Source organism: Aeromonas sp. 600724, from assembly GCF_049175135.1.
In the GTDB taxonomy this organism is placed as follows: Bacteria; Pseudomonadota; Gammaproteobacteria; order Enterobacterales; family Aeromonadaceae; genus Aeromonas; species Aeromonas veronii_A.
On sequence record NZ_JAAKUM010000006.1, the window covers coordinates 1 to 56,475 of the forward strand.

54 protein-coding genes, 3 tRNA genes and 1 rRNA gene are annotated in these 56,475 nt (G+C 59.0%); 13 read left to right on the forward strand and 45 right to left on the reverse strand.

Going from position 1 to position 56,475, the window contains the following annotated elements:
* From G5168_RS07025 to G5168_RS07135, 23 genes are all read right to left on the reverse strand, one after another.
* Positions 1-65: ribosomal RNA gene (locus tag G5168_RS07025) — 16S ribosomal RNA — on the reverse strand; the annotation flags it as partial.
* 411 nt (positions 66-476) lie between these two features.
* Positions 477-1,019: a D-glycero-beta-D-manno-heptose 1,7-bisphosphate 7-phosphatase gene (gmhB, locus tag G5168_RS07030; RefSeq protein ID WP_216952229.1), complete on the reverse strand. Its 543-nt coding sequence runs from the start codon at positions 1,017-1,019 to the stop codon at positions 477-479.
* A 111-nt stretch (positions 1,020-1,130) separates the two neighbouring features.
* Entirely contained in the window at positions 1,131-2,315 is a 1,185-nt protein-coding gene (tuf, locus tag G5168_RS07035; protein WP_074042664.1) for an elongation factor Tu, read from the reverse strand.
* A 54-nt stretch (positions 2,316-2,369) separates the two neighbouring features.
* On the reverse strand, positions 2,370-4,475 hold the full coding sequence (gene fusA / locus G5168_RS07040; protein WP_021229318.1) for an elongation factor G: 2,106 nt from the start codon (positions 4,473-4,475) through the stop codon (positions 2,370-2,372).
* A 75-nt stretch (positions 4,476-4,550) separates the two neighbouring features.
* Positions 4,551-5,021: a 30S ribosomal protein S7 gene (gene rpsG / locus G5168_RS07045; protein ID WP_005339911.1), complete on the reverse strand. Its 471-nt coding sequence runs from the start codon at positions 5,019-5,021 to the stop codon at positions 4,551-4,553.
* Positions 5,022-5,114: 93 nt separating this feature from the next.
* Complete coding sequence (gene rpsL / locus G5168_RS07050; RefSeq protein ID WP_005306278.1) at positions 5,115-5,489, reverse strand: 30S ribosomal protein S12; 375 nt, start codon at positions 5,487-5,489, stop codon at positions 5,115-5,117.
* A 182-nt stretch (positions 5,490-5,671) separates the two neighbouring features.
* Positions 5,672-5,950 (reverse strand): sulfurtransferase complex subunit TusB, encoded by a 279-nt coding sequence (tusB, locus tag G5168_RS07055; protein WP_058056195.1) that lies wholly within the window; start codon positions 5,948-5,950, stop codon positions 5,672-5,674.
* 7 nt (positions 5,951-5,957) lie between these two features.
* Positions 5,958-6,317 (reverse strand): sulfurtransferase complex subunit TusC, encoded by a 360-nt coding sequence (tusC, locus tag G5168_RS07060; RefSeq protein ID WP_058056196.1) that lies wholly within the window; start codon positions 6,315-6,317, stop codon positions 5,958-5,960.
* 8 nt (positions 6,318-6,325) lie between these two features.
* A complete protein-coding gene (gene tusD / locus G5168_RS07065) occupies positions 6,326-6,718 on the reverse strand; it encodes a sulfurtransferase complex subunit TusD (protein ID WP_227341806.1) in 393 nt (130 codons plus the stop codon).
* Positions 6,719-6,802: 84 nt separating this feature from the next.
* Positions 6,803-7,183 carry a RidA family protein gene (locus G5168_RS07070; RefSeq protein WP_227341805.1) on the reverse strand — a complete coding sequence of 127 codons (381 nt, stop codon included), beginning with the start codon at positions 7,181-7,183 and terminating at the stop codon, positions 6,803-6,805.
* A 24-nt stretch (positions 7,184-7,207) separates the two neighbouring features.
* A complete protein-coding gene (locus G5168_RS07075) occupies positions 7,208-7,924 on the reverse strand; it encodes a helix-turn-helix transcriptional regulator (protein ID WP_064338927.1) in 717 nt (238 codons plus the stop codon).
* Positions 7,925-8,118: 194 nt separating this feature from the next.
* Positions 8,119-12,423, reverse strand: a complete 4,305-nt coding sequence (rpoC, locus tag G5168_RS07080; protein WP_100647045.1) for a DNA-directed RNA polymerase subunit beta' — start codon at positions 12,421-12,423, stop codon at positions 8,119-8,121.
* A 91-nt stretch (positions 12,424-12,514) separates the two neighbouring features.
* Positions 12,515-16,543, reverse strand: coding sequence for a DNA-directed RNA polymerase subunit beta (gene rpoB, locus G5168_RS07085; protein WP_421173225.1), 4,029 nt, complete (start codon positions 16,541-16,543; stop codon positions 12,515-12,517).
* A 224-nt stretch (positions 16,544-16,767) separates the two neighbouring features.
* Positions 16,768-17,130, reverse strand: coding sequence for a 50S ribosomal protein L7/L12 (rplL, locus tag G5168_RS07090; protein ID WP_005341840.1), 363 nt, complete (start codon positions 17,128-17,130; stop codon positions 16,768-16,770).
* Positions 17,131-17,181: 51 nt separating this feature from the next.
* A complete protein-coding gene (gene rplJ, locus G5168_RS07095; protein WP_216952230.1) occupies positions 17,182-17,682 on the reverse strand; it encodes a 50S ribosomal protein L10 in 501 nt (166 codons plus the stop codon).
* Positions 17,683-17,938: 256 nt separating this feature from the next.
* Positions 17,939-18,640, reverse strand: a complete 702-nt coding sequence (gene rplA / locus G5168_RS07100; RefSeq protein WP_005339888.1) for a 50S ribosomal protein L1 — start codon at positions 18,638-18,640, stop codon at positions 17,939-17,941.
* A 4-nt stretch (positions 18,641-18,644) separates the two neighbouring features.
* On the reverse strand, positions 18,645-19,073 hold the full coding sequence (gene rplK, locus G5168_RS07105) for a 50S ribosomal protein L11 (protein WP_026456244.1): 429 nt from the start codon (positions 19,071-19,073) through the stop codon (positions 18,645-18,647).
* 134 nt (positions 19,074-19,207) lie between these two features.
* Positions 19,208-19,735: a transcription termination/antitermination protein NusG gene (gene nusG, locus G5168_RS07110; protein WP_019840195.1), complete on the reverse strand. Its 528-nt coding sequence runs from the start codon at positions 19,733-19,735 to the stop codon at positions 19,208-19,210.
* Positions 19,736-19,768: 33 nt separating this feature from the next.
* Positions 19,769-20,140: a preprotein translocase subunit SecE gene (secE, locus tag G5168_RS07115; protein WP_005341843.1), complete on the reverse strand. Its 372-nt coding sequence runs from the start codon at positions 20,138-20,140 to the stop codon at positions 19,769-19,771.
* Between the two features lie 60 nt (positions 20,141-20,200).
* A tRNA-Trp gene (locus G5168_RS07120) sits at positions 20,201-20,277 on the reverse strand.
* 53 nt (positions 20,278-20,330) lie between these two features.
* Positions 20,331-21,515, reverse strand: coding sequence for an elongation factor Tu (gene tuf, locus G5168_RS07125; protein ID WP_074042664.1), 1,185 nt, complete (start codon positions 21,513-21,515; stop codon positions 20,331-20,333).
* Positions 21,516-21,683: 168 nt separating this feature from the next.
* Positions 21,684-21,758: transfer RNA gene (locus G5168_RS07130), tRNA-Gly, on the reverse strand.
* 38 nt (positions 21,759-21,796) lie between these two features.
* A tRNA-Tyr gene (locus G5168_RS07135) sits at positions 21,797-21,881 on the reverse strand.
* 263 nt (positions 21,882-22,144) lie between these two features.
* Between G5168_RS07135 and coaA the strand changes: the two genes are divergently transcribed.
* Positions 22,145-23,083, forward strand: a complete 939-nt coding sequence (gene coaA, locus G5168_RS07140; RefSeq protein WP_005339877.1) for a type I pantothenate kinase — start codon at positions 22,145-22,147, stop codon at positions 23,081-23,083.
* An 81-nt stretch (positions 23,084-23,164) separates the two neighbouring features.
* On the opposite strand, the gene birA is transcribed toward coaA, so the two are convergent.
* Both birA and murB read right to left on the reverse strand, forming a co-directional pair.
* Positions 23,165-24,130 (reverse strand): bifunctional biotin--[acetyl-CoA-carboxylase] ligase/biotin operon repressor BirA, encoded by a 966-nt coding sequence (birA, locus tag G5168_RS07145; protein WP_227341803.1) that lies wholly within the window; start codon positions 24,128-24,130, stop codon positions 23,165-23,167.
* Positions 24,127-25,164, reverse strand: coding sequence for a UDP-N-acetylmuramate dehydrogenase (gene murB, locus G5168_RS07150; RefSeq protein WP_159164501.1), 1,038 nt, complete (start codon positions 25,162-25,164; stop codon positions 24,127-24,129). Before murB ends, birA begins: the two co-directional genes overlap by 4 nt.
* A gap of 127 nt (positions 25,165-25,291) precedes the next feature.
* On the opposite strand from murB, the gene G5168_RS07155 reads away from it, so the two are divergent.
* On the forward strand, positions 25,292-25,945 hold the full coding sequence (locus tag G5168_RS07155; protein WP_005339863.1) for a potassium channel family protein: 654 nt from the start codon (positions 25,292-25,294) through the stop codon (positions 25,943-25,945).
* A complete protein-coding gene (locus G5168_RS07160) occupies positions 25,942-27,297 on the forward strand; it encodes a TrkH family potassium uptake protein (protein WP_005356363.1) in 1,356 nt (451 codons plus the stop codon). Before G5168_RS07155 ends, G5168_RS07160 begins: the two co-directional genes overlap by 4 nt.
* 41 nt (positions 27,298-27,338) lie before the next feature.
* Here the strand turns inward: G5168_RS07160 and G5168_RS07165 are convergent, their stop codons facing one another.
* A complete protein-coding gene (locus tag G5168_RS07165) occupies positions 27,339-28,169 on the reverse strand; it encodes an AraC family transcriptional regulator (RefSeq protein ID WP_227341802.1) in 831 nt (276 codons plus the stop codon).
* Positions 28,170-28,270: 101 nt separating this feature from the next.
* Here G5168_RS07165 and G5168_RS07170 point away from each other — a divergent pair, with 101 nt between their 5' ends.
* Together G5168_RS07170 and G5168_RS07175 are read left to right on the forward strand one after the other, a co-directional pair.
* Positions 28,271-28,804: a carboxymuconolactone decarboxylase family protein gene (locus G5168_RS07170; protein ID WP_139412137.1), complete on the forward strand. Its 534-nt coding sequence runs from the start codon at positions 28,271-28,273 to the stop codon at positions 28,802-28,804.
* 13 nt (positions 28,805-28,817) lie between these two features.
* Positions 28,818-29,258, forward strand: a complete 441-nt coding sequence (locus G5168_RS07175) for a DUF417 family protein (RefSeq protein ID WP_005357613.1) — start codon at positions 28,818-28,820, stop codon at positions 29,256-29,258.
* Between the two features lie 40 nt (positions 29,259-29,298).
* Here G5168_RS07175 and G5168_RS07180 read toward each other — a convergent pair whose 3' ends face one another.
* From G5168_RS07180 to G5168_RS07190, 3 genes are all read right to left on the reverse strand, one after another.
* Entirely contained in the window at positions 29,299-31,254 is a 1,956-nt protein-coding gene (locus G5168_RS07180; protein ID WP_227341801.1) for a DNA topoisomerase III, read from the reverse strand.
* A 67-nt stretch (positions 31,255-31,321) separates the two neighbouring features.
* On the reverse strand, positions 31,322-31,819 hold the full coding sequence (locus G5168_RS07185; RefSeq protein ID WP_227341800.1) for a response regulator: 498 nt from the start codon (positions 31,817-31,819) through the stop codon (positions 31,322-31,324).
* A gap of 55 nt (positions 31,820-31,874) precedes the next feature.
* Entirely contained in the window at positions 31,875-33,842 is a 1,968-nt protein-coding gene (locus G5168_RS07190) for an ATP-binding protein (RefSeq protein WP_421231097.1), read from the reverse strand.
* Positions 33,843-34,118: 276 nt separating this feature from the next.
* Here G5168_RS07190 and G5168_RS07195 point away from each other — a divergent pair, with 276 nt between their 5' ends.
* Both G5168_RS07195 and torA read left to right on the forward strand, forming a co-directional pair.
* Positions 34,119-35,249 carry a NapC/NirT family cytochrome c gene (locus G5168_RS07195; RefSeq protein WP_005339847.1) on the forward strand — a complete coding sequence of 377 codons (1,131 nt, stop codon included), beginning with the start codon at positions 34,119-34,121 and terminating at the stop codon, positions 35,247-35,249.
* 23 nt (positions 35,250-35,272) lie between these two features.
* The gene (torA, locus tag G5168_RS07200; protein WP_421252032.1) at positions 35,273-37,753 is read left to right on the forward strand and encodes a trimethylamine-N-oxide reductase TorA; all 2,481 of its coding nucleotides are present in this window, start codon (positions 35,273-35,275) and stop codon (positions 37,751-37,753) included.
* Between the two features lie 82 nt (positions 37,754-37,835).
* On the opposite strand, the gene G5168_RS07205 is transcribed toward torA, so the two are convergent.
* Genes G5168_RS07205 through G5168_RS07220 form a run of 4 tightly spaced genes read right to left on the reverse strand, consistent with a single transcriptional unit; the run spans position 37,836 to position 40,701 of the window.
* Positions 37,836-38,297: a hypothetical protein gene (locus G5168_RS07205; RefSeq protein ID WP_040070042.1), complete on the reverse strand. Its 462-nt coding sequence runs from the start codon at positions 38,295-38,297 to the stop codon at positions 37,836-37,838.
* A gap of 41 nt (positions 38,298-38,338) precedes the next feature.
* Complete coding sequence (locus G5168_RS07210) at positions 38,339-39,688, reverse strand: sensor histidine kinase (RefSeq protein ID WP_216952239.1); 1,350 nt, start codon at positions 39,686-39,688, stop codon at positions 38,339-38,341.
* Positions 39,685-40,341 (reverse strand): response regulator transcription factor, encoded by a 657-nt coding sequence (locus G5168_RS07215; protein ID WP_005341873.1) that lies wholly within the window; start codon positions 40,339-40,341, stop codon positions 39,685-39,687. Before G5168_RS07215 ends, G5168_RS07210 begins: the two co-directional genes overlap by 4 nt.
* Before the next feature lie 21 nt (positions 40,342-40,362).
* On the reverse strand, positions 40,363-40,701 hold the full coding sequence (locus tag G5168_RS07220) for a PepSY domain-containing protein (RefSeq protein WP_005339825.1): 339 nt from the start codon (positions 40,699-40,701) through the stop codon (positions 40,363-40,365).
* Between the two features lie 63 nt (positions 40,702-40,764).
* Here G5168_RS07220 and G5168_RS07225 point away from each other — a divergent pair, with 63 nt between their 5' ends.
* Complete coding sequence (locus tag G5168_RS07225; protein WP_013724184.1) at positions 40,765-41,013, forward strand: PepSY domain-containing protein; 249 nt, start codon at positions 40,765-40,767, stop codon at positions 41,011-41,013.
* Here the strand turns inward: G5168_RS07225 and msrQ are convergent.
* Positions 41,010-41,636 carry a protein-methionine-sulfoxide reductase heme-binding subunit MsrQ gene (gene msrQ, locus G5168_RS07230; RefSeq protein ID WP_421252033.1) on the reverse strand — a complete coding sequence of 209 codons (627 nt, stop codon included), beginning with the start codon at positions 41,634-41,636 and terminating at the stop codon, positions 41,010-41,012. The genes G5168_RS07225 and msrQ overlap by 4 nt on opposite strands.
* Positions 41,627-42,628 (reverse strand): protein-methionine-sulfoxide reductase catalytic subunit MsrP, encoded by a 1,002-nt coding sequence (gene msrP, locus G5168_RS07235; RefSeq protein WP_184236585.1) that lies wholly within the window; start codon positions 42,626-42,628, stop codon positions 41,627-41,629. The genes msrQ and msrP overlap by 10 nt, the downstream gene beginning before the upstream one ends.
* Positions 42,629-42,997: 369 nt before the next feature.
* Here msrP and G5168_RS07240 point away from each other — a divergent pair, with 369 nt between their 5' ends.
* Positions 42,998-43,480 (forward strand): DUF1097 domain-containing protein, encoded by a 483-nt coding sequence (locus G5168_RS07240; protein WP_005339809.1) that lies wholly within the window; start codon positions 42,998-43,000, stop codon positions 43,478-43,480.
* Position 43,481: 1 nt separating this feature from the next.
* Here G5168_RS07240 and G5168_RS07245 read toward each other — a convergent pair whose 3' ends face one another.
* From G5168_RS07245 to G5168_RS07260, 4 genes are all read right to left on the reverse strand, one after another.
* Positions 43,482-44,762, reverse strand: a complete 1,281-nt coding sequence (locus G5168_RS07245; RefSeq protein WP_421223022.1) for a sigma 54-interacting transcriptional regulator — start codon at positions 44,760-44,762, stop codon at positions 43,482-43,484.
* Positions 44,759-45,277 carry a hypothetical protein gene (locus G5168_RS07250; protein ID WP_227341794.1) on the reverse strand — a complete coding sequence of 173 codons (519 nt, stop codon included), beginning with the start codon at positions 45,275-45,277 and terminating at the stop codon, positions 44,759-44,761. Before G5168_RS07250 ends, G5168_RS07245 begins: the two co-directional genes overlap by 4 nt.
* Complete coding sequence (locus G5168_RS07255) at positions 45,274-46,683, reverse strand: sensor histidine kinase (protein ID WP_421252063.1); 1,410 nt, start codon at positions 46,681-46,683, stop codon at positions 45,274-45,276. Before G5168_RS07255 ends, G5168_RS07250 begins: the two co-directional genes overlap by 4 nt.
* Before the next feature lie 103 nt (positions 46,684-46,786).
* Complete coding sequence (locus G5168_RS07260) at positions 46,787-46,879, reverse strand: YnhF family membrane protein (protein ID WP_005339800.1); 93 nt, start codon at positions 46,877-46,879, stop codon at positions 46,787-46,789.
* A gap of 124 nt (positions 46,880-47,003) precedes the next feature.
* On the opposite strand from G5168_RS07260, the gene G5168_RS07265 reads away from it, so the two are divergent.
* On the forward strand, positions 47,004-47,579 hold the full coding sequence (locus G5168_RS07265) for a 2-amino-4-hydroxy-6-hydroxymethyldihydropteridine diphosphokinase (protein ID WP_227341793.1): 576 nt from the start codon (positions 47,004-47,006) through the stop codon (positions 47,577-47,579).
* Here G5168_RS07265 and G5168_RS07270 read toward each other — a convergent pair.
* Entirely contained in the window at positions 47,505-48,209 is a 705-nt protein-coding gene (locus G5168_RS07270) for an SDR family oxidoreductase (protein WP_421231100.1), read from the reverse strand. The genes G5168_RS07265 and G5168_RS07270 overlap by 75 nt on opposite strands.
* A 162-nt stretch (positions 48,210-48,371) precedes the next feature.
* Between G5168_RS07270 and G5168_RS07275 the strand changes: the two genes are divergently transcribed.
* Positions 48,372-48,776 (forward strand): CBS domain-containing protein, encoded by a 405-nt coding sequence (locus G5168_RS07275; protein WP_005356342.1) that lies wholly within the window; start codon positions 48,372-48,374, stop codon positions 48,774-48,776.
* On the opposite strand, the gene G5168_RS07280 is transcribed toward G5168_RS07275, so the two are convergent.
* A complete protein-coding gene (locus G5168_RS07280; protein ID WP_213388076.1) occupies positions 48,773-49,309 on the reverse strand; it encodes a DUF2301 domain-containing membrane protein in 537 nt (178 codons plus the stop codon). The two genes, G5168_RS07275 and G5168_RS07280, sit on opposite strands and share 4 nt — an antisense overlap.
* Positions 49,310-49,396: 87 nt before the next feature.
* Here G5168_RS07280 and G5168_RS07285 point away from each other — a divergent pair, with 87 nt between their 5' ends.
* Positions 49,397-50,161 carry a substrate-binding periplasmic protein gene (locus G5168_RS07285; RefSeq protein ID WP_421231101.1) on the forward strand — a complete coding sequence of 255 codons (765 nt, stop codon included), beginning with the start codon at positions 49,397-49,399 and terminating at the stop codon, positions 50,159-50,161.
* An 8-nt stretch (positions 50,162-50,169) separates the two neighbouring features.
* Here G5168_RS07285 and asnC read toward each other — a convergent pair whose 3' ends face one another.
* Positions 50,170-50,631, reverse strand: coding sequence for a transcriptional regulator AsnC (asnC, locus tag G5168_RS07290; protein ID WP_005339783.1), 462 nt, complete (start codon positions 50,629-50,631; stop codon positions 50,170-50,172).
* 154 nt (positions 50,632-50,785) lie between these two features.
* Between asnC and asnA the strand changes: the two genes are divergently transcribed.
* Positions 50,786-51,778: an aspartate--ammonia ligase gene (gene asnA, locus G5168_RS07295; protein ID WP_263084926.1), complete on the forward strand. Its 993-nt coding sequence runs from the start codon at positions 50,786-50,788 to the stop codon at positions 51,776-51,778.
* Between the two features lie 210 nt (positions 51,779-51,988).
* On the opposite strand, the gene G5168_RS07300 is transcribed toward asnA, so the two are convergent.
* The 3 genes from G5168_RS07300 to pgeF form a co-directional block, all read right to left on the reverse strand.
* Positions 51,989-52,813: an MBL fold metallo-hydrolase gene (locus G5168_RS07300; RefSeq protein WP_421231102.1), complete on the reverse strand. Its 825-nt coding sequence runs from the start codon at positions 52,811-52,813 to the stop codon at positions 51,989-51,991.
* A 60-nt stretch (positions 52,814-52,873) separates the two neighbouring features.
* Positions 52,874-55,447, reverse strand: coding sequence for an ATP-dependent chaperone ClpB (gene clpB, locus G5168_RS07305; RefSeq protein ID WP_421252034.1), 2,574 nt, complete (start codon positions 55,445-55,447; stop codon positions 52,874-52,876).
* A gap of 174 nt (positions 55,448-55,621) precedes the next feature.
* Entirely contained in the window at positions 55,622-56,359 is a 738-nt protein-coding gene (gene pgeF / locus G5168_RS07310) for a peptidoglycan editing factor PgeF (RefSeq protein ID WP_421245086.1), read from the reverse strand.
* Positions 56,360-56,475 lie beyond the last annotated feature (116 nt).

Genomic DNA, 56,475 nt, shown 5'->3' on the forward strand with positions numbered 1-56,475 from the left:
TCGACTTGCATGTGTTAGGCCTGCCGCCAGCGTTCAATCTGAGCCATGATCAAACTCTTCAATTTAAGTTTGGTTGCCAATTAAGGCGGCTCAATGAATTGCTGAAATAAACTGTTCGACTTCTTATTGCTAAGAAATCGTCTTGGTCACTTCATCAGACATTGAAAATCAAAAATTGTTTTTGATGTTCGATGCTGTGAGTGCCCACACAGATTGCTTGATTCAAATTGTTAAAGAGCGACGCAGCTTTTGCTGCTGCGGGAGTGGCATTCTACTCAACCGCCTTCTCGAGTCAAGCCTTATTTGCAAAGGCTTTTCGAGGTTATCTACGAGGTTGTTTGCGTTGCCGCTTGCCCTGTCGATGGAGGCGCATTATAGGGAGTGAATTCGTTCTGGCAAGGGGATAATTGCAAAAAGATGGCTTTCGCTGTTCGTTCGCTCACAAAGCCACCAATTGGCATATTAAACCGGCGAAATCAGCTTGCTGCAGGCACCGCGATGGCAAAATCGTGCAGGTTGTCATAGATGGCATCTGCCAGTGCGCTACCCGTTTCGGTAACCGGCTTACCGGTTCTGACCATGATCTTGTGACCGACCCCGGCATTGCTCGCTGCTTTCAGATCGGAAGGCTTGTCACCCACCATATAGGAACGGCTCATGTCGATCCCCAATTCCTGTTGCGCCAACAGCAGCATGCCTGGCTCCGGTTTGCGGCAATCACAGGGGGCGCCGTGATCCGGATGATGGGGGCAGAAATAGATGCCATCGAGGTCCACATCCCGATCCGCCAGTGACCAATCCATCCACTCGGTCAGATTCATGAAGTCATCTTCACTGAAGTAGCCGCGGGCGATTCCGGACTGGTTGGTCACAACGACCAGCAGATAGCCTTTCTTTTTGAGGAGCTGCAGGGCGTCTATGACTCCGGGCAGAAAATGGAAGTCATCGACCTGGCTGACATAGCCAGTGTCTTCATTGATGACACCGTCACGATCCAGAAAAATGGCGGGTTTGCTCACGGAAACTACCTCAATCAATGGTTTTGCCCAGTATCTCACAGGGCAGATAAAGCCCAAAAACAAAAGGGGCGGCCGAAGCCACCCCTTTCATGTGTGCATTTAAAGTATCGATTAAGCGATAACTTTAGCTACAACACCAGCACCTACGGTACGGCCACCTTCACGGATAGCGAAACGCAGGCCGTCATCCATCGCGATCGGCGCAATCAGGGTAACAACCATCTTGATGTTGTCGCCCGGCATTACCATCTCTACGCCTTCCGGCAGTTCGATGGTACCGGTCACGTCGGTAGTACGGAAGTAGAACTGCGGACGGTAGCCTTTGAAGAACGGGGTATGACGACCACCTTCTTCTTTGGACAGTACGTACACTTCAGATTCGAACTTGGTGTGCGGCTTGATGGTGCCCGGCTTGGCCAGTACCTGACCACGCTCTACGTCTTCACGCTTCACGCCACGCAGCAGTGCACCGATGTTCTCGCCTGCACGACCTTCGTCCAGCAGCTTACGGAACATTTCAACGCCGGTACAGGTGGTCTTGGTGGTATCTTTGATACCAACGATTTCCACTTCTTCACCAACTTTAACGATACCGCGCTCTACACGACCGGTTACTACGGTACCACGGCCAGCGATAGAGAATACGTCTTCGATCGGCATCAGGAACGGCTGGTCAATCGCACGCTCCGGCTCCGGAATGTAGCTGTCCAGGTGGCCAGCCAGTTCCAGGATCTTCTCTTCCCACTGAGCTTCGCCTTCCAGCGCTTTCAGTGCGGAACCACGGACTACCGGCAGGTCATCACCCGGGAAGTCGTACTCGGACAGCAGTTCGCGAACTTCCATCTCGACCAGTTCCAGCAGCTCTTCGTCATCTACCATGTCACACTTGTTCATGAACACGATGATGTACGGAACGCCTACCTGACGACCCAGCAGGATGTGCTCACGAGTCTGCGGCATCGGGCCGTCAGTCGCTGCTACTACCAGGATCGCGCCGTCCATCTGGGCAGCACCGGTGATCATGTTTTTAACGTAGTCGGCGTGACCCGGGCAGTCTACGTGTGCGTAGTGACGGGTAGCGGTGTCGTATTCTACGTGGGAGGTGTTGATGGTGATACCACGCTCACGCTCTTCCGGTGCCTTGTCGATCTGGTCGAAGGCGAAAGCTTTACCACCGAAGTGCTTGGCCAGCACGTTGGTGATAGCTGCAGTCAGGGTGGTTTTACCGTGGTCAACGTGGCCGATGGTGCCGACGTTTACGTGCGGTTTATTACGCTCAAATTTTTCTTTAGACACGACGTAGTCCTTCTAGGTTAAACCCGCCTACCGTCGTAGGCGGGGAATCTTAAATTACTTGGATTTGCGCTCTTCGATCACGGCTTGTGCAACGTTGGTCGGTGCATCGTGATACTTGGCGAATTCCATGGCGTAGGAAGCGCGACCCTGGGTAGCGGAACGCAGTGCAGTTGCATAACCGAACATTTCGGCCAGCGGCACCAGAGCACGCACGATCTTGCCGGACGGGCCATCTTCCATACCTTCGATCAGGCCACGACGACGGTTCAGGTCACCGATAACGTCGCCCATGTAATCTTCCGGAGTTTCAACTTCTACTTTCATGATCGGTTCGAGCAGAACCGGGTTGGCTTTCATGAAGCCAGCCTTAAAGGCCATGGAAGCAGCGATTTTGAACGCCAGTTCGGAAGAGTCGACATCGTGGTAAGAACCGAAGTGCAGACGCACACCCAGATCCATAACCGGGTAACCAGCCAGCGGACCAGATTTGAGCTGCTCACGGATACCTTTATCAACACCCGGGATGAATTCACCAGGAATGACACCACCTTTGATGTCGTTGACGAATTCGTAGGCTTTGCCTTCTTCCAGCGGGTACATGTCGATAACAACATGACCGTACTGACCGCGACCACCAGACTGCTTGGCATGCTTGCCTTCGATGTCTTTAACGGTGGTACGGATGGTTTCACGGTAGGCAACCTGCGGCTTACCTACGTTGGCTTCAACCTTGAACTCGCGACGCATACGGTCAACGATGATGTCCAGGTGCAGCTCACCCATACCAGCGATGATGGTTTGACCTGACTCTTCGTCAGTCCATACGCGGAAGGACGGATCTTCCTGAGCCAGACGGCCCAGAGCCAGACCCATCTTCTCCTGGTCAGCCTTGGTTTTCGGCTCAACCGCGATAGAAATTACCGGCTCCGGGAATTCCATACGCTCGAGGATAATCGGTGCGTTCGGGTCACACAGGGTGTCACCAGTGGTCACGTCTTTCAGACCGATAGCAGCAGCGATGTCACCAGCGCGTACTTCTTTGATCTCTTCACGCTTGTTGGCATGCATCTGAACGATACGGCCAAAACGCTCGCGCTTGTCCTTGACGGAGTTCAGCACGGTGTCACCGGAGTTGATCACGCCAGAGTAGACACGGAAGAAGGTCAGGTTACCAACGAACGGGTCGGTAGCGATCTTGAACGCCAGAGCAGAGAACGGCTCGTCATCAGAAGCGTGACGCTCGTCTTTGGTCTCGCCGTCCATTTTCAGGCCGTCGATAGCAGCAACGTCGGTCGGAGCCGGCAGGTACTCGATCACGGCATCCAGCATTGCCTGTACGCCCTTGTTCTTGAACGCGGAGCCACAGGTTACCAGGATGATTTCGTTGTTCAGCACGCGCTGACGCAGAGCACCTTTGATCTCTTCCTCGGTCAGCTCTTCGCCGCCCAGGTATTTTTCCATCAGGTCTTCAGACGCTTCAGCAGCGGCTTCAACCAGATTCATGCGCATTTCTTGCGCCTGTTCCAGCAACTCGGCCGGGACGTCTTCGTAATCGAAGGATACGCCCTGATCAGCTTCATTCCAGTTGATGGCTTTCATCTTGACCAGGTCAACAACGCCCTTGAAGTTCTCTTCAGAGCCGATGTTCAGCTGAAGGGGAACCGGAGTACCTTTCAGACGGGTCTTGATGTGCTCAACACAACGCAGGAAGTTGGCACCGGTACGGTCCATCTTGTTGACGAACGCGATACGGGGAACCTTGTACTTGTTAGCCTGACGCCATACGGTTTCAGACTGTGGCTGTACGCCACCTACGGCACAGTACACCATCACGGCACCGTCCAGAACACGCATTGAACGCTCTACTTCGATAGTAAAGTCAACGTGGCCCGGGGTATCGATGATGTTGATACGGTGCGGTTGGAACTGTTTACCCATACCGGACCAGAAAGCGGTGGTCGCGGCGGAGGTGATGGTGATACCACGCTCTTGTTCCTGTTCCATCCAGTCCATGGTGGCAGCGCCATCGTGAACTTCACCGATCTTGTGACTTACACCGGTGTAAAACAGTACGCGCTCGGTAGTAGTAGTCTTACCGGCGTCAATGTGAGCGGAGATACCGATGTTACGATAACGCTCAATGGGGGTTGTACGAGCCATTGTCATCCTCTTACTAAGGCGCTTGTCCCTAGATAATTAAAGGTGCGCAGAGCCAAAAGACCCTGCGCAAGCGGATTACCAGCGGAAGTGAGCGAAGGCTTTGTTCGCTTCAGCCATACGGTGAACGTCTTCACGTTTCTTGACAGACGAACCCTTATTGTCAGCGGCATCCAGCAGCTCGCCAGCCAAACGCTGAGCCATTGATTTTTCACCACGTTTACGAGCGGCATCAACCAACCAGCGCATTGCCAGAGCATTGCGACGTACCGGACGAACTTCTACCGGAACCTGATAGGTTGCACCACCGACGCGACGAGATTTAACCTCGACCGCCGGACGAATGTTATCCAGAGCTTCTTCGAATACGGCCAGGTGCTCTTTGCCAGATTTGGTGGCAATGATGTCCAGGGCGCCATAAACAATGGCTTCTGCAACAGATTTCTTACCGTCAACCATTACTACGTTGACAAATTTAGCCAGCAGCTCTGATCCGAACTTGGGATCTGGCAGGATTTTACGCTGACCAACAACACGACGTCTTGGCATTTCAAATTCTCCGTAACTTCAGGGATTACCCAAAACTAGAAAGCTATCTAACTAGAAACGAATTAACGTTTGGCCTTACTTAACGGAGAACCATTAAGCTTTAGGACGCTTCACGCCATACTTGGAGCGAGCCTGCTTACGGTCTTTAACACCGGCACAGTCCAACGCACCACGAACGGTGTGATAACGAACACCTGGCAAGTCTTTTACACGACCGCCACGGATCAGAACAACAGAGTGCTCTTGCAGGTTGTGACCTTCACCACCGATGTAGGAGGTGACTTCGAAGCCGTTGGTCAGACGTACACGGCACACTTTACGCAGTGCAGAGTTAGGCTTCTTCGGGGTGGTGGTATATACACGAGTGCATACGCCACGCTTCTGAGGGCACGCTTCCAGCGCCGGCACGTTGCTTTTCACAACGAGCTTGATGCGTGGCTTGCGAACCAACTGGTTAATAGTTGCCATCAAAAGGCTCCTGATAATGACTTCATAAACGTGTGGAAAATCCTCCCCGCAGATACGGGGACGCGAAATTTTATGCCCTGTTGTCTGGGGAGTCAAGATTTATACAATTTGCGTCACAAAAGGGCAGTTCGGATCCGTTTGCTTTCACGACATCGCCTTGAATTTTCTTGAAAATATGCTTCTCAGCCACCCCAGGTGCGCGGGGAACCTTTTTGCGCAATCAGTGCCACCAGATCCGCCATATCGAGCACATTGCCCACCCGATGCTGCAAACCGCGAGCTTGCAGGTCTTCCTGCATCACATAAAGCGGGATACCCGCCAGCCGCGCGCTCCACTGGGGAGCCGATGCCGCAATCACGGCATCCTGCATCAGTACCAGCTCATCCTCGGGCTGAAGGTATGAGAGCGCCTCTGCCAGAGCCTGACTCTGAAAGGGAGAGTTCAATATCAGATGCAACATGGAGACCTCAAAAGCTGATGTGAGTCGAACATTGTGCCCAGCGCCGAGCCAGTTCTTGGCGCGGCAGACTCTCGATGGGGATCAGCAGATCATCCACTGTCACGCCACGCTCTGCCAGCGAGTCAGCACAAACATAGACCTCTTCGATGTCGTAGAGTTCCAGCATCTTGAAGGTGGGCGCGTAGTGGCGCTGCAAAATGGCGGCAGGCTGCTGTTCCTTGAGCAGTTGCAACACACCGTCCCCAATCAGGAAGAGGGCCAGCTCATCGGTCATGGCCGAGGTGGCCAGCAAGGCATCCAGTCCTTCCCGGCCGGCGGCATGGCCATGGGGACCACGACTGCAGATAAAGGCGATTTTCTTGCTCATGACTCCCCCTAGAACTGAACCAGCCGATCGGTGGTGAGCGCCGCCTCGGCCAACTGGCCCAGACCGCTCAGGCAAAATGGCGCTTGCAGATTGAAGTGCTCCAGCCCTGCCCCCTTGGCTTCCTGTTCATCGAGCACACCGCGCCGCATGGCGGCGGCGACACAGACGTCGATACCGATCCCCTGCTCTTCCGCCAGCTCTCGCCATAGACGCACCAGGTCAGTCTCATCGGATGCAGGCAGATGCAAACCGTTGCCGTTGCAGACCCCGTCCTGATAGAAGAACAGGTGGGACAAGGTATGCCCCTGTGCCAACAAGGTGCGGGCAAAACGATAGGCGGTGCTGGCCGACTGGGTGCCATAGGCAGGCCCCGTGACCAGGATGGCAAAACTCAGACTCATAGCAGGACTCCTGTGCTGACCCGGTCCATTTTACGCCAAAAACAAAAAAGCCCCTGCCAGGAGGGGCTTGATTCGATCTGTTGATCAGAGATGGGCAATCGCCTCGACCTCGACCAGCACATCTTTCGGCAGACGGGCCACCTCTACGCAGGAGCGAGCTGGCGCCGCATCGCCAAAGTAACGGGCATAGACCTGATTGAAGGCAACGAAGTTGTTCATGTCGCTCAGGAAGCAGGTGGTTTTGACCACTTTGCTGGCATCGGCACCCGCAGCGTGCAACACGGCAATCAGATTCTTCATCACCCGCTCGGCCTGCTCTTCAATGCCGCCAGCCACGATTTCCATGGTGGCAGGATCGAGCGGGATCTGCCCGGAGGTGAAGATCATCTCGCCAACCTTGGTAGCCTGAACATACGGACCAATCGCGGCAGGCGCCTTGTCGGTTGCAATCACTTCTTTAGCCATTCATCTATCCCCTTCTGGAATGAGTTACTCGTTCTCGTCTTCACCCTGCTTGCGCTGTCGGATGTAAAGATAAACGGTATGTTTTGAAATATTGAGTTTGTCCGCCACCAGATTGATCGAATCCTTGATGTCAAAAATGCCCTTCTCGAACAGCTGGGTCACGATGAAGCGATTCTTGGCATTGTTGGCCACGGTGGGATCGCGATTGATCTCGTCGATGGTGTTATCCACCGTCTGGGCAACCAGCTCTTCCACGCTGTTGGCAAAGGTCTCTGGTGACTGGCGCGCCGCCTGCTGGGGCGTCGGGAAAAATTCGGCCACGAACTCGTGGAAAGGCGCATTGATGTGCAGGTTGATGCAGATAAGCCCCACCACTTGTCGCTCGCGGTTGCGAATGGCGATGGTGCTCGACTTCATCAGCGCGCCGGTACGGCTGCGAGCGAAATAGCTCTGGGTGTAATCCTGGCCGGTGCTCTCGATGTCTTTGAGCATGCGCAGGGCGAGATCGGTGATGGGCGCCCCGAGGGTGCGTCCGGTATTGAAGCCGTTGGCGATCTTGATCACCGACTCGTGCAGATTTTCCAGGGAGTGGAGTACCACTTCACAATGCTTGCCGAACAGCTCGGCCAAACCATCGATGAGCCCATCGTATGAGCGCAACAATTCCCTGTCTTCATCTGTAAAAGTGCGGCTGATCAGCTGTTCTTCGGGAAGCATGGCTTCCTCGATACCGACAGTCATGTTCTACCCCTGTAATAACCATTCAACTTTCCCGAGTGTTAAATTGCAGGGGAGCAAAGTCAACTTTTTTTGATTTTTTACTCTACAACTTTGCTCTGGATCATCCTGAAACCCGCGCTGCGTCTACCTTTGCCGAGGAATTGGCCAACAAAAAGGGCTCCTTGAAGGAGCCCTTTTCAATCACGGATGACGAGTTACTCTTCGTCGAAGCTACCGGCTGCGTTCAGCAGATCCGCCAGGTTCTGCTCCGCTTCATCAGCGGTCACCTGCGGGGTGCCAACAGCACGAGCTGCGGCAGCACGCTGGTTGATCCGGCTGTGGTGGTAGGCAAAGCCGGTACCAGCCGGGATCAGACGACCCACGATGACGTTCTCTTTCAGACCACGCAGTTCATCACGCTTGCCACCTACGGCGGCTTCGGTCAGAACGCGAGTGGTTTCCTGGAAGGAAGCCGCGGAGATGAAGGACTCGGTGCTCAGAGATGCCTTGGTAATACCCATCAGTACATGACGGTAGGTCGCAGGGGTCTTGCCCTCGGCAACCAGCTTACGGTTGGCAATCTTCACACGAGCCACTTCAACCTGTTCGCCTTCGATCAGATCGGTATCGCCAGCGCTCAGGATCTCGCACTTGCGCAGCATCTGACGAACGATGACTTCGATGTGCTTGTCGTTGATCTTAACGCCTTGCAGACGGTAAACGTCCTGCACTTCGTTGGCGATGTAGTTGGCGACCGGGCTGATACCGCGCAGACGCAGGATGTCGTGAGCAGACTCAGGACCGTCCGCCAGCACTTCACCCTTCTCAACTTTTTCACCTTCGAACACGTTCAGGTTACGCCACTTCGGAATCATCTCTTCGTAGACGTTGCCACCATCGGTCGGGGTGATGACCAGACGGCGTTTGCCCTTGGTCTCTTTCCCGAAGGAGATGGTACCGGAGATCTCGGCCAGAATTGCCGGTTCCTTCGGTTGACGTGCTTCGAACAGATCCGCAACGCGCGGCAGACCACCGGTGATGTCCTTGGTACCGCCGGACTCTTGCGGGATACGCGCTACCGCGTCACCCACGCCCACATTGGCACCATCTTCCAGGTTCACGATCGCCTTGCCCGGCAGGAAGTACTGGGCGGCTACATCGGTACCCGGGATCATCACGTCTTTGCCGTTCAGGTCGACCAGTTTAACGGTCGGACGCATCTCTTTACCGGCGCTCGGACGCTCGTTGACGTCCAGAACAACGATAGAAGAGAGACCGGTCAGCTCGTCGGTCTGACGAGTGATGGTCACGCCATCGATCATGTGTTCGAACTGCAGGCGACCAGCCACTTCGGTGATGATCGGGTGGGTGTGCGGATCCCAGTTGGCAACGGTCTCGCCAGCGCTCACGGCCTGGCCGTCCTTCACTTCCAGCACGGAACCGTAAGGCAGCTTGTGGCTTTCCTTGGTACGGCCCATGTCGTCCATGATGGTCAGTTCGGTAGAACGTGAGGTGATAACCAGTTTGTCATCGCTGTTGTGAACGAACTTGGCGTTCTGCAGCTTGATGGTACCGGTGTTCTTGACCTGGATGCTGCTCTCGGCAGCGGCACGAGATGCAGCACCACCGATGTGGAAAGTACGCATCGTCAGCTGGGTACCCGGTTCACCGATGGACTGGGCGGCGATAACACCGACAGCCTCACCCTTGTTAACCAGGTGACCACGGGCCAGATCACGGCCGTAGCAGTGAGCACAGTTACCGAAGTCAGTTTCACAGGTGATGGCAGAACGAACCTTCACACGGTCAACGGAGTTACGCTCCAGCAGGTCACACAGCTGCTCGTCGAGCAGGGTGTTGCGAGCAACCAGGATCTCGTCCTCGGTACCCGGCTTGATGACATCTTCTGCCACCACACGACCCAATACGCGCTCACGCAGCGGCTCGACCACGTCGCCACCCTCGATCAGCGGAGTCATCCACAGACCGTCGGTAGTGCCGCAATCGTCCTCGGTGATCACCATGTCTTGCGCCACGTCTACCAGACGACGAGTCAGGTAACCGGAGTTCGCAGTCTTCAGTGCAGTATCCGCCAGACCCTTACGAGCACCGTGGGTAGAGATAAAGTACTGCAGTACGTTCAGGCCTTCGCGGAAGTTCGCGATGATCGGAGTCTCGATGATGGAGCCATCCGGCTTGGCCATCAGGCCACGCATACCGGCCAGCTGACGGATCTGAGCGGCGGAACCACGCGCACCAGAGTCAGCCATCATAAAGATGCTGTTGAACGAGGCCTGCTCTTCTTCTTCACCCAGCGAGTTGACGTTACGCTCTTTGGACAAGTTCTCCATCATGGCCTTGGAGACGCGCTCGTTGGCGCTGGCCCAGATATCGATAACCTTGTTGTAACGTTCGCCCGCAGTTACCAGACCGGACAGGAACTGGTCCTGGATCTCGGCAACTTCGGCTTCGGCAGACGCGATGATGTCTTTCTTGGCATCCGGGATGACCATGTCATCGATACCAACGGAAGCACCGGACAGCGCCGCGTAGTGGAAACCGGTATACATCAGCTGGTCAGCGAAGATAACGGTGTCCTTCAGCCCCTGCTTGCGATAGCAGGTGTTCAGCAGACGGGAGATGAGCTTTTTGCCCAGCGCCTTGTTGGATACGCATTTGATCCAGTTCTGCGGATTGGCTTCCAGATCGGCCTGCTCGGCAGCAGTCAGCACCTTCGGCTCGTCGATCAGGGCGTATTCCATACCTTTCGGCAGGATCAGGCTCAGGATCGCACGACCAACGGTGGTGTTCTTCATCTCGGTCTTGGCAACCAGCTCACCGGCTTCGTTCTTCACGTACTCGGTGATGCGGCACTTGACGCGAGCATGCAGGTCGGCCAGACCAGCACGGTACACTTTCTCGGCCTCTTTCGGGCCGGACAGCACCATACCTTCACCCTTCGCATTGATGCGGGCGCGGGTCATGTAGTACAGACCCAAGACCACGTCCTGAGAAGGAACGATGATCGGCTCACCGGAGGCTGGCGACAGGATGTTGTTGGTAGACATCATCAGCGCACGCGCTTCCAGCTGGGCTTCCAAGGTCAGCGGTACGTGAACCGCCATCTGGTCACCATCGAAGTCCGCGTTATACGCAGCACAAACGAGCGGGTGCAGCTGGATTGCCTTGCCTTCGACCAGAGTCGGTTCGAATGCCTGGATACCCAGACGGTGCAGAGTCGGTGCACGGTTCAGCAGAACCGGATGTTCGCGGATCACTTCGTCCAGGATATCCCAAACGACAGCTTCTTCGCGCTCCACCATCTTCTTGGCGGCCTTGATAGTGGTCGCCAGACCGCGGGTTTCCAGCTTGCCATAGATGAACGGCTTGAACAGTTCCAGCGCCATCTTCTTCGGCAGACCGCACTGATGCAGACGCAGAGTCGGGCCTACGGTGATAACGGAACGACCGGAGTAGTCGACACGCTTACCGAGCAGGTTCTGACGGAAACGACCCTGCTTACCCTTGATCATGTCGGCCAGGGATTTCAGCGGGCGCTTGTTGGAACCGGTGATGGCACGACCGCGACGGCCGTTATCCAGCAGCGCATCGACGGACTCTTGCAGCATACGCTTTTCGTTGCGCACGATGATGTCCGGAGCAGCCAGATCCAGCAGACGCTTCAAGCGGTTGTTACGGTTGATCACGCGACGGTACAGATCGTTCAGATCGGAAGTCGCGAAACGGCCGCCGTCCAGCGGTACCAGCGGACGCAGGTCCGGCGGCAGCACAGGCAGCACTGTCATGATCATCCACTCCGGCTTGTTGCCGGACTGCAGGAAAGCTTCCATCAGCTTCAGACGCTTGGTGGTCTTCTTGCGTTTGGTCTCGGAGTTGGTTTGATCCAGCTCCTCACGCATCGCTTTGACTTCACCTTCCAGATCGATGGCGCGCAGCAATGCCAGGATTGCTTCGGCACCCATCTTGGCGTCAAATTCGTCGCCCCACTCTTCCAGCGCATCCAGGTACTGCTCTTCGGAGAGCATCTGGCTGCGTTCGAGGTTGGTCATGCCCGGCTCGATAACTACGAAAGATTCGAAGTAGAGCACGCGTTCGATGTCGCGCAGGGTCATGTCCAGCAGCAGACCGATACGGGACGGCAGGGACTTCAGGAACCAGATGTGGGCAGTCGGGCTGGCCAGCTCGATGTGGCCCATACGCTCACGACGGACCTTGGTCTGGGTCACTTCAACGCCGCACTTCTCACAGATCACACCACGGTGTTTCAGGCGCTTGTACTTGCCGCACAGACACTCGTAGTCCTTCACCGGTCCGAAGATACGGGCGCAGAACAGACCATCACGCTCCGGCTTGAAAGTCCGGTAGTTGATGGTCTCAGGCTTTTTGACCTCACCGAATGACCAGGAGCGGATCATGTCAGGAGAGGCCAGACCGATCTTGATACTGTCAAACTCTTCGGTCTTGGTCTGAGCCTTCAAAAACTTGAGTAAGTCTTTCACGTGTTTCCCCTGTCAGGAGTCTAACCTCGGCGCCCCGGCTGCCAAAACAGCGGGGCGCCCACGTCAATTCTCGAACAATAAGAGCGAGCTCTTACTCTTCGTCCAGCTCGATGTTGATACCCAGAGAGCGGATTTCCTTCAGCAATACGTTGAAGGATTCGGGCATGCCCGGCTCCATACGGTGGTCGCCATCCACGATGTTCTTGTACATCTTGGTACGGCCATTCACATCGTCAGACTTGACGGTCAGCATCTCCTGCAGGGTATATGCCGCACCGTAAGCCTCCAGGGCCCACACTTCCATCTCACCGAAACGCTGACCACCGAACTGAGCCTTACCACCCAGCGGCTGCTGGGTAACCAGGCTGTAAGAACCGGTAGAACGCGCGTGCATCTTGTCGTCGACCAGGTGGTTCAGCTTGAGCATGTACATGTAACCAACGGTTACTTTACGCTCGAAGCGGTTACCGGTACGGCCATCGAACAGATCAATCTGACCGGACTCCGGCAGATCGGCCAGCTTCAGCAGGGCTTTGATTTCGCGCTCTTTGGCACCATCAAACACTGGAGTAGCAACCGGCAGACCCTTACGCAGGTTACCCACCAGGGTACGTACGTCGTCGTCAGACAGTTCGGCGATGTTCACTTGCTGGGTGTCCTTCTCGCCCAGGTCATAGACCTGTTGCAGGAAGTTGCGCATCTCGTGCAGCTCGCGCTGCTCTTTGACCATGCGATCGATCTTCTCGCCGATACCCTTGGCCGCAAGGCCCAAGTGCACTTCGAGGATCTGACCGATGTTCATACGGGATGGTACGCCCAACGGGTTCAGTACGATGTCGACCGGACGGCCGAACTCGTCATGAGGCATATCCTCGACCGGACAGATCTTGGAGATAACACCCTTGTTACCGTGACGGCCCGCCATCTTGTCACCCGGCTGGATGCGACGCTTGACTGCCAGATAAACCTTGACGATTTTCAGTACGCCCGGCGCCAGATCATCACCCTGGATAATCTTGCGACGCTTGTTCTCGAATTTCTTGTCGAACTCGGCTTTCAGCTCAACGTGCTGTTCAGCGATCTGTTCCAGTTCGGTCTGCTTGCCTTCGTCTTCGATGGCCAGTTCAAACCACTTGGAGCGATCGAGCTTGTTCAGACGATCTTCGCTGTAACCGGCGGCCAGCAGCAGGTTGCGGGAGCGGCCGAAAATGCCGTCTTCCAGGATCTTGAACTCTTCGGTCAAGTCCTTCTTCGCTTCCTTCAGCTGCATCTCTTCGATTTCTTTGGCACGCTTGTCTTTTTCCACGCCATCGCGGGTAAAGACTTGCACGTCAACCACGGTACCGTACACACCGTTCGGTACACGCAGGGAGGAGTCCTTCACATCGGACGCCTTCTCACCGAAGATGGCGCGCAGCAGCTTCTCTTCCGGCGTCAGCTGGGTTTCACCTTTCGGGGTTACCTTACCGACCAGAATATCGCCGCCCTTCACTTCGGCACCCACGTAGACGATACCGGACTCGTCCAGCTTGGACAGAGCGGCTTCACCCACGTTCGGGATGTCAGCAGTGATCTCTTCCGGACCCAGCTTGGTGTCACGGGAGATACAGGCCAGTTCCTGGATATGGATGGTGGTCAGGCGATCTTCCTGAACAACACGCTCGTTCACCAGGATCGAGTCTTCGAAGTTGTAACCGTTCCACGGCATGAACGCGACGCGCATGTTCTGACCCAGCGCCAGTTCCCCCAGGTCGGTGGACGGGCCGTCAGCCAGTACGTCGCCAGCCATGACCGGCTCACCCAACATCACGCAAGGACGCTGGTTGATACAGGTGTTCTGGTTGGAACGGGTGTATTTGGTCAGGTTGTAGATGTCGATACCGGCTTCGCCTGGCATCAGCTCATCTTCATTGACCTTCAGGACGATACGGGAGGCATCGACATAGTCGATTACGCCGCCACGCTTGGCCACTACGGTTACACCGGAGTCAACGGCCACAGCGCGTTCCATACCGGTACCTACCAGCGGCTTGTCAGCACGCAGAGTCGGTACAGCCTGACGTTGCATGTTTGAACCCATCAATGCGCGGTTCGCGTCATCGTGTTCCAGGAACGGGATCAGAGCCGCTGCCACAGATACGATCTGCTGCGGGCTCACGTCCATATACTGGATCTGGTCGGCGTTCATAAAGGTGGATTCACCTTTGTGACGGCACGGGATCAATTCATCTTTCAGACGGCCATCTTCGGTGGTCGCGGCGTTAGCCTGTGCGATCACGTACTTGCCTTCTTCAATAGCAGACAGGTAGTCCACTTCGTCGGTGATCACACCGTCAATGACCTTGCGGTACGGGGTCTCGAGGAAACCGTACTCGTTGGTACGAGAGTACACGGACAGAGAGTTGATCAGACCGATGTTCGGACCTTCAGGAGTCTCGATAGGGCACAGACGACCGTAGTGGGTCGGGTGTACGTCTCGGACTTCAAAGCCGGCACGCTCACGAGTCAAACCGCCCGGGCCCAGCGCAGAGATACGGCGCTTGTGGGTCACTTCGGAGAGCGGGTTGTTCTGGTCCATAAACTGGGACAGCTGGCTGGAACCAAAGAACTCTTTGACTGCGGCGGAGATCGGCTTGGCGTTGATCAGATCCTGCGGCATCAGGGTGTCCAGGTCGCCCAGGGAGAGACGCTCCTTGACCGCACGCTCGACACGCACCAGACCGACGCGGAACTGGTTTTCAGCCATTTCACCGACAGAACGGATACGACGGTTACCCAGGTGGTCGATATCGTCCACTTCGTCGTTACCGTTACGGATGTCGATCAGGCGCTTCATTACATCGACGATATCGTCTTTGGTCAGTACGCCAGCGCCAGTCTCGTCTTCACGACCCAGACGGCGGTTGAACTTCATCCGACCTACGGTAGACAGGTCGTAACGCTCGGCAGAGAAGAACAGGTTTTCGAACAGCTGCTCTGCTGCTTCACGTGTCGGCGGCTCGCCCGGACGCATCATGCGGTAGATTTCTACCAGCGCTTCCAGACGGTTGGTGCTGGAATCGACGCGCAGGGTCTCGGACATGTAGGCACCGTGATCCAGTTCGTTGGTGAACAGAACCTCGAAATGCTTGAAGCCGGCCTGGGACAGGTTGGCAATCGCTTCCAGACTCAGCGCCTGGTTGGCTGCCACTACCAGTTCGCCAGTTTGCGGATGTGCGTAGTCCTTGGCTGCAACTTTGCCAACAACGTACTCAACCGGTACCTCAATCTGGGTAACTGCGTCTTTTTCCAACTGACGGATGTGACGGGCAGTCACACGACGACCGGTTTCAACAACCACGGCACCATTGGCCACGATGTCGAAGGTCGCAGTTTCGCCACGCAGGCGCTCCGGCACCAGATCCATCATCAACTTGCCATCTTTGACCTCGAAACCGATGGTTTCGAAGAAGGTGGCCAGGATTTGTTCGGAAGTGAAGTCCAGGGCGCGCAGAATAATGGATGCCGGCAGTTTGCGACGACGGTCGATACGGACAAACAGGTTGTCTTTCGCATCGAACTCGAAGTCCAGCCAGGAGCCACGGTAGGGGATAACGCGAGCGTTATACAGCACCTTACCGGATGAATGTGTTTTGCCTTTATCGTGGTCGAAGAAGACGCCCGGGCTGCGGTGCAGCTGGGAAACGATAACCCGCTCGGTACCATTGATAACAAAGGTGCCGTTCTCGGTCATGAGCGGAATTTCGCCCATGTATACTTCTTGTTCCTTGATGTCTTTGACGGTGCCGGCAGCTGCTTCACGGTCGTACAGAACCATACGAAGCTTGACACGCAGCGGCGCGGAGTAGGTCACTCCACGGATCTGGCATTCTTTTACGTCAAATACCGGCTCACCCAGGCGATAGCTGACATACTGAAGCTCAGCACTACCGGAGTAACTGGTGATCGGGAAAACGCTACGGAAAGCGGCCTCTAGGCCATATTCACCTTCCGGGTCAGCCTCGATGAACTGCTTGAAGGAGTCCAGCTGAATGGACAACAGATAAGGCGTGTCCAGTACCTGGTCTCGCTTACCGAAGTCCTTACGAATGCGTTTTTTTTCGGTATAAGAGTAAACCATAGGGTTCCTCAGCTCGCTGATAAGTGACCCACTCTGTCCCGCGGGACAGCTCTGTCTCAACACCGTTTTGTGTTGGCCCGGACGAAAGAAGACAGTCCGGATTGCTGGTGCACCGAGAGTCGTAAACGGTGTGAAATGCTCTCAGTCTACAGCGCAAAAAGGCTGGTGAACAAAAATTCACCAGCCCTAGCCTGTTTTATCAGGCTAATCTACATAAATGCAGATTATTTGATCTCAACAGAAGCACCGGCAGCTTCCAGCTCTTTCTTCAGAGCTTCAGCTTCGTCTTTGGAGACGGCTTCTTTCAGGTTAGCCGGAGCAGCTTCTACCAGATCTTTGGCTTCTTTCAGGCCCAGACCGGTAGCGCCACGAACGGCTTTGATGACGGCAACTTTGTTGGCACCGGCAGCAGTCAGAACTACGTCGAACTCGGTCTTCTCTTCTACTGCTTCAGCGGCCGGACCGGCAGCAACAGCAACAGCGGCAGAAACACCGAATTTCTCTTCCATAGCTTCGATCAGCTCAACAACTTCCATTACGGACATGGAAGCAACGGCTTCGATGATTTGGTCTTTAGTGATAGACATGACAAAAATTCCTGATGTTGAATAAACTCAAACAGCCTAAATAGGCGAGAATCAAGCAGCAGCTTGCTTCTGATCACGCACAGCAGCGATGGTACGAACCAGCTTGCCAGCAGAGGCTTCTTTCATAGTAGCCATCAACTTCGCAATTGCTTCGTCGTAGGTCGGCAGCGTGGCCAGACGATCAATTTGTGCTGCGGCGATAAACTCACCGTTAAAAGCGCCAGCCTTGATTTCGAACTTTTGGTTCGCTTTGGCAAACTCTTTGAACAGACGAGCAGCAGCGCCCGGGTGTTCGTTAGAGAAAGCAATCAAGGTAGGACCGGTAAATGCGTCGTTCAGGCACTCGTATTCGGTACCTTCTACCGCGCGACGCAGCAGGGTGTTACGCACAACGCGCATGTACACACCGGCTTCACGAGCGGTTTTACGCAGGACGGTCATCTTGTCTACAGTGACACCGCGAGAATCGGCAACAACTGCAGAAAGAGCGCCTTTGGCAGCTTCGTTGACTTCAGCAACAATTGCCTTTTTGTCTTCGAGTCCCAATGCCATTGGCTTAACTCCTGGATTGAATCCGGGTCAAATGACCCAGTACTGACACATCCCCCCTACCTTTACAACAGAGGGGAACGATGCGGTAGCAGGATTCCAGAAGAGAAAGAATCTTTCTCGCTGGGTTTCCGGCACCGTCTACGCAGGAAACATTAAGGCTTTACAGCCTCCTGCGGTCTTGGACGGAGGTCGAAACCCCCAACCAATCAAGGCGCAAAATTATAGATTAAATTTTGCGCCTTGTAAAACCCATCAATTAGGCCTGAGCTTCCAGAGAAGCTTGGTCTACGGCAACACCGGCACCCATGGTGGTGGAGATGCTGACTTTCTTGATGAATTGACCTTTGGCGGAAGAGGGCTTGCCTTTTTTCAGGGCAACCAGCAGAGCTTCCAAGTTTTCTTTCAGCTGAACTTCGTTGAAAGAAACCTTACCCAGAGTGGTATGGATGATACCATTCTTGTCGTTACGGTAACGAACCTGACCAGCCTTGGCGTTCTTGACAGCTTCGGCAACGTTAGGAGTTACAGTACCAACTTTCGGGTTCGGCATCAGGCCGCGCGGGCCCAGGATTTGACCCAGTTGACCAACAACGCGCATGGCATCCGGGGATGCGATAACTACGTCGAAGTTCATCTCGCCTTTCTTAACCAGATCGGCCAGGTCATCCATACCTACCAGGTCAGCACCGGCAGCTTTAGCTGCTTCGGCATTGGCACCTTGGGTAAATACGGCAACGCGTACATCACGACCGGTACCGTGCGGCAGTACAGTAGCACCACGTACGTTCTGGTCAGATTTACGAGCGTCGATACCCAGGTTGACAGCAACGTCAACGCTTTCAACGAACTTGGCGGTAGCCAGTTCTTTCAGCAGGGCAATGGCTTCGTTGATGGAGTACTCTTTGGTACCGTCAACTTTTTCGCGAATAACGCGCATACGCTTGGAAAGTTTAGCCATTGTCTTAATCCTCCACTACCAGACCCATGGAACGAGCGGAGCCTGCGATGCAACGTACTTTTGCATCCAGATCGGCACCGGTCATATCCGGTTCTTTGGTCTTGGCGATTTCTTGCAGCTGGGCTACGGTCACCTTACCAACCTTGTCTTTGTTCGGCTTGGCAGAACCAGACTTGATGCCAGCAGCTTTCTTCAGCAGGAAGGAAGCAGGCGGAGTCTTGGTTTCGAAGGTGAAGGAACGGTCGCTGTAAACGGTGATCACGACCGGGGTCGGTGAACCTTTTTCCAGCTTTTCTGTACGAGCGTTGAACGCCTTACAGAATTCCATGATGTTAACACCGTGTTGACCCAGTGCAGGACCAACGGGAGGAGACGGGTTGGCTGCACCAGCAGCAACCTGCAGCTTGATATAAGCTGTGACTTTCTTAGCCATTAGGAAATTACCTCAAAAATGGGTTCTAGCGCCTCGGAGACATGCTCCTGCAAACGGCTCCCCAACTAATAAAGGGGCAGCGAATTATAGAGATATTCGCTGCCCCTGACAACTGTTGAGTGAACAGAAATCAATCAGCCCTTTTCGACCTGACCGAAATCCAGCTCAACGGGAGTAGAACGACCGAAGATCAGTACAGAAACCTTCACGCGGCTCTTCTCGTAGTCCACCTCTTCAACGGTTCCATTGAAGTCGGCAAACGGACCATCGGCAACCCGCACCATTTCACCCGGTTCAAACAGGGTTTTCGGACGCGGCTTGTCGTGGGCATCCTGCAGACGGTTCAGGATGGCATCGGCCTCTTTGTCGGAGATCGGTGCCGGACGGTCGGAAGTACCGCCGATGAAGCCCATGACGCGCGGTACGTTACGCACCAGGTGCCATGTGGTTTCATCCATGATCATCTGAACCAGGACATAGCCCGGGAAAAACTTGCGCTCACTCTTGCGCTTCTGGCCTGCACGCATCTCGACCACTTCTTCGGTCGGGACCAGTACTTCACCGAACATGTCTTCCATGCCATGCATCTTGATATGCTCGCGCAGGGATTTGGCGACACGGCCTTCATAGCCGGAAAACGCCTGCACGACATACCATCTCATACGCTGTTCACGTTGTTCAGTCATGGCTTATCCTTACACACCGGTAATCAGGTTGACCAACCAGACCAAGGCGCCGTCCAGAACGAACAGCAGCAGCCCCATCACGGCGGTCACCGCCAGCACAATCAGGGTTGTCTGAATGGCTTCCTGACGGGTTGGCCATACGACCTTGCGGACTTCCAGGCGAGACTCACGGGCGAATGCCAGTGTTGCCTTCCCTTTGGTGGTTTGCAGGGCTACTGCACCGGCAGCAGCGATGACAATGACCACACCCAAGGCGCGGACGGCAGCAATAACATCGCTCAGTAGATAATTACCTACTACAGCGGCCACCAGGATAATGAAAACCAGGCCCCAAAGCAGGGTATCCTTGCTTCCGCCCTGGTTCTCAGAACTAACACTCATACAACCCACCTGTATCTGACGTAACCAAAGACACAAAAGCCCCGTACGAGACGAGGTATATGGCAGGGGCGGCAGGACTCGAACCCGCAACCATCGGTTTTGGAGACCGCTGTTCTACCAATTCGAACTACGCCCCTGCATAAGAAAGCCCCTATTATAGGGGCTTTGCTTTATTTATGTAAGCCAAAGATTAAGCGATAACTTTAGCTACAACACCAGCACCTACGGTACGGCCACCTTCACGGATAGCGAAACGCAGGCCGTCGTCCATTGCGATCGGTGCAATCAGGGTAACAACCATCTTGATGTTGTCGCCCGGCATTACCATCTCTACGCCTTCCGGCAGTTCGATGGTACCGGTCACGTCGGTAGTACGGAAGTAGAACTGCGGACGGTAGCCTTTGAAGAACGGGGTATGACGACCACCTTCTTCTTTGGACAGCACGTACACTTCAGATTCAAACTTGGTGTGCGGCTTGATGGTGCCCGGCTTGGCCAGTACCTGACCACGCTCTACGTCTTCACGCTTCACGCCACGCAGCAGTGCACCGATGTTCTCGCCTGCACGACCTTCGTCCAGCAGCTTACGGAACATTTCAACGCCGGTACAGGTGGTCTTGGTGGTATCTTTGATACCAACGATTTCCACTTCTTCACCAACTTTAACGATACCGCGCTCTACACGACCGGTAACTACAGTACCACGGCCAGCGATAGAGAATACGTCTTCGATCGGCATCAGGAACGGCTGGTCAATCGCACGCTCCGGCTCCGGAATGTAGCTGTCCAGGTGGCCAGCCAGTTCCAGGATCTTCTCTTCCCACTGAGCTTCGCCTTCCAGCGCTTTCAGTGCGGAACCACGGACTACCGGCAGGTCATCACCCGGGAAGTCGTACTCGGACAGCAGTTCGCGAACTTCCATCTCGACCAGTTCCAGCAGCTCTTCGTCATCTACCATGTCACACTTGTTCATGAACACGATGATGTACGGAACGCCTACCTGACGACCCAGCAGGATGTGCTCACGAGTCTGCGGCATCGGGCCGTCAGTCGCTGCTACTACCAGGATCGCGCCGTCCATCTGGGCAGCACCGGTGATCATGTTTTTAACGTAGTCGGCGTGACCCGGGCAATCTACGTGGGCGTAGTGACGGGTAGCGGTGTCGTATTCTACGTGGGAGGTGTTGATGGTGATACCACGCTCACGCTCTTCCGGTGCCTTGTCGATCTGGTCGAAGGCGAAAGCTTTACCACCGAAGTGCTTGGCCAGCACGTTGGTGATAGCTGCAGTCAGGGTGGTTTTACCGTGGTCAACGTGGCCGATGGTACCCACGTTAACGTGCGGTTTATTACGCTCAAATTTTTCTTTAGACATGATCGTCCCTCTAAACTAACGCTGAGTACGCGGTGGCAAGCTAACCACAGAACAGTTTATATGATGGATTTGAATCTGGTGGGAAAGAGAGAGGTACTGATGGCTGGTTCGCTTGCCGAACTCACCCTAGGGTGCGGCTCTGCTAACGCCTGAGCCATATCAGCATCTTGGAGCGGGCAGCGGGAATCGAACCCGCATCATCAGCTTGGAAGGCTGAGGTAATAGCCATTATACGATGCCCGCATTTCTCTAACCCAAAGAACTCAAACCGCAGAGAAATATGGTGGAGGGAGAAGGATTCGAACCTTCGAAGGCAGAGCCGTCAGATTTACAGTCTGATCCCTTTGGCCGCTCGGGAACCCCTCCAGACGCCAGATTGTCACAACGGTAATTCTGCTTGCACCCGTTGTGTTTATCGCTTTTGCACCGCAAATAGACGACAGACAGTCAAGCGTCGCGCATTTTATTGTAAGGTTTTGGGGGATGCAACCATTGAACCCGGCAAAATATGCTTTATTGCTGGGAAGTTTGCAAAAAAGCGGGGGCAAACAAGCCAATCCTGCTGCGTCCCTTGTCGCTCCCCCACCCTTGGTGTATGGTCGCCGTGCCCAAGAAACAGTGATGACACCATGACGACAGAGCATAACCCCTATCTGCAATTCACCCGCGAACAATGGGCGTTATTGCGCGATTCGGTCCCCCTGACCCTGACCGAACACGATCTGCAGACCCTGCGCGGGATCAACGAGAAGGTGTCATTGCGGGAAGTGGAAGAGATCTATCTGCCTCTCTCCCGCCTGCTCAATCTCTATGTCAAAGCCAAACAGCGTCGCAGCCGGGTGCTGGAGCAGTTTCTCGGCCAGTCCCGCGGCAAGGGCACTTATATTATCAGCATTGCCGGCAGCGTGGCGGGGGGCAAAAGCACCACGGCCCGTATTCTGCAGGCCCTGTTGGAGCGCTGGCCGGAACATCCACGGGTGGAGCTGGTCACCACCGACGGCTTCCTCTATCCCAACAAGGTACTGGAAGAGCGCGGCCTGATGCGCCGCAAGGGGTTCCCGGAATCCTACGACATCCGCCATCTGGTGGAGTTTGTCGCCAACATCCGCGCTGGTCACGAGAAGGTCGAAGCGCCGGTTTACTCCCACCTTATCTACGACATCATTCCCGATGAGAAGAAGGTGGTGGAGCAGCCGGACATCCTGATCCTGGAAGGGCTCAATGTGCTGCAAAGCGGCATGGATTACCCTCAGGAGCCCCATCGGGTCTTCGTGTCGGACTTCGTCGACTTCTCCATCTATGTGGATGCCGATGCCGAACTGCTGCGCACCTGGTATATCGAACGCTTCCTGAAATTCCGCAGCGGCGCCTTCTCGGATCCCGACTCCTACTTCCATAACTACGCCAAGCTGGCGGAGAGTGAGGCGACCCAGATCGCCAGCAACATCTGGCAAGATATCAACTATCTGAATTTGCAAGAAAATATCTTGCCAACGCGTGAGCGAGCCAACCTGATCATGACCAAGGGCCATGAGCACGCCATCGAGCAGATCAAACTGCGCAAATGATGACGGCGGTTGCCGGATAACGAAGAGGGGGCCCGCGGGCCCCCTCTTCTTGTTTGGCATCATGAGCGGCCTTGCTGACCCTCAGTCGCCCCGGCGCAGGGAGAGCTCGCCCCCCAGATAGTATTTGATCCCTTCACCTGTCTCCAGTCGCAGGGCGCCGCGATCGTCGATGCCACGAGCGATGCCGCGGATCTCCTGATCCCCCATCAGCAGGCGCACAGGGCGACCGGCAAAGTGATCGAGCCGGTTCCACTCATCGACAAAGCTTGCCAGCCCCTGCTGCTCAAAGGTGTGCAGCGCCCGCTGCAGATGGACGATCATCCGGGCCGCCAACTGATTGCGATCCACCAGTTCCGGATTGATGTGACGCAGCTCAGCCCAGGCCTGATCAATCTTCTCACCTTCGCGGGCAGGCATCGCCAGATTGAGACCAATGCCGATCACCAGATGACAACTGGCCCCGGCGCTACCGCTCATCTCCACCAGTATTCCCGCCAGCTTGCGGCCCTGATAGTAGAGGTCGTTCGGCCACTTGAGCTCGACGCCTTGATAGCCAAGGGACTCCAGCGCTTCAACCACTGCCACGCCGACCGCCAGACTCAGCCCCATGGCCGCCGCCATGCCTTGTTCGAGTCGCCAGTACATGCTGAGGATCAGCTGGCAACCAAACGGCGAAATCCAGGGTTTGCCACGACGACCGCGCCCGGCTGTCTGACACTCGGCCAGACAGCTCTCGCCAGAGCGCAGCTCATTGACCCGATCCAGCAGGTGTTGATTGGTCGAGCCAATGACCGGAAAACAGTGCACCGGTGCCATCGGGGCCAGTGCCTGCAAGGTAGCCTGATCATAGAGCGCCATCGGCACCGCCAACCGGTAGCCCTTGCCGGTCAGGCTAAAGAGATCCAACCCCAGCTCCTTGAGCGCCGCCATGTGTTTGCTCACCGCCGCCCGGCTGATGCCGAGCTGCTCACCCAGCTGTTCGCCGGAGTGAAACTGGCCGTCGCTAAGCAGGGTGATCAGGGTCTGTCTGATGGGAGTCAACGTCATGAGAGCACCTCGTCGAGCCAGGTTTCACCATGCGCCCCCATAAAGCGCACCTCGTGCTCCAACACCACGCCAAACGTCTGCTCCACGCTGTCGCGGACATGAGCCGCCAGCGCGATCAGCTCCATGGCACTGGCGCCCCCTAGATTGACCAGTACCAGCGCCTGCTCCTGATGGACGGCGGCGCGGCCGATGGCGAAACCTTTCAGACCGCACTGATCGATGAGCCAGCCCGCAGCCAGCTTGGCCTGCCCTTCTCCGGCCGGATAGCAGGGCATCTGCGGGTAGCGCACCTTGAGCGACTCCGCCAGCGCGGCAGGCACCACCGGATTTTTGAAGAAGCTACCGGCATTGCCGAGCACGGCGGGATCCGGCAGTTTGGCCATGCGGGTGGCACAGACGGTATCGAAGATGACCTGCGCCGAAGGCGCGTCACCGAGCGCCGCCAGTGGGCCATAGCCCAGCACCGGTTGCCACCCCTTGGGCAGTTTGAGCCCGACGGCAGTGATCAGGTGGGAATCCTGATACTCGTGTTTGAAGATACTGTCGCGATAACCGAAGCGGCACTCTGCCGCCGCGATCCGTTCTATCTCGCCACTCTGCCAGTTGAACGCCTCGACATAGGCGCAGAAGTCGGCCAGCTCAACGCCATAGGCACCGATATTCTGCACCGGCGCTGCACCGACTGTGCCGGGAATGAGCGCCAGATTCTCCAGCCCGAACCAGCCCTGTTGCAAGGTATGGCGCACCAGCTGATGCCAATCTTCACCGGCCGCAACATGGAGCAACCAGTGATCGCCACCATCTTCAGCGGTAATCCCCTTGAGCCGGTTGAGCACCACCAGACCGAGAAAATCGGTGGTGAAGAGCATGTTGCTGCCGCCGCCCAGATTGAGGCGCGGCAGCTGGTTGAACTGCGGATCGGCACGCAGGGTCGCCAGATCGGCAACCTGCTCCACCTCGGCCAGCCAGAGGCAATACGCATCGAGGGCAAGGGTGTTGAGCTTCAACAAGGAGGCGTTGGCATTCAGTTTCATCGGTCTATCCCGGCTTGGTGCAAGGGCGCAGTCTACCTCAAGTTGCCCCATGACGAAAAACCCGAGCCCTTTTCGGGGGAATAGCAGTGGTTTAGAGTAGGCGACTTCAACTGCTGAGGAATAACTCATGAACAACCAGTTTGCCGTCATCGGCCTGGGCCTGTTTGGCAGCGCGCTGTGCGAAGAGCTGCAACGGCAAGATGCCGAAGTACTGGCCATCGATATCGACGAGAGCAAGACCCGGCAAATCGCCGCCCTCTGCAATCACGTTATCGTGGCCGACGCCACCGATGAGGCCACCGTGGCCGAGCTGGGACTGGCCAATTTCGATATCGTCTTCGTTGCCATCGGTGACAACCTGGAGACCAGCATCCTCACCACCCTCGTCTTGAAAGAGGCGGGCGTGAAGAAGGTGTGGGTCAAGGCGCGCGACAAGTTCCACGCCAAGATCCTGCAGAAAGTGGGCGCCGACAAGGTGATCAACCCGGAGTGGGACATGGGCCGCCGGGTCGCCCAGAGCATGCTGGACAACCGGCTGTTCGACTATCTGGAGCTGGGCCACGACATGGTGCTGACCGAGTTCGTGATTGGCCTACAACAGAACGGCCGGGAACTAGGCGACTTCCATCTGCTGCAACAGAGCGATTTCCAGCTGCTCGCCATCAAGCGTGGTGATGTGCTGCACAACGTGCTGACCGGCAAGATGGAGCTGCAACTGGGCGACATCCTGATCCTGGCGGGCAACAAGCACGCCATCGACCACTGGCTCGAAACCCTATGATCAACTGGCGCAGCAGCTACGCCTTCGCCCTCCATCGGGAGCAGGACTCTCGCTGGAGCGAAGCCCGGCTGATCCTCGGCAGCTTTCTGATCATTCTGCTGATTGGCACCATCTTTCTGGTGCAACCCTCCAGCCACAATGGCGAGGTCACCTTCGTCAACGCCCTGTTTACCGCCACCTCGGCCATCAGCGTGACAGGTCTTGGCGTGGTGGATACCGGCACCGCCTTTACCCTGCAGGGGCAGATTTTCCTGCTGATGCTGATGGAGATCGGCGGTCTGGGCCAGATGACCATGACCCTGCTGCTGATCGCCATCTTCAGCAAACGGGTCGGCCTACGCCAGCAGGTACTGGCCAAGGAGGCGCTGGGACAGGAAGGCTCGGTCAACATCATTCAGCTGGTCAAACGGATCGTGCTGTTCGCCTTTATCGCCCAATTGATCGGTACCGGCATCATGGCGATCCGCTGGGTGCCCGAGATGGGTTGGGTGCACGGCCTCTATGTCAGCTTCTTCCACGCAGTATCGGCCTTCAACAACGCCGGGTTTTCGCTGTTTGCCAACAACCTGATGGACTATAGGGACGACCCCATCATCAGCCTGACCATCGCCGGTCTGCTGATCCTGGGGGGGATCGGCTTTACCGTCATCGTCGATCTGGTGCGCAACCGCCGCTGGCGCAAGCTGAAGCTGCACAGCAAGCTGATGCTGCTGATGACCCCGGCGCTGCTGCTGGCCGGTACCCTGATGTTCTGGCTGCTGGAACACAACAACCCGGGCACCCTCGGCAAGGCCGGTATCGGTGGCCAGCTGCTGGCTGCCTTCTTCCAGTCTGCCAGCGCCCGTACCGCCGGTTTCAATACCATAGATATCGGGCTGATGACCCCGGCGGCGTTGCTGTTCCTGATGATGCTGATGTTTATCGGTGCCGGTGCCACCTCCACCGGTGGCGGTATCAAAGTCACCACCTTCGCGGTCGTGCTGCTGGCGACCAAGGCGTTTCTGACCAAGCGGCCCCATGTCACCGCTTTTGGCCGCACCCTGTCGCCCCAGATCGTGACCCGCTCGCTGGCCATCATCATCGTCAGCACCATGGTGCTGATGCTGGCGATGTTCCTGCTGATGGTGACCGAGGATCTGCCGTTCGACAAAATCATGTTCGAGACCATCTCGGCATTTGCCACCGTCGGCCTCTCCACCGGCATCACCGCCTCCCTGAGCGAGCCGGGCAAGCTGATCCTGGTGCTGGTGATGATCTGCGGCCGTCTCGGCCCCCTGACCCTGGCCTTTATGCTGGCCCGCCCGGTCGAGACCCGCATCCGTTATCCGGAAGAGAACGTCTATACCGGCTGACCAGCCATGAACACGGGGCAGCCACTGGCTGCCCCGTTTTTTTATTCGGCTTGTTGCTGCGCCTTGAGCCAGCGCCCCGGGCTCACCCCCAGCTCCCGCTCGAATGCCCGACCAAAGGCAACACTGCTGCTGTATCCCGCACCCAGCGCCACCTGCACCATGGGCTCCCCCGCCAGCAGTTGCTGGCAGGCGCACGCCATGCGCCAGCGGGTCAGATAACCAAGCGGCGCTTGACCGACCCGCTCCTGAAACCTCGCGGCAAAGCGGGCCCGCGACATGCCGGCCTCCCGCGCCAGCGTGGCCACCGTCCAGGGTTCATCCCCACGCTGATGCATCACCGAGATCGCCTTGGCCAACTGGGGATCGGAAATACCTGCCAGCATCCCCTGCTGACACACCCCTTGCTCGACCAGATGACGCAGCAGCAGGATCAACAGTACCTCCAGCAAGCGGGAGATCAGCGGATCCTGCCCGTAGCGGGGGTGAAACGCCTCGTCAAACAGCTGACTCAGCACCGGCGTCAGGACAGGCAACTCACGTAGCGGCAGCACCAGCGAGCCCGGTAATGCCAGTTGCAACGGCGATGATCCCCCCTTGCCGAATACGACATTGGCGCACACCAAATCACAACCCCCCAGAGTTCTGGGTTCAAGCTTGTGAGGACGTCCCCGAGGGAACAGGATCAGAGTCGGCTCCTCGAGCAGCAAGCTGGCTCCCCCCTCTTCACGCAGCATGACGGCACCGCTGCGCAGCAGATGAAGATGTCCGCCACTCGGGTAATCATCACTGGAGGAGTTCTGGCACAGGTTGCCGGCGAAGAAGATCTTGGCTTCGGGGGAGGCATGAACCAACAGGGCAGAGAGCGGATCCATATTTGAGACTAATAGTATTTATTTGCAGACGATGAGTGATAAACCGTATCACGAATGACGGCACACTGTCTCCCGTACCTTCACTACCACAGGAGAAGATCATGAGCCGTATCCAACCCGTATCCCAACCGCAACCCGCAGCTGCCCAGACCCTGGCCACCCTGCAACGCAATCTGGGTATGGTGCCCAACCTCTACGCTACCCTGGCCCACTCGCCAGCCCTGCTCAATGGCTTCCTGGCCTTTGCCGAGGCGCTTGGCAAGGGGCGTCTCACTGCCCCACAACGGGAGTTGCTGGCACTGGCCATAGGTCAAGCCAACGCCTGCCAATACTGTTTGTCTGCCCACACACTGCTCGCGGGCAAGGCCGGATTCTCGGCCCAGGAGATCCGGGCTGCCCGGCTCGGCCAGGCCTCGGCTCCCCTTGATCACGCCCTGCTGCAACTGGCAACAGCGCTGGTCAGTCAGCGCGGGGTGATCAGTGACGAGCAGCTTGCTAGCGCCCGTGCCGCAGGCGTAGATGACGAGCTGCTGCTGGAGGTGCTCGGCCAGGTGGTGGTCAATACCCTGACCAACTATGGCAACCACCTGGCGGCGACCGAGATCGACTTCCCGCCCGTCACTCTGACCCCTTAAACAAGGAGCCCCCATGCAGCAACATGACAAAGGCTTTCTGGTCGCTCTGGCGGGCGTGGTATTGACCCTGCTCTGGATCGGCGTCTTCAAGTTTACCCCGACAGAGGCAGCCGCCATCAAACCACTGGTAGCCAGCCACCCCTTGATGAGCTGGCTCTATGGCCCCCTGTCGGAACAGAGCGTATCGAACCTGATCGGGGTGGTCGAGATAGTGATCGCCATCGGGCTGGTCGTGGGTCTGTGGCAACCTCGCATCGGTTACTGGTGCAGCATGGGGGCTATCGTCACCTTCCTGGCGACGCTGAGCTTCCTGCTGACTCTGACAGGTGTCTGGAAGATGGTTGACGGCGTGCCAGTCACCGAGTTCTTCCTGTTCAAGGACCTGGTGTTTCTCGGTGTGGTTCTGCACTACCAGCACAGGATCCGTGCCAGCTTGTCCACTCAGGCAGCCTGACAACAATGCCTTTGGCGCCCAGGATGGGCGCCTTTTTTCGTTATGCAGCACTGGTCTGGCGCTTGCTGGTCGTCTTGCGCGGTCGGGGCCCGCCAGTCTTGCGCTTGGTAAAACGCCGCTTGCCGGCCCTCGGTGCCTCCTTGGGCAGGGCGCTGAAGCTGGCGCCGGAGTCCTGCCGCGCCCCCTCGATCAGACCGTTGAGCTGCTCGGTGAGCGGCCCCATAAACTGCTGATAGCTGCCGTGGCGCTCGGCGATCTGGCCGAGGCTCTGCTCCCACAGCGCCGTCATATCCGGCGTGGTGGCCGTCGCAGGCAGCGCCTGTACCAGCGCCCGCCCGGTCGGGGTCGCCTTGATGCTCTTGCCCTGACGCACCAGAAAGCGACGCTTGAACAGCAGGTCGATGATACCCGCCCGGGTCGCTTCTGTGCCGAGGCCATCGGTGTCGCGCAGGGTCTTGCGGATCTCGGGATCCTGCACATAACGAGCGATGCCGGTCATAGCCGCCAGCAGGGTGGCATCGGTGAACGACTTGGGCGGCTGGGTCATCTTCTCCTGCAGTTCGCCCCGCTCGCACAGCAGTTGCTCTCCCTCTTTCAGGGCAGGCAGCGTGCCCGCCTTCTCTTCGTCGTCATCCTCCTCCACTCCGAGCAGCGCCTTCCAGCCCGCCTTGAGGATTCGCCGCGCCTTGGCCTGAAACAGGCCACCGGCGATGCGCAGCAGCACCTTGCTGTCGTTGTATTCGAACGGGGGATAGAACTGTAGCAGATACTGGCGGGCAATCAGGCCATAGAGCTTCGCCTCGTCGGCCCCCAGTGTGGCGGGGTTGCCCTGCTTCTCGGTGGGGATGATGGCGTGGTGGGCATCCACCTTGCTATCGTTCCACGCCTTACTGCGGATCTTGCCATCAGCCTCGCTCACCGCCTTGGCCAGTGCAGGCGCTGTAGCGGCGATGGCACCGCGCACCTGCTCGGCCCGCTTGAAGTGGTCGGTCGGCAGATAGCGGCTGTCGGAACGCGGATAGGTGATGAGCTTGTGACGCTCGTAGAGGCTCTGGCAGATATCGAGCACCCGCTTGGCATCCATACCGAACCGTTTGGCGGCATCGATCTGCAGGCTGGAGAGGTTGTAGGGCAGCGGCGCCGCCTGCTTGCGGGCATGCTCCTCCACCGATTCGACCTGTGCCGGTTGGCCGTTAATCCGACTCACCACCTTGTCGGCCAGCGCCCGGTTGAGCACCCGCCCCTCCTCATCTTGCCACGGCAGGCAGGCTTCCGATGGCAGCCACTTGGCGGTGAAGCGCTCGTTGCTATCGGTCAGCAGATGGGCCAGCACCTCGTAGAAGGGTTTGGGGACGAAGGCCTCGATCTCGAGATCCCGCCGCACCACCAGCCCCAGCAGCGGGGTCTGCACCCGACCGACCGAGAGCAGCTCGCTACAACCGGCCTTGCGGCCGAGCAGGGTATAGGCGCGGGTCATGTTGATGCCGTAGAGCCAGTCGGCCCGACTGCGGGCCAGCGCCGAGACCGCCAGCGGTACGAATTCCTTGTTGTCCCTCAGCTTCTCGAGAGCGCGGCGCACCGCTGGCGGGTTGAGATCGCTGATGAGGCAACGCTGCACCGGCTTGGTTTTCGGGTAGCCGAGAAAGTCGATCACCTCGTCCACCAGCAACTGCCCTTCCCGGTCCGGGTCACCGGCATTAACCACGCAGTCCGCCTGCTTGATCAGTCGCTTGATGACGGTGAGCTGGGCTTTGGTCTTGGGCTTGGCCACCAGCTGCCACTGGGCGGGGATGATGGGGAGATGCTCCATCCGCCACTGCTTGAAGGCGGCGTCATAGGCATCGGGCTCGGCCTGCTCCAGCAGATGGCCGATACACCAGGTGACCACATCACCCTGGGCGGTTTCGATAAAACCGTCGCCCTTCTTGTGGGGCTTGGGCAGGGCATCGGCAATGGCACGGCCCAGCGTGGGCTTCTCGGCGATAAAGAGTCGCATCGGTGGCTACCTGCAATACTGTATATGCAGACAGTATACAACTGCCACCGCGAAAGCCCAACTGCCCCTACTCGTCGAACGGGTGATCGTGGATGGCGGCAAACAGCCGCGCCTGATTGAGCAGCGGCGCATAGTGGAAGGCATTTTCGCCATCTTCCGCCAGCAGGTAGTCGGTCAGCTGTTCGCGCACCGCCTCTTGCAGGGTCTCCAGCTTCCACGGTTTGGCAAGGTAGTAGTGCAAACCGCCGCGGTTGACCGCATCGACGGTGGCCTCCAGCCCCGCTTGTCCGGTCAGCAGCAATTTGCGGCTGGCCCGGGTGGAGGCTCGCCGGTTCAGCTCCACCAGAAAATCGACTCCCAGGGTTCCCGGCATGATGTGGTCACAGAGGATCAGCGCCAGCTTGTTGCCGTCGTGCTCCCACTCCTCCACCACCGCTCGCGCCTCATCGACGCTCTCGGCGGCTTCCAGTTCGAAGTGGGAGCGGAACGGGGCGAGATCGTGGATCACCGCATCCAGCACCTCCCGCTCATCGTCCACACACAGGATCAGATAGTGTTTGTTCATTGCTCCTCCTTGGCGACATGGTTTGGCACGCCGCGCGATTGATGCTGGCGACGGCTCAGGCCGCATGCTCCTTGTTGTGATGAGGTTCGCCCCCGTAACCGGCCTGCCCCATGCCGTCCAGCGGTAGACAGACCCGCATCCGGGTGTAACGGCCCGGTTCGGAGGCCACCTCGATCCGGCCGTGGTGCTGCTGAACTATCTGCAACGAGACACTCAGACCAATCCCGAGGCCGAAATGGCCCTCCCGCTTGGTGGTGAAGTTGAGATCGAAGATCCGCTGCCACAGCTCGGGCTCGATGCCGCAACCACTATCCTCTATCTCCACCATGACCCACTCGGGATCCAGCAACCCGGTGCGAATGGTGAGTCGCCCCGGGCCGCTCATGGCATCCAGACTGTTGGCGATCAGGTTGGTCCACACCTGCTGCAGGGCGATGGGGTGACAGCGCACCAGCGGCAGCGGCTGGTACTCCTTGCAGAGATCATGATGCTTGAGGCGGTTTTCGAAAATCATCAAGGTATCTTCCAGCCCCTCGTGCAGGTCCACCAGCGAGGGTTCATCCCTGTCCTGCCGGGCATACTGCTTGAGGCTCTTGACCAGATCGCCGATGCGACGGGCGCACACCTCGATATTGCGCAGGAAGCTGCCGGTCTGCTGGAACAGCTCCAGCCGGGAGAGCAGCGCCTCCCGCTCGTCGGCAGTGCGGCTGGCAAACCAGCGTTGCCAGTTCAGCTCGTCATCCAGATTCATCTGCACCGCCAGCCGCGCCTGCTGGCGATCGCCAAAGCGCCCTTCAGCCTGCCGGGTCTTGTCACGGATCTCGCTGGTCGAGACCGGCTGGGAAGAGAGCGCCTGACAGAGGGTCTGGTTGCCCAGCCCCTTGATGGGTGCTGGCAGCTCGAGATTGACCAGATCGGGGATGGCGGCCCGCAGAGTCTCGCTGCCACGAATAATGGCCGCCACCGGGTTGTTCAGCTCGTGGGCAACACCAGCCACCAGCTGGCCTAGCATCGCCATCTTTTCGCTCTCCACCAGCTGGGCGTAGGCGGCATCGAGGGAGTTGAGGGTCTGTTGCAACCGCATCTCGGTACGGATGCTGTTTTGCAGACGGCGGTTGAAGTGGCGCAGCAGCAGGTTGGTAAAGGAGGGGAGCAGTTCGCTGCGCGCCTGCATCACCCGGGAGAATTGCAGCTTGTCGAGCTTGATCACCTCGGCACCGGTCAGGGTCACGCCGGTGGTGAAGGCGGGTTCGCCGGTGACGAAGGACATGCCCCCCACCAGCGAGCCGGTACGGTAGTGCACCACCTCCTGATCGATCCCCTGCTCGTCCCGCTTGCGCAGCACCACCTCCCCCTTGGCGATAAACCAGAGGAAGCTGTTGGGCTCCCCCTCGCGGGTCAGCACATGGCCCGGGCTGTAGTGGCGGCAGACCCGCTCCTCGTCATTGCCCTCGAAAAACTGGTAGAGGCCGTCGATCACCACCCGGGAGAGTTCTTCATCGCTGCAGTGGGTGTAATCCATAAAGCCCTGCCGATAGGCTGCCAACTGGCGATCGACGTGGGCTCGCAGCAGCTTCTGGTTGTCGAGCACGGCGGCATAGCTCAGCAGATCCGCCTCGGGACGCTGCAATACAAAGTGGCTCGCCTGCTCGATCACCGCCCGGCGCAGGCTGCCATCGCGCCAGGGGCGTTGCAGGTAGTAGTCGAGACGACCGAGGTTCACCGCCTCGATGATCGATTTCATCTCGGGCTGGCTGCCCAGCAGGATCTTGCGGCACGCCTCATGACGGCTGCCGAGGCGGATCAGAAAATCGGCCCCTCGCCCATCCCCCAGCTCGCTGTCACACACCACTACGGCGGGTGGCTGCCCCTTGCGATCCAGCTCGTCCAAGGCCAGCTCAGCCGACCCCTGACCGACTACCACCACCAGCGCGAAATGGCCGAGCAGCGGAGCCAACTCCTGTTCGAATTCGGCCAGCAGTTGCACGTTGGCGGCGACACACAGCAGTGAGAAAGGGCTCATCAGCGACACTCCGTTGAGGCTCACTGCTCACTATATCAGCGAATCTTGTGGGGTTTTGCGAGGGGGCTAACAGCTGTCGCGGAAAGTGCACAAATAGATAAAACAGAAAACAACTGAATTTAATTCGATAAATGTGTCAATGGCGAAATAAAAGGCAAAATGTGACAACAATCAAAAATATAAACCATGATGAAGGTCAACGCCTTATCCCTATCATTACTACTACTATTGGACTAGTACTATGTAGGTAATTATTGACCGTAGGAAAACGCCGCCATGATTGGAAAACTGATAAGAAAAACCTGGTTCTGGCTCCTGCTGCTCGGGGCCCTGCTGGGTGTCGCGGCACTGGGTGTCACCGTGACCGTGCTGCACAAGACCAGCTCCACCGAATTCTGCGTCTCCTGCCACTCCATGCAGACTCCGCTCGCCGAGTATCAGGGCAGTGTCCACTTCCAGAACACCAAGGGGATCCGCGCCGAGTGCGCCGACTGCCACATCCCGGGCGACCCCACCTCCTACCTGTGGACCAAGATCCGCGCCGTGAAGGATATCTATCACGAGGCGATCGGCACGCTGGATACCCCGGAAAAGTATGAAGCCCACAAGCTGCGGATGGCCCAGTCCGTCTGGGACGAGCTGAAAGCCAACGACTCCGCCACCTGCCGCAGCTGCCACAGCTACGAGGCGATGGACATTCTGGCCCAGCGCCCCAATGCCCGTGCCGAGCACCCGGTCGCCATCAAGGAAGGCCAGACCTGTATCGACTGCCACCGCGGTGTCGCTCACATCATGCCTGACATGAGCGGCCTGGCTGCCGCCGGTGCCAGCGAGCTGGCGCAGGCTGCGGCCCAGACCCCGGCCAACGTCACCACCCGTTACGCCATCGCCACCACCCCGCTGTTCCTCGATGCTGCCGCCAAGACCGACGAAGGCACCCTGATGCCCTCCACCAAGGTGGAAGTGCTGGCCAACGAAAACGGCCGCGCCAAGGTGCAGATCGAAGGCTGGCAACAGGATGGTGTGAGCGAAGTGTTCTACGCCGCACCGGGCAAACGGATCCTCAGCGTACTGGTCGGCGATGCCGCCAAGAAAGCACTGGTCACCGGCCAGAGCGAAACCGACAGCGCCACCAACCTCACCTGGCATCAGGTCAAGCTGACCGCCTGGGTCGACCAAAGCCAGCTCATCGGCGATCAGGGCAAGCTGTGGCAATACGCCTCCACCCTGATGTCCAACAACTGTACCGGCTGCCACGGCCTCACCGCGCTGGATCACTTCAATGCCAACCAGTGGATCGGCGTCATCAAGGGGATGGAATCTCGTACCTCCCTGACCCCGGAACAGGCTCGCATGTTGACCCAGTATGTCCAGAAACACGCCAGTGACATGAGCGCGGCCCACTAAGGCTGGCACAGAGGAAAACCGTTATGACTTTTTTCAATGACAAGAAGACCAATCTGTCCCGCCGCAACCTGCTCAAGGGGCTCGGCGCCTGCGCAGCCCTGCCCCTGCTCGGCGGCATTTTTCCCAAGAGTGCGCTGGCGCAAGCCATCAGCACCGCATTGAGTCAGTTCCCGACCCTGGTGCCCGCCCAGAAGGGCATTCTGACTGGCGCCCACTGGGGTGCTTTCGAGGCGATCGTCGAAGATGGCCGCATGGTGCGCGTCCAGCCGGTGGCCGATGATCCGGCGCCAAACGATCTCATCGACATGGCGCCGTTCCAAGTCCACGCCAAGAACCGCATCAAATACCCCATGGTACGCAAGAGTTGGCTGGAGCACGGCCCGGGCGCCAAGCCGGAGCTGCGCGGTGCCGACCAGTGGGTGCGAGTGAGCTGGGACAAGGCGATCGAACTGGTGGCCGGTGAAATCCAGCGAGTGCAGAGTGACTTTGGCCCGCAGGCGATCCACGCCGGCTCCTACGGCTGGAAAAGCGTCGGAATGTTCCACAACAGCCGTACCCTGCTGCACCGCCTGATGAACCTCTCCGGCGGCTTCACCGGTTATGCCGGTGACTATTCCACCGGCGCGGCTCAGGTGATCATGTCCCACGTGATGGGTTCCATCGAGGTGTACGAGCAGCAGACCGCCTGGCCCAACGTGGTGGAAAACGCCGAACTGGTGGTGCTGTGGGGGGTCAACGCCCAGGTCACCCTGAAGAACAGCTGGAACATGCCGGATCACGAGGGTCAGGCCGGCTTCATGGCCCTCAAGGAGAAAGGTACCCGCGTCATCAGCATCGATCCCATCTACAACGAGACCGCCAAGATGGTCGGCGCCGAGTGGATTGCGCCGAACGCCTACACCGACGTGGCCATGATGCTGGGTGTGGCCCACACCCTCTACAGCGAGAAGAAGCACGATCAGGCTTTCCTCGATCGCTATACCGTCGGCTTCGACAAGTTCCTGAACTACCTGCTCGGCAAGGATGACGGCCAACCGAAGAGCGCCGAGTGGGCGAGCACCGTCTGCGGCGTCGATGCCAAGGTGATCCGCCAGCTGGCCCTCGACATGGCCGCCAAGCGCACCATGATCATGGCCGGTTGGGGCATGCAGCGTCAGCAGCACGGCGAACAGCCGAACTGGATGCTGGTCACTCTGGCCTCCATGCTGGGCCAGATCGGCCTGCCGGGCGGCGGCTACGGCTTCAGCTACCACTACTCCTCCGGTGGCAGCCCCACCGCTAAGGGCGGCATTCTGGCCGGTATCTCCGCCGGTAACGCACCGAAGAACAGCCCGGCCCCGATCCCGGTGGCCCGCATCGCCGACTGTCTCGCCAACCCGGGCAAGACCATCGACTTCAACGGCCGCAAGGTGACCTATCCGGACATCAAGCTGGTCTACGTGGCGGGCGGCAACCCCTTCCACCACCATCAGGACACCAACAACCTGCTGCAGGCGTGGCGCAAACCGCAAACCGTGATCGTCCACGAGCCCTACTGGACGGCGACTGCCAAGCACGCCGACATCGTGCTGCCGGTCACCACCAGCTATGAGCGCAACGATCTGGAGATGGGCGGCGACTACTCCCAGCGCTATGTGTTCCCGATGCATCAGTGCGTGCCGCCCCAGCACGAGTCCCGCAACGACTTCGACATCTTCAGCGCCATCTCCGCCAAGCTGGGCGTGCAGGAGCAGTACACAGAAGGGAAGGACGAGATGCTGTGGCTCAAGCAGATGTACGACGGCATGGCGGCGCAGGCCCGTGGTGCCCGCGTGGCGCTGCCGCCGTTCAACATGTTCTGGGAGTCCAACAACTACATCCGCTTCCCGATCCCCGAGGCCAACCGCCAGTGGATCCGTCACGCCGATTTTCGCGAGAATCCGCTGCTCAACCCGCTCGGCACTCCGTCCGGCAAGATCGAGATCTTCTCCAACACGGTGGCGGGGATGGGTTACGCCGACTGTGCCGGCCATCCCAAGTGGTATGAGCCCAAGGAGTGGGTGAAGAGCGAGGTGGCAGCGCGCTATCCGCTGTCGCTCAACACCTCCCACCCGACCCAGCGGCTGCACTCCCAGCTCGACAACACCCCGCTGCGGGACAAGTTCGCCATCGCAGACCGCGAGGCGATCATGATCCATCCCGCCGACGCCAAGGCTCGCGGCATCGCCCAGGGGGATCTGGTGCGTGCCTTCAACGAACGCGGCCAGATCCTGGTGGGCGCCCTGCTCTCCGAAGATGTGCGCCAAGGGGTGGTGCGGATCTGCGAAGGGGCCTGGTATGACCCGGCCAAGCCGGGCGAAGCGGGCAGCATCTGCAAGAACGGCAACGTCAACTGCCTCACCTTCGACGAAGGCTCGTCCAGTCTGGCGCAGGGCAACTGCGGCCACATGGCCCAGCTGCAGATTGAGAAGTACACAGGCCCGGTGCTGGCCAACACCGCCCACGCGGTACCGGCCAACGGCTAAGGCGATTGCCACCCAATAAAAACGGCGCCATCAAGGCGCCGTTTCTTTATCTGTCTGCCAAAGCGCAGGCATGGGGATGGGTTTAGAACTCCCCCTCCTCCATATACTCCTGCGCGCACTCAACCAGCTGCGGCCACAGCTCTTCCGGCACCCAGGCGTCCGGGTCATCTTCGTCCCCGTCGTACTGGCTCCAGAAATAGCGGCGCAGGCCGGAGGCAAACTCGTCGCTGATCTCGGCCAGCTCCGAGAGCGGCCCCAACCAGGCGATGCGGCGCAGGCCGGAGGCGAGATCGTTGATGGCATCCATCAGGGTGCGATCGTCGAAGCTCTGCTCCACCAGCAGGGTGAAGCGCTCGCGCGCCTGCTCGGTCTGCTCCTCGTCCAGTTCGCCCACATCGGCCAGCAGGTCGACAAAATCTTCCAGCAGATAGGCAATCAGGCCATCCCGATCTTCAAACCACTGGATCTGGGCGCCCTTGACCCCCAGTACAGAGGCATCGAATGAATCGTCAAGATGGCACAGGGCCCACGGATCGTCGGTCATGGTTCTCTTCCTCAGGCTAAAACAAATGCCATATCTTATGCCTAGCTCTCGACCCTTGCCACCTTGGGCAACGAGAGGGAGGCGGCCAGCCCGCCCAGTTCGGCGCGGCCCATAATAAAGCTGCCTCGATAGGCTTCCGCCAGATCGGAGACGATGTTGAGACCGAGACCGGAACCCGGCACCTTCTCGTCGAGCCGCACCCCGCGCAGCACCGCCTTGGCGATCTGATCCTCGCTCATGCCGGGGCCGTCATCCTCGATACGCAGGGTGATCCAGCCCCCCAGCTCGGCGCTGGAGATACGCAGCTCGCTGGCGGACCATTTGAAGGCGTTCTCCAGCAAATTGCCCACCATCTCGTCGAAGTCCTGCTCCTCCACCCCGACCGCCAGATTGGCGGGCACTTGCAGATCCACCGTCTTGCCCGGATAGAGGCGGGAGAAGGCGCGGCAGATATACTCCACCCGTGCCCGCACCGGGGTCGACACCCCGAGGATCTTGGCGGCGCCGGTCACCCGCGCCTTACCGAGGTGATAGTCGATATGGCGCTGGATCTGGTCGAGCTGCTCGCCGATGGCGGCCTGATCCTCCGGCGGCAACTGGGCAACCTGATTGCGCATGATGCTGAGCGGCGTCTTGAGGGCGTGAGCCAGATTGCCGGTGTGGGCACGGGCACGCTGCAGCAGCTCGCCGTAGTGGTGCAGCAGCCGGTTGATATCCTCAACCAGCGGCTGGATCTCCAGCGGATAGCGCAGCCGGAATCCCTCCTGATGACCCTCGTGAACCCGCCCCAGTTCACGGCGCAGCAGATGCAGCGGCCGCAAACCATAGACGATCTGGAACATGAAGCCGAGCACCAGACCGGCGGCGGCAAAGCCGAGACCGAGGAACAGGCTGATGCGAGTTTTCTTCAGGGTCTGGATCAGGGTGCTGCTGTCCTTGGCCATCACCAGGGTAAAGACCCGATCCGAACCGGGCAACAGCACGGTGCGGGTCATGATCAGCAGCGGCTCCTTGTTGGGGCCCTTGCCAAAAAAGAGGTCAGGATCGCCAAAGGCAGACTTGAGGCCACGGCTCACCAGATGGGTGTCCCACAGGGATCGGGAGCGGCCCACCACATTTTCCCCCAGTTCCAACTGCCAGTAGTAGCCGGAGTAAGGTTGGCTGAAACGGGGATCGGCCATCGGTTCGATCACCACAGGTAGACCACTCTTCTCCACCTCCAGCCGGGAGAGCAGATCATAGAGCTGCAGGCGAAGGCCGTCGGCCTCCGCCTCCTGCCAGTAGTTGCGCATCATGGTCTGCAGGCTGAAGCCGGTGGCGAACAGGAACAGCCCGCACCACACCAGCGCAATGGCAAGCAGCCGCCCCCGCAGGGTTCGGACCAGCCTCATTCGTTGATCCGGTATCCGAGACCACGCACTGTCTCAATCAAGTCGGGATGGGTCTTCTTGCGGATCCGGCCGATGAACACCTCTACTGTGTTGGAGTCACGGTCGAAATCCTGAGCGTAGATGTGATCGATCAGCTCGCTGCGCGACACCACCTTGCCCCGATGCTGCATCAGGTAACCCAGCACCCGGAACTCGTGGGCGGTCAGCTTGATGGGGGTCCCTTCGTACCACACCTGGGAAGCGGCCATATCGAGCCGTACCCCGCCAATCTCCAGAACGGAGCTGGCGTTGCCTGCCGCCCGGCGCACCAGCGCATGCACCCGCGCCACCAGCTCGGCCACCTGGAACGGCTTGGTGAGGTAGTCATCGGCACCGGCATTGAGCCCCTCGATCTTCTCGTGCAGTTGGCCACGGGCGGTCAGTACCAGCACCGGGGTATCGATTCCCTTGCTGCGCCACTCCTTCAACACGCTCAGGCCATCGCGCCCAGGCAGGCCGAGGTCGAGAATGATGGCGTCATAGGGTTCGGTCTCACCGAGGAAACCGGCCTCGTTGCCGTCGTGGCAGAGGTCGGTGACAAAGCCGGAGAGGCGCAGCTGTTCGGCCAGCTGACCAGCCAGAATTTTTTCGTCTTCAACAATCAGAATTCGCATGAACAGGCTTCCACACAGGGGTTATTCATCATCCTCGACCGGGGGCTTTGGTGGTTCGAACAACCGCTCCAGATGGTGGCCCTTGGCCCACACCAGCTCAAGGTTGTCGGCCCGATAGGCTACCTTGATCACGCTGTTTTCCCGATCGATGACTCGCAGTTCATAGAGCCAGATACCATCCTCTTCTCCCAGATCCACCCGCAACACCCGCACCGGCAATCTGGCCGCCACCTCCATCATTTCATGGAAGGGCCGAACCCGTCCCTCATGGACAGCTTGCTGCAGCATGGCTTCATCAGGCGTGACCGCCTGTGCCAGCAACGGCAGCAATAACCCAAGCAGAGGGAGCGCTCTATTCATGGATGATTCATCTCCAAAAACCTAACATAATGGCGTTTATAGTCTGCCAGCCATGAATCCGGAATGAATATGATCCCGCGCAGTTTCCTGCTGATCCTTTGCCTGTTGAGTGCCACAAGCTGGGCGGCCCAGAGCCGTCTCGACATGGCCGGGCTGGTCAAACTCCTGCTGGCGCAAGGGTATCACGACATTCGGGAAGTGGAGCTGGAAGGGGACAAATTCGAGGTCAAAACCCTCAATCGCCAGGATCAGAAGGTGCATCTCATCGTCGATGCCTACACTGGCGAGATCAAACAACAAGAGGCCGATTAGGCCTCTTTTGCATTCCAGCGTCCCCGCATGGGGCGCAGCAGCTTATCCCGCCTCGGCCAGAGCAGGGCGCAGGCCAGCAGCAGGTAGATGAGGGGCTCCCCCCAACCGCTCTTGAGCGACCACCAGTAGTGCACCGGTACCAGCAGGGCGATGGCATAGACCCAGTTGTGCAGCTTCTGCCATGCAGCGCCCATGCTGCGCTGCAATGCGGGCAGCGAAGTGATGCTGAGGGCGGCCAGCAGCAGCAGGGCCACCATCCCCACCACTATGTAGCTGCGCTTGACCAGCTCGCCGCCAATCAGCCCCCAGTCAAACTGCAGATCCAGCCCCAGCCACGCCATGAAGTGGAGCAGCGCCCAGGCAAAACACCAGAGCCCGAGGGGGCGGCGCAGCTTGATGAGCTGCCCCTGCCGCCAGCGCTTGGCCAGCGGCGAGACCAACAGGGTGAGCAGCAGCAGATTGAGCGCCCCCTTGCCGAGGTAGTGGATGAGCTCGGGCACCGGATCGCCCCCCAGCAGGCCTGCCGGGATGGCAAAAACCAGCCAGAGCAGGAAGCCGAGGGAGCACAGATGCACCAGCGCCCGCAAGCCGCTGATATGGGCCGGTTTCAATCTCAGTACCATTGGCGCAGATCCATCCCCTGATAGAGCGAGGCGACTTCGTCACCATAGCCGTTGAACATCAGGGTCGGCTGACGCTTGGCGCCAAACACTCCTCCCTCGCCGATGAAACGCTCGCTTGCCTGGCTCCAGCGCGGGTGATCCACCTGCGGGTTGACGTTGGCGTAGAAGCCATATTCGTTGGGAGCCAGCAGGTTCCAGGTGGTGGGCGGCATCTCCTCTACCAGCCGGATCGAGACGATGCTCTTGATGCTCTTGAAGCCATACTTCCACGGCACTACCAGCCGGATCGGCGCGCCATTCTGGGCGGGCAGGGTCTTGCCGTAGAGCCCCATCGCAAGGAATGAGAGAGGGTGCATCGCCTCGTCGATACGCAGCCCCTCCACATAGGGATACTCGATGCCGCCCCCCAAACTGGAGGCCTGCCCCGGCAGCTGTTTCGGATCAAACAGGGTTTCGAAGGCGACAAACTTGGCGCGACTGGTGGGCTCGGCACGGCGGATAATCTCCGCCAGCGAGATGCCGTTCCAGGGCAGTACCATGGACCAGGCTTCAACGCAGCGCAGCCGGTAGATCCGCTCCTCCAGCTCGCTCTTGTTGATGAGGTCCCACACATCGAGGGTAAAGGGCTTGGCCACCTCCCCCTCCACCTTGAGGGTCCAGGGTTCGGGCTTGAGGTAATGTGCGTTGCGAGCCGGGTCGGACTTGTCGGTGCCGAGCTCATAGAAGTTGTTGTAACTGGTGGCCTTCTCTTCCGGTGTCAGCACCAGATTGGCCGGGCGCTCCGCAGGCTTGCTGTTGAGCGGTTTGGTAGCTAATTGGGGGGCATCCTCTTTACCGCGCAGCAGGTCGAGCACTCCGGCCTGAGTGGGGAACGCCAGGGTGGCTGCGCCCAGACCCAGCCCCTTGAGAATAAGGCGGCGGTCCTGATAGACGGCTTCCGGGGTAACATCCTGTTCGGTGAGGGGGTGGGCGGTACGACGCTTGATCAACATTAAAAACTCCCGGGGCTGAGTGAGGCAGTATGGATAAGACCCGCCCCGGCAGATTTTTATTTCACACAAATTTACATCATGTGGTGCAGGGGCAGTGCCTTGGCCATGGTGCCGACCAGAAACAGGACTACGAACACCAGCAGGGGAACGATCACATTTGGCGCCATCAGACTCACTCCATGAGCAGGACAGGGCCTCTAACTATGGCCGACTGTCAGGCCGGTCACCAATGAATTTTTTTCGCGAGCGCAAGCGTATTCCTGAGTTGAAAAGGGTGATGAAGATCACACACAATTCGGCCCCCGCTTGCCGCCCCAATTGCCGGGGGTAGGCTGCCCATTTTGCGAAGCCAACTGAAGAGTCGCCCCCATGAGCCCACTGATCGCCATCGCCATCACTACTGGAATTCTCTCCGCCGTCTGGGGCTGGATTGCCGTCGCGTTCGGCCTTATCTCCTGGGTCGGCTTTCTCGGCTGCACCAGCTATTTCGCGTCAAGCGGCGGCTACAAGGCGCTGCTGCAGACCATCTTCTGCAACACCAGCGGCATGCTGTGGGCACTGCTGCTGATCCATGGCGACAGTCTGTGGGGAGCGGGTGTGGCGGGTTACGTGATGACGGGGGTGGTCGCCACCCTGATGTGCGTACAGGCCAAGCAGCAGTGGCTCGGCTACATTCCCGGCACCTTTGCCGGTTGCTGTGCCACCTTCGGGGCGGCTGGCGAGTGGCGGCTGATCCTGCCCTCCCTCATCATTGGCGCCTTGTTCGGTTACCTGATGAAGGCGAGCGGCCTCTGGCTCTCCCATAAAACCCAAAAAGCCGATGCCGCTCCGGCTGTGGTTGATCCCGCCTGATTTATCCCTTCGATTTGAAGTTTGCTGCTTCGATACCGTGCCGATTCAATAACTTGTAAAAATCGGTGCGGTTTCTACCCGCCAGGTTGGCCGCCAGAGTCACGTTGCCCTCGGTAGTGCGCAGCAAACGGATCAGATATTCCTTCTCGAATTCGGCACGAGCCTCATTGAAGGAAGGGATGCCACCACCGCCGCCGCTCAGGGCGGACTCCACCATGGAGACCCCGATCACCGGGCTGCAACAGAGGCTGGCGAGTTGCTCCACCAGATTGCAGAGCTGACGCACGTTACCGGGCCAGGCAGCTGCGGCCAACATCGCCAGCGCCTCCGGCGAGAAGCCCATCGCGGCGCAGTCGCTGTGGCGGCAGCGATAATCATCCAGCGCCTGTCTGGCCAGCAGCGGAATGTCTTCACTGCGGGCACTGAGAGACGGTAAGGTGATATTGGCGACGTTGAGACGATAGAAGAGATCTTCCCGAAAGCGTCCCTCCTCCATCGCCTTGACCAGATCCTGATGGCTGGAGCTGAGCACACGCACCTCCGGCGTGCCCTGGCCATACTCCTCCATCACCTGCAGCAGCTTGGCCTGCAAGGATTCCGACAGGCTGCCAATTTCGTCGAGAAACAGGGTCGCCCCCTTGGCCTGCTCGAACAGCCCGGACTGACCATCTTCACCAAACAGCTGCAAGTCGAGTGACGCCCACGGAATGGCGGCGCAGTTGATGGTATGGAGCGGCTTGTCGCGGCGCTGGCTGGCCTGGTGCAGCGCCTGCGCCATCGCCCCCTTGCCGGAGCCTGACGGCCCCATGATCAGTACTGGCACCTCCATGGTGGCGATGCTGTGAGCCTGGATCAGTAACTGTTCCAACTGGGGATTGCGGGTCAGGATCAGTGACTGCCACTCCTGCTGCTGTTTCGGCCGGGTCAGGCTGAGAGCATGCTCTATGGTGGCCAGCAGCTCATCCTTGTCAATGGGCTTGGTCAAAAAGCTGAAGACGCCGGAGCGGGTCGCCTGAATGGCATCCGGGATGGTGCCGTGGGCGGTCATGATGATCACCGGCAGCCCCAGCCACTGGGCCTGGATCCGCTCGAACAGCGCCAGACCGTCCATGCCCCCCATCCGCAGATCGCTCAGCACCAGATCGGCCCGCTGCTGGCGCAGCAGGTCGAGGGCCCCTTCCGCACTGTCGGCAGTATCCACCTCATAACCCTGACTGCGCAGCCGCATGCTCATCAGCTTGAGCAGACTGACGTCATCATCCACCAGCAAGATCCGGCTCATGGTATTACCTCACGATGCTCGTTGAGCTTGCGCTGGTTGAGCTGGTCATCGATGGCGGTCAGCTGTTCGATCTGGCGACGCAACCGCTGGATCTCCTGACTTTGATCATCGCGTCGGCTGTCGCGAGCCAGCAGCTGTTCGCCGAGGGCGATCCAGCTGCGCAAAAATGCCTGCGCATCGAGACCCAGCTCGGGCAGCATCTGCTTCAGGCGCGCCAGCCCGGCGGTACGATTGGCCACCGATTCGGCCGGGTGGGAATCCACCATCGCCAGACTGACCCGGCTCTCCAGATCATCCGCCCCTTTCAGGCGTTGACGCTCCTGCATCCGCTGCTGGGGGTGACTGGCCAGCAACCAGTCGGAGTATTGCAGACGTACCTGCATCTCCTTGTTGGCAAACTCCATCCGCTTGGCAAAAGCGATATCGGTGGAGTTCTGCTGTTCGTGCTGTGGCAGCAGGGCGCAACCCGCGAGCAACCCCATCATCAGGGCTGGAAATACGCGCTGTATCTTCATAGTTCTCTTTTCAACGTCAACCTGAAGCAGACATCCGCCTGTTCATCTTTCACCAGAACCAACTCACCTCCGAGACTATGGGCAGACTCCCGTGCGATAGAGAGGCCCATACCAGAGCCTTTCAATACACCTTGTCGCACTGTACTGCCTTGTTCGAAGGGTTCAAAAATACGTTGCTGATCGGCAGCGGGGATCTCTGGCCCCTCGTTGGCTACCTCCAGCCAGCTTGTCTGTTCATCCTGCCCTGCCCTGATCCAGATATTGCCCCCGCTGGCGCCGTAACTGACAGCGTTGGAGAAGAGGTTATCGAGGATCAGTCTCAACCGGTAGGGCTCCGCCCACAGGGTAACCGGCCCGATCGGCAAGTGTACACGGATCTGCTTGGACTCCAATGCCAACCGGTACTCGATGGTGAGTTCTGACAGCATGGGCAGCAGGGGGACAGATTCCAGCTCAAATGCCTCCTGCTGGGTGAGTCGATTGAAGTCGAGCAACCGCTCGATCAGGGTTTGCAAACGGCGACTGCTCTCGTCCAGCATCTGGCAGATCTCCAGCTGATCCGGCGTCAACGGCCCGACCAGCTGCTCGCAGAGCAGATCCGACCCCTCCCGCAGCACCGCTAGCGGGGTCTTGAGCTCGTGGGAAACATGACGCAGAAACTGGTACTTTTGCTGCTCCAGCTCCTTGAGCTTGTCGTAAAGCCAGAGGATCCGCTCCCCCAGCAACACCAGCTCGGCGGGGCCATCTACCGGCCTTGGATCCGGCTCGACCCCCGCCCCCAGGCTCAAGATGCGCGACTCAATCTGTCGTACCGGGTGGATGATCAGGTAGGTGAAGATAAAGACCATCAGCAGGCTGAGCGCCGCTACAGCGCCGCTCACCCACCAGAGCTCCCTGGTCAGTCCGGCGATGGTGAGTCGCACCCGATCCATGTGTTCGTCAACCCGGCTGCGGGTGACCATCTCAAGCTGCTTGTTGGCATCGTTAAACAGCTCTAGCTTGTCCCCCGCCACCGCAGCCTGGGCCAGCGCGGCATCCTGCAAGCTGTCGAGCCAAGCCAGCCCCTGATCGAGCCCCCTGTAGAGCTGACCGTCGGAGATAGAGCTGCGATGTTCTGCCAGCAACACCCGATACCCGTCGAGTTGCTGCTGGTAGCTGGTGAGACTGCGGCGATCCCCCAGCACCGCGAAGCGGCGCAAGGTGCGTTCGATATCGATGGCTTGCGCCGTCAGCAGGGTGGCGCGGCGGGTATCCTTGACCGCCCGCTCCATCTCGTCGCTGGTGAGCTGACTGAGGTGGGCAAGGGAGGTGCTGTTGTGCCAGATCATGCCGCCCAGCGGCATCAACACCAGCACAAATCCCATCAATACTACCTGCAGCAGGGAGCGTGGGCGAACCTTGGTCATCATCTCTTCTCTTGCATTCTCACCGGTGCGCCAGCATAGCCGCACCGCCCCAAAAAACAAAACCGGCCAACAGGCCGGTTTGGATTATCTGGATTGTGGTGATTCACGCCAACGCGACAGAGGCCAGACAGATAATCATGATCATCGCCAGCGCACCCGAAGCGGTCAACAGCGCCCATTTCAGCTCCACACTCATGCAAACCTCCTTTCTGCCAATCAGTGCCGGATCACAATAGATAAGACAATGTTAAGCCATAGTTAATCCGATAACCGTGAGCTGCGTATACATTTCAGATGAGCCCAACCCCGGGAAGGTCAGCATGTTCTATCTGTGTAGCATTGGTTCCAATATTGACCCGCATATCCATGTCAGCCGCGCGCTGGCCGAGCTGTTTGAGAACGTCGGTCCCCTTCGGCTGAGTTCGGTGATCCGCACCAAGCCGGTGGGAATGCACTCCAGCCACGACTTTCTCAACTGCCTGCTGGTGGTGGAGAGCCCGCTCGATGCCGCCCGCCTCAAGCAGCACTTTGTCGCCCTCGAGGTGGCTCACGGCCGTGATCGCAGCGATCCGCTCTGCAAGGTGCACGACCGGCCACTCGACATCGATATTCTGGCCAGCAACAGGAGCGGTGACTTTGCCTCGGCAGAGGTCGATTCCTATCTGGCGGAGCTGCTGGCAGAGCTATACGGCCATGGCGAGGTGCATGACCCCAAGGTGGCGCTGCAAGTGACGCTCCCCGCCCAGTCGGGCAAGCTCAAACCCGGCAAGGGCTTGCTGACCCGGCAGGTCGGGCTGGGGCCGCTGGTGCTCGGCAACCCCTCAGAGGTTGGCCAGAGCACGCCCGCCATCTACCTTGATGCTGGCACCCGTCATATAACTGTTCCCCACCAGTAGCTGCACCGCCTGCCAGATGGGCTCAAGTCCACCCTCCCGCGCCAGCGGCGTTTTCGCCAACACCTGCTGGCGCCAGCTCTCGTCATGTTCATCGAGAAACAGGATCGGCCCTGGCTCTATGGTGTTGACCCGAACCGTGGGCGCCAGCTCGCGGGCAAAGCTCATGGCCAGCGAATGGGCTCCCGCCTTGGTGGCCACATAGCTGGCAAAACGGGGGGCCGGGGCATGGATATAGATATCGGTGATGTGAATGATGCTGGCGTTGGGGTTGCTGGCAAGCTGAGGGGCCAGCGCCCGGTTAAGCTGGAAGGGGGCCGCCATGTGTACCCGGTAGAACTGCTCGAACTGGGCCAGTTGCGCCGCCGGATCAGTTGCCTGAGGTTCGAAAGCAGAGGCGTTGTGGATCACCAGCGCCAGATCCTGATGGGCAGCCAGCACATCGATCAGCTTGCCAACGTCCTCTTCCCGGCCAAAATCCGCCTGCACCAGTTCGACCCCCAATGCAGCCAGCGTGGCCAGCTCCGGCCGCTCGCTGCGATAGCTGCCCGTCACCTGCCAACCCGCTGCCACCAGCTGTTCACAGAGATAAAATCCGAGTCGACGGCCACAGCCCGTTACCAATGCACGCATATGATCTCCTTTCCCTTTCATGGTCTTGCATGAACGAAGCCCGCCTGCCAGCGGATCACCGCCGATGGCTTGTGCCTATCAATCCCTGCGGCACAAGCCATTGGTCGCGGGCCACCCACCCGCGTCATAGTGGCGGCATCCCCCTCTTGCGGAGTCACCACCATGCTGAAAGTACACCACCACATGGGTCGCCTGACCCACTCCCTCACTGCCGGACTCGGCCTGGCCGAGGCGCTGGATCGCCTGCATCAATCGGGTCTTGGCGGCCTGCCGGTGCTGGATGAGCAAAAACGGCTTATCGGCTTTCTTTCCGAACAAGACTGCATTCCCAGCCTGCTCACCGGCAGCTACCACTGCGATACCCGCACCAGGGTGGAGGATCTGATGAACCGCTCGCCCCTCTCGGTCGGGCCGGATGAGAGCATTCTGGATCTGGCTCGCCAGATGGCCGATGCCAAGCCCAAGATCTACCCGGTGCTGCAACAGGGCAAGGTGATCGGCATCATCAGCCGCCGTCAGGTGATGCAGGCCCTCAACCAGCAGATGAAGGTGTGCCAGCAGACCTAGATCTGGTAACGCCCCTTGTCACCGATATCGAAGTGCAGGGGCATCCGCCACTTGGCCAGCGCCAGCAAGGTCAACAGGGCCCCGCATACCAGCGCCACCAGTGCGGCGGCCCACTCCACCCGCAACCACTCCAGCAGCCATAACGCCGGCAGCAAAATGGGCACCAGCTTGATGCCGGGAATCGAGAAGCAAAACTGCTCCTTGAACGCCAGCCCGGAGAGGGTCGCCAAGGCCGCTCCCAGCACCAGCGCATCCGGCGCTCCTACCGCAGCCAGGGCCAGCGCGCCCCAACCAAATCCCTGCAGAATCAGGCGAATCCGCTTGTCGTAGATATGCAGCGAGAAGCCGCAGATTGCGCTTGCCACTGCCAGCGACATCAACCATTGTGCCGACGGAAGCAGTGCCATCCCGCTCAGCAGCGCCGCACCGCGGCAAAGCAGCAACAGGGCAGCCGCACTCAAGCCAAGGCGGTAGAGCGAGACGGTCAACTTGTCGATCCCGTCCAGCGGGCTCTCGATTTCAGGATTTGCCATAAACAGTCGCTTCTAACGGATCAGGTGCCATCCAATATACTGGAATCAGGTCTTGGAATATCTTCAAACGGGCTCAGGAGACGTAGTTTGCGTGTGATCCCCCTGTTTTGGTTGCTGTTTCCACTCGGATTGCCCGCCAAGGAGCTGGTGATCTGCGGCACCATGGAGCCCCCGCTCAAGTATCTCGATGCCGATCAGAAACCCCGCGGACTCGATATCGATATCGTCACCGCCATATTCGACAAGCTGGAGACGCCCTTTCGGGTCGAGCTGGCCGACTCCGGCGCCCGCCTCACCCGTAATGCCGAAACCGGCGCCTGCGATCTGGTGATGACCCACTCCTACAAGGCAGAGCGGGAGAGTTATCTCATCTATCCCCAACAGGCCCATCTACGCCACAGCTGGCACTTCTTCGTGCGCAAGGCGGACCTGCTGAAGATCCGTTACGAAACGCTGGCCGATCTCAAACCCTGGCGCATCGGCGTGACCAAGGATTTCTCCTATACCCCTGAACTGGCAGCGGCCATGACCGACCCGGCCTATCAGTTTCAGGAGATCACCATGAACCAGCTGCAACTGCGCAAACTGCTGGCAGGACGCATCGATACCGTGCCCATGCCACTGGTCACCGCCTTCACCCAGATCAAAGAGGAGGGGCTGACGGGCAAGGTCGATTACCTGCCCAAACCGCTCAAGAGCAGCCCCTACTTCAACACCTGGGCCCGCGCACGAGCGGATGCACAGACTCCCGCCCTGATGGCGGCCTACGATGCCGAACTGCTGCGCATGAAGCGAAACGGCAGCCTCAAGGTCCTCTACGACAAGTACGCCATCCCCTATATCGAACCCTGATCAGCCGGTCAGGGCTTCACGTCCCGCAGGATCGGATTCTGCAGCGAGATCAGGGTTTCAGTGGACTGGATCTCGTCGATGGTCTGGATCTTGTTGATCAGCACTATCTGCAGCTCGTCGATGGAGCGGGTCATCACCTTCATGAAGATGCTGTAGTGGCCCGTGGTGTAGTAGGCCTCCACCACTTCGTCCAGCGCCTGCAGCTTGGCCAGTGCCGAGGGGTAATCCTTGGCACTCTTCAGATTGATCCCGATAAAGCAGCAGACGTCGTAACCCAACTTCTTGGGGTTCACCTGCACCCGTGTCCCCTCGATGATCCCCGCCTGTTTCATCTTCTCCACCCGCACATGGATGGTGCCCGGGCTGACCGCCAGTTGTTTCGCAAGCTCGGCGTAAGGGATCCGCGCATTCTCCATCAGAGCGGTGAGGATGGCCTGATCGAGATTATCGATCCGGTAATTTTCCGGCATTTTTTTGCACTCCCGTTAACGATACCTCATTAAAAACCGGCTTATTTTGAAGAAAAAAATACACAAAACCTATTTATATTATCGAATATTGAATTTGGTTGGCATTCCGTTGAAGAATCACTACATCCAACGGGGTTTGAAACAGGAATTCAGCATGAAACAGCACTACATTCGCAGCCAACAGCAGATCAGCTTCGTCAAAGAGATGTTCTCCCGCCAACTCGCCCAGCAACTGGGTCTGATGGAGGTGCAAGCCCCCATTCTGAGCCGGGTCGGTGATGGTACTCAGGACAACCTCTCTGGCCACGAGAATGCAGTGCAGGTCAAAGTGAAGACCCTGCCGGAGCACAGCTACGAAGTGGTCCATTCACTGGCCAAATGGAAGCGCCAGACCCTGGGTCGCTTCGGTTTCGGCCCGGGCGAAGGGATCTACACCCACATGAAGGCGCTGCGTCCGGATGAAGACAAGCTCACCCCCATCCACTCCGTCTACGTGGATCAGTGGGACTGGGAGAAGGTGATGCCGAGCGAGCGCCGCGATCTTGCCTATCTGCAGGAAACCGTGCGCGGCATCTGGGCCGCCATCAAGGCCACCGAGCGCGCGGTCTGTGCCGAGCATGAGTTGACCCCCTTCCTGCCGACCGAGATCCAGTTCCTGCACAGCGAAGAGCTGCTGGCCCGTTACCCGGACCTCGATGCCAAGGGTCGCGAGCGTGCCATCGCCAAAGAGCTGGGCGCCGTGTTCCTGATCGGTATCGGCGGTGCGCTCTCCCACGGTGAGCGCCACGATGTGCGCGCCCCGGATTACGACGACTGGAGCAGCCACAGCGAGCTGGGTCTGGCGGGTCTGAACGGCGACATTCTGGTGTGGAACCCGGTGCTGCAAGACAGCTTCGAGATCTCCTCCATGGGGATCCGGGTCGATGCCGAGGCACTGCGCCGCCAGCTGGCCATCACCGGCGACGAGGATCGCCTGCAGTACGACTGGCATCAGGATCTGCTGGCCGCACGGATGCCGCAGACCATCGGCGGCGGCATCGGCCAATCCCGTCTGGCCATGCTGTTGCTGCAAAAAGAGCATATTGGTCAGGTGCAGGTCGGCGTCTGGCCAGCCGAGATGAAAGCCGCCGTGCAAGGCATGCTGTAACGAATGAAAGCCATGCCGGCGTCATCGCCGCCGGCATGGCAACAGGCAGGTGGCCGTCGGGGTTGAGCGAGCGCATCCCCGGCAGGCTGTAAGAGGCGAGGCCAGCAGTGGCCGCGCTTCGCAATCGGGGGCTTGCCCCTGCGACCCGCTCAACCCACGTCAGGTCGCTTCACTACATTCCTCCCGGCAATCTTCGGATTGCCGTTTTTTTTACGCCGAAAACCGGAACTCGAACCCGGCTCCGATCTGGCGCTGGTGCGGTAACTCCGCCTTTCTGCTGCCGGTACAGTGGCAGGCAAACAACTGCTCTACCGCCTCTCCCTGCAGATAGGTGCCGAGCGCCGCCGCCCGCTCTGGGCCGGAGAACTTCAGGTGCAGGCCACCGATGACGGCATGGATCCGCTCGTCACCACACACCTCCTTGGCCCGTTCGATGATGTTTTCGACCCCGGCGTGACCGCAGCCGATAAAGACGATAAGGCCCTTGGAGCTCTTAAAAGCCAGTGCCGAGTCGTCGCTGATGAGGTCTTTCTCCACCCGCCCACCCCGCACTATGTAGCCGAGCAGCGAAGGCGCAGCCCGGTCGCGCCGCACAATGCTGCCGAGGAACACCAGACGATCCGAGAGCCACACCGGCTCGGCTGAGCAGTGGGGAAGCAAGCCTCTGGCCGGCAGCGACTCCCGAGCCAGCGCCCCCGACAGGCGATAGAGGTTGCGTCGCCAGAAGGGCAGCGACAGGAAGTAGCCCCGCTCGCAAAACACGTCCGGACAGGCGATGAGCGGGATGGGTCTTGGATAGACGGGCAGCGAGCCGACCCCGCCCACATGGTCATAATGACCGTGGGAGAGCACCACATGGGTGAGCGAGGCGAGATCGATCCCCATCACGGCGGCGTTGTGGCACAGCGCCCGGCCACGGCCGCTATCAAACAGCACCCTGAGGCCGTCACACTCCAGCAGCAGCGCCAACCCTCGCTCGGGCAGACAGCCTGGCAGATGAACGTCGTCATCCACCAGCACGGAAAACTTCAGCATCTCGCTTCCCCTGAAAACAAAACGCAGGCACAAGGCCTGCGTTTTTCATCGACAATCCCATTACTGGGTCATGGTGAGGCCGTTGCTGTCGGCTCCCAGCAGCAGTTTCTTGCCGGGAACGATGCGACCGGAGAGCAGCGCCTGCGCCAGCGGGTTCTCCACCTTCTGCTGGATCGCCCGCTTGAGGGGGCGTGCCCCGTAGACGGGATCGAACCCGGCATGGACCAGCTTGTTGAGCAGCGCTTCGCTCACCTCCACCTCGTAACCCTGAGCCTCGAGACGGCCCATCAGGCTCTTGAGCTGGATGCGGGCGATGGACTTGATGTGCTCCTCGCCGAGCGGGTGGAACACCACCGTCTCGTCGATCCGGTTGATGAACTCCGGCCGGAAGCTGCGAGTCAGCACCTCCATCAGCATGCCCTTCATCTCGTCGTAATCCTTCTCGGAGTGGTGCTCCTGAATCAGATCCGAACCGAGGTTGGAGGTCATGATCACCACCGAGTTGCGAAAATCGACGGTACGACCCTGACCATCGGTCAGGCGGCCATCATCCAGCACCTGCAGCAGGATGTTGAACACATCCGGGTGTGCCTTCTCCACCTCATCCAACAGGATCACCGAGTAGGGGCGACGGCGTACCGCCTCGGTCAGATAACCGCCCTCCTCGTAACCCACGTATCCCGGAGGCGCCCCCACCAGACGGGCCACGCTGTGTTTCTCCATGAACTCGGACATGTCGATCCGCACCATGGCGTCCTGGGTATCGAACAGGAACTCGGCCAGCGCCTTGCACAGCTCGGTCTTGCCCACCCCGGTGGGCCCCAGGAACAGGAAGGAGCCGATGGGGCGGTTCGGGTCGGACAGCCCGGCACGGGAGCGGCGAATGGCGTTGGAGACCGCCTCGACCGCCTCTTCCTGGCCAATCACCCGGCTGTGCAGCTGATCTTCCATCCGCAGCAGCTTGTCGCGCTCCCCTTCCAGCATGCGGGCGACCGGAATACCGGTCCAGCGGGCCAAGACGTCTGCAATCTCCACGTCAGTGACGCGGTTGCGCAGCAGACTGGTCTCCTGCATCTCGGCTTGCGTGGCGAGATCCAGCTGTTTCTCCAGCTCCGGAATGCGGCCGTACTGCAGCTCGGACATCCGGCCCAGGTCGCCAGCGCGGCGCGCCACGTCGAGATCCTGACGGGCCTGCTCCAGCGCAGCCTTGATATGCTGGGTACCGGCGAGGGCGGCTTTCTCGGCCTTCCACACTTCGTCCAGCTCGTTGTATTCCCGATCTTTTTCGCCAATCTCCTGATTGATCAGCTCCAGCCGTTTGCGGCTGGCGTCATCGTCCTCTTTCATCAGCGCCTGCTGCTCCAGCTTGAGCTGGATGATGCGCCGCTCGAGGCGATCGAGCGCCTCGGGCTTGGAGTCGATCTGCAGCCGGATGCTGGCCGCCGCCTCGTCGATGAGATCGATGGCCTTGTCCGGCAGCTGGCGATCTGCGATATAGCGGTGCGACAGCTGGGCCGCCGCCACGATGGCGGGGTCGGTGATCTGCACATGGTGGTGCAGCTCGTAACGCTCTTTCAGGCCGCGCAGGATGGCGATGGTATCCTCGACTGTCGGCTCCTCCACCAGCACCTTCTGGAAACGGCGCTCCAGCGCTGCATCCTTCTCGATGAACTGGCGATACTCGTCCAGGGTGGTGGCACCGACGCAGTGCAGCTCGCCCCGCGCCAGCGCAGGCTTGAGCATGTTGCCCGCATCCATGGCCCCTTCGCCCTTGCCGGCGCCGACCATGGTGTGCAGCTCGTCGATAAAGAGGATGACGTTGCCCTCCTCCTTGGCGAGATCGCTCAGCACGGCCTTGAGCCGCTCCTCGAACTCGCCACGATATTTGGCACCGGCCACCAGCGCCCCCATGTCCAGCGACAGCACCCGCTTGTTCTTGAGCCCTTCCGGCACCTCGCCGTTGATGATGCGCTGGGCCAGCCCCTCGACGATGGCGGTTTTGCCGACACCGGGAGCCCCGATCAGCACGGGGTTGTTCTTGGTGCGGCGTTGCAGCACCTGAATGGTACGGCGGATCTCGTCATCCCGGCCGATCACCGGGTCTAGCTTGCCGATTTCGGCCCGCTCGGTCAGATCGATGGTGTACTTCTCCAGCGCCTGACGGTTCTCCTCGGCGTTGGCATCCTCCACCTTCTTGCCGCCACGCACCTTGTCGATGGCCGCTTCGAGTTTCTCTTTGGTCAGCCCCTGAGCGCGCAGCAGCTCGCCCAGCGTGCCCTTCTCGTCGAGGGCCGCCAGCACGAACAGTTCGGATGAGATGAACTGATCCTTGCGCTGCTGGGCCAGCTTGTCACAGACGTTGAGCAGGCGGCCAAGGCCGTTGGAGAGCTGTACATCCCCTTCCACACCGCTGACGCGCGGTAGGCGATCCAGCTCCTCGCCAAGGCGCGAGCGCAGGGCATTGATATCCATCCCGGTCAGAGTGAGCAACGGACGGATGGAGCCGCCATCCTGATTGACCAGGGCGGTCATCAGATGAACGGGTTCGATGAATTGGTGGTCACGACCCAGCGCAAGAGACTGGGCATCGGAAATAGCAATCTGGAATTTGCTGGTAAGGCGATCGAGGCGCATTGCACTCCCCCTTCAAACAGGCAGACGCCGCTTGCGCGGCAAACAACATAACTTTCTGAGATGAAAGATGAGGCCCGTACGGGCTATTTCAAGGGGCGATGCTGGTTATTTTTTCTGCAAGACGGGGCGAGAGCAGGATCCCCGCCCTTGCCAGATGCAGGGCGGGGAGCTTCATCAGGACGCCAGCCAGATGATGGAGGCCATCCGGCCGGTCTGGCCGTTGCGACGATAAGAGTAGAACTGCTCGCTGTCGCTGAAGGTGCAGTATTCGCCACCATAGACTGCTGTGACACCGGCGCGGGCAAGGCGCAGCCGGGCAAGCTGGTAGATATCCGCCAGCCATTTCCCTTCATTGGACGAAGGGACGAACGCTGCTTCTGCTTCGGCCTGCTCCGCCATAAAGGCCTCGCGCACCTCGCCACCCACTTCAAAGGCTGTGGGGCCAATGGCCGGGCCCAGCCAAGCCAGGATCTCGCCCGGCTCGCAGCCCATGGCGGCGATACTTGCCTCCAGCACGCCCTCTTTCAGTCCGCGCCAACCGGCATGAGCGGCAGCCACCACAGAACCGGCCCGATCGCAGAAGAGTACCGGCAGACAGTCGGCGGTCATCACGATGCAGGCCTGATCCACCTCATGGGCGCAGGCGGCATCGGCATCCGGCGCCAGCTCATAATGGCTGCGGACCGGATGAACGACGGTGCCGTGCACCTGATTGAGCCAGTTGAGGGGCCCCGGGATGGCGGCCACCTGCTGCAGCCGTGCCCGGTTGGCCTCGACCCTGGCCGGTTCGTCCCCTACGTGGGCCCCCAGATTGAGACCGGCAAAGACCCCTTCGCTGACACCACCATCACGGGTGGTCGAAAGAGCCCGGACGCGTGCTGGCGCAGGCCAGTCGGGTTCAATCCATTTCATTGCTCACTCCTTCACGCCCTATCGTTCAAATGGAAACGGGGCCCTTGGCTGCAACCAGTCAAGACGCCCCGTTTCAAAGTTCTCTGTGCTACACGCTATATCGGCGGGTTACGGCA

Bases quoted from the DNA above. Each gene is read 5' to 3' on its own strand.
- fusA (WP_021229318.1), bottom strand. From the start codon at position 4,475: ATGGCTCGTACAACCCCCATTGAGCGTTATCGTAACATCGGTATCTCC.
- rpsG (WP_005339911.1), bottom strand. From the start codon at position 5,021: ATGCCAAGACGTCGTGTTGTTGGTCAGCGTAAAATCCTGCCAGATCCC.
- rpsL (WP_005306278.1), bottom strand. From the start codon at position 5,489: ATGGCAACTATTAACCAGTTGGTTCGCAAGCCACGCATCAAGCTCGTT.
- tusB (WP_058056195.1), bottom strand. From the start codon at position 5,950: ATGTTGCATCTGATATTGAACTCTCCCTTTCAGAGTCAGGCTCTGGCA.
- tusC (WP_058056196.1), bottom strand. From the start codon at position 6,317: ATGAGCAAGAAAATCGCCTTTATCTGCAGTCGTGGTCCCCATGGCCAT.
- tusD (WP_227341806.1), bottom strand. From the start codon at position 6,718: ATGAGTCTGAGTTTTGCCATCCTGGTCACGGGGCCTGCCTATGGCACC.
- G5168_RS07070 (WP_227341805.1), bottom strand. From the start codon at position 7,183: ATGGCTAAAGAAGTGATTGCAACCGACAAGGCGCCTGCCGCGATTGGT.
- G5168_RS07075 (WP_064338927.1), bottom strand. From the start codon at position 7,924: ATGACTGTCGGTATCGAGGAAGCCATGCTTCCCGAAGAACAGCTGATC.
- rpoB (WP_421173225.1), bottom strand. From the start codon at position 16,543: ATGGTTTACTCTTATACCGAAAAAAAACGCATTCGTAAGGACTTCGGT.
- rplL (WP_005341840.1), bottom strand. From the start codon at position 17,130: ATGTCTATCACTAAAGACCAAATCATCGAAGCCGTTGCTTCCATGTCC.
- rplJ (WP_216952230.1), bottom strand. From the start codon at position 17,682: ATGGCATTGGGACTCGAAGACAAAAAGGCAATTGTTGCTGAAGTCAAC.
- rplA (WP_005339888.1), bottom strand. From the start codon at position 18,640: ATGGCTAAACTTTCCAAGCGTATGCGCGTTATTCGCGAAAAAGTTGAC.
- rplK (WP_026456244.1), bottom strand. From the start codon at position 19,073: ATGGCTAAGAAAGTCACAGCTTATATCAAGCTGCAGGTTGCTGCTGGT.
- nusG (WP_019840195.1), bottom strand. From the start codon at position 19,735: ATGAGATGGTATGTCGTGCAGGCGTTTTCCGGCTATGAAGGCCGTGTC.
- secE (WP_005341843.1), bottom strand. From the start codon at position 20,140: ATGAGTGTTAGTTCTGAGAACCAGGGCGGAAGCAAGGATACCCTGCTT.
- tuf (WP_074042664.1), bottom strand. From the start codon at position 21,515: ATGTCTAAAGAAAAATTTGAGCGTAATAAACCGCACGTTAACGTGGGT.
- coaA (WP_005339877.1), top strand. From the start codon at position 22,145: ATGACGACAGAGCATAACCCCTATCTGCAATTCACCCGCGAACAATGG.
- birA (WP_227341803.1), bottom strand. From the start codon at position 24,130: ATGACGTTGACTCCCATCAGACAGACCCTGATCACCCTGCTTAGCGAC.
- murB (WP_159164501.1), bottom strand. From the start codon at position 25,164: ATGAAACTGAATGCCAACGCCTCCTTGTTGAAGCTCAACACCCTTGCC.
- G5168_RS07155 (WP_005339863.1), top strand. From the start codon at position 25,292: ATGAACAACCAGTTTGCCGTCATCGGCCTGGGCCTGTTTGGCAGCGCG.
- G5168_RS07160 (WP_005356363.1), top strand. From the start codon at position 25,942: ATGATCAACTGGCGCAGCAGCTACGCCTTCGCCCTCCATCGGGAGCAG.
- G5168_RS07165 (WP_227341802.1), bottom strand. From the start codon at position 28,169: ATGGATCCGCTCTCTGCCCTGTTGGTTCATGCCTCCCCCGAAGCCAAG.
- G5168_RS07170 (WP_139412137.1), top strand. From the start codon at position 28,271: ATGAGCCGTATCCAACCCGTATCCCAACCGCAACCCGCAGCTGCCCAG.
- G5168_RS07175 (WP_005357613.1), top strand. From the start codon at position 28,818: ATGCAGCAACATGACAAAGGCTTTCTGGTCGCTCTGGCGGGCGTGGTA.
- G5168_RS07180 (WP_227341801.1), bottom strand. From the start codon at position 31,254: ATGCGACTCTTTATCGCCGAGAAGCCCACGCTGGGCCGTGCCATTGCC.
- G5168_RS07185 (WP_227341800.1), bottom strand. From the start codon at position 31,819: ATGAACAAACACTATCTGATCCTGTGTGTGGACGATGAGCGGGAGGTG.
- G5168_RS07190 (WP_421231097.1), bottom strand. From the start codon at position 33,842: ATGAGCCCTTTCTCACTGCTGTGTGTCGCCGCCAACGTGCAACTGCTG.
- G5168_RS07195 (WP_005339847.1), top strand. From the start codon at position 34,119: ATGATTGGAAAACTGATAAGAAAAACCTGGTTCTGGCTCCTGCTGCTC.
- torA (WP_421252032.1), top strand. From the start codon at position 35,273: ATGACTTTTTTCAATGACAAGAAGACCAATCTGTCCCGCCGCAACCTG.
- G5168_RS07205 (WP_040070042.1), bottom strand. From the start codon at position 38,297: ATGACCGACGATCCGTGGGCCCTGTGCCATCTTGACGATTCATTCGAT.
- G5168_RS07210 (WP_216952239.1), bottom strand. From the start codon at position 39,688: ATGAGGCTGGTCCGAACCCTGCGGGGGCGGCTGCTTGCCATTGCGCTG.
- G5168_RS07215 (WP_005341873.1), bottom strand. From the start codon at position 40,341: ATGCGAATTCTGATTGTTGAAGACGAAAAAATTCTGGCTGGTCAGCTG.
- G5168_RS07220 (WP_005339825.1), bottom strand. From the start codon at position 40,701: ATGAATAGAGCGCTCCCTCTGCTTGGGTTATTGCTGCCGTTGCTGGCA.
- G5168_RS07225 (WP_013724184.1), top strand. From the start codon at position 40,765: ATGAATATGATCCCGCGCAGTTTCCTGCTGATCCTTTGCCTGTTGAGT.
- msrQ (WP_421252033.1), bottom strand. From the start codon at position 41,636: ATGGTACTGAGATTGAAACCGGCCCATATCAGCGGCTTGCGGGCGCTG.
- msrP (WP_184236585.1), bottom strand. From the start codon at position 42,628: ATGTTGATCAAGCGTCGTACCGCCCACCCCCTCACCGAACAGGATGTT.
- G5168_RS07240 (WP_005339809.1), top strand. From the start codon at position 42,998: ATGAGCCCACTGATCGCCATCGCCATCACTACTGGAATTCTCTCCGCC.
- G5168_RS07245 (WP_421223022.1), bottom strand. From the start codon at position 44,762: ATGAGCCGGATCTTGCTGGTGGATGATGACGTCAGTCTGCTCAAGCTG.
- G5168_RS07250 (WP_227341794.1), bottom strand. From the start codon at position 45,277: ATGAAGATACAGCGCGTATTTCCAGCCCTGATGATGGGGTTGCTCGCG.
- G5168_RS07255 (WP_421252063.1), bottom strand. From the start codon at position 46,683: ATGACCAAGGTTCGCCCACGCTCCCTGCTGCAGGTAGTATTGATGGGA.
- G5168_RS07260 (WP_005339800.1), bottom strand. From the start codon at position 46,879: ATGAGTGTGGAGCTGAAATGGGCGCTGTTGACCGCTTCGGGTGCGCTG.
- G5168_RS07265 (WP_227341793.1), top strand. From the start codon at position 47,004: ATGTTCTATCTGTGTAGCATTGGTTCCAATATTGACCCGCATATCCAT.
- G5168_RS07270 (WP_421231100.1), bottom strand. From the start codon at position 48,209: ATGCGTGCATTGGTAACGGGCTGTGGCCGTCGACTCGGATTTTATCTC.
- G5168_RS07275 (WP_005356342.1), top strand. From the start codon at position 48,372: ATGCTGAAAGTACACCACCACATGGGTCGCCTGACCCACTCCCTCACT.
- G5168_RS07280 (WP_213388076.1), bottom strand. From the start codon at position 49,309: ATGGCAAATCCTGAAATCGAGAGCCCGCTGGACGGGATCGACAAGTTG.
- asnC (WP_005339783.1), bottom strand. From the start codon at position 50,631: ATGCCGGAAAATTACCGGATCGATAATCTCGATCAGGCCATCCTCACC.
- asnA (WP_263084926.1), top strand. From the start codon at position 50,786: ATGAAACAGCACTACATTCGCAGCCAACAGCAGATCAGCTTCGTCAAA.
- G5168_RS07300 (WP_421231102.1), bottom strand. From the start codon at position 52,813: ATGCTGAAGTTTTCCGTGCTGGTGGATGACGACGTTCATCTGCCAGGC.
- clpB (WP_421252034.1), bottom strand. From the start codon at position 55,447: ATGCGCCTCGATCGCCTTACCAGCAAATTCCAGATTGCTATTTCCGAT.
- pgeF (WP_421245086.1), bottom strand. From the start codon at position 56,359: ATGAAATGGATTGAACCCGACTGGCCTGCGCCAGCACGCGTCCGGGCT.